Source organism: Nocardioides pymetrozini, from assembly GCF_046058985.1.
Taxonomy (GTDB): domain Bacteria; phylum Actinomycetota; class Actinomycetes; order Propionibacteriales; family Nocardioidaceae; genus Nocardioides.
In genome coordinates this window covers 1,670,020-1,725,690 of the sequence record NZ_CP175556.1, presented here as the reverse complement: position 1 = coordinate 1,725,690, position 55,671 = coordinate 1,670,020, and the positions used below count along the sequence as shown (strand labels likewise).

General features: G+C 72.8%; 55 protein-coding genes and 1 riboswitch (1 of these 56 only partly in view). Of the genes, 27 read left to right on the top strand and 28 right to left on the bottom strand.

Annotation, left to right across the window (positions count from 1 at the left end):
- Positions 1-264, top strand: the 3' end of a protein-coding gene (locus tag ACJ5H2_RS08420) for an NADase-type glycan-binding domain-containing protein (RefSeq protein ID WP_408899119.1). It extends 729 nt beyond the left edge of the window; 264 of the gene's 993 nt are visible here — the last part of the coding sequence; the start codon falls outside the window, past its left edge; it ends in the stop codon at positions 262-264.
- A 27-nt stretch (positions 265-291) separates the two neighbouring features.
- Here the strand turns inward: ACJ5H2_RS08420 and ACJ5H2_RS08415 are convergent, their stop codons facing one another.
- From ACJ5H2_RS08415 to ACJ5H2_RS08405, 3 genes are all read right to left on the bottom strand, one after another.
- Positions 292-1,635: a class II 3-deoxy-7-phosphoheptulonate synthase gene (locus ACJ5H2_RS08415; RefSeq protein ID WP_408899118.1), complete on the bottom strand. Its 1,344-nt coding sequence runs from the start codon at positions 1,633-1,635 to the stop codon at positions 292-294.
- A 72-nt stretch (positions 1,636-1,707) separates the two neighbouring features.
- Entirely contained in the window at positions 1,708-3,153 is a 1,446-nt protein-coding gene (locus tag ACJ5H2_RS08410) for an APC family permease (protein WP_408899117.1), read from the bottom strand.
- A 44-nt stretch (positions 3,154-3,197) separates the two neighbouring features.
- Positions 3,198-3,872, bottom strand: coding sequence for a nucleotidyltransferase domain-containing protein (locus ACJ5H2_RS08405; protein ID WP_408899116.1), 675 nt, complete (start codon positions 3,870-3,872; stop codon positions 3,198-3,200).
- Positions 3,873-3,954: 82 nt separating this feature from the next.
- Here ACJ5H2_RS08405 and ACJ5H2_RS08400 point away from each other — a divergent pair, with 82 nt between their 5' ends.
- On the top strand, positions 3,955-4,761 hold the full coding sequence (locus ACJ5H2_RS08400; RefSeq protein ID WP_408899115.1) for an endonuclease/exonuclease/phosphatase family protein: 807 nt from the start codon (positions 3,955-3,957) through the stop codon (positions 4,759-4,761).
- Here the strand turns inward: ACJ5H2_RS08400 and ACJ5H2_RS08395 are convergent.
- Complete coding sequence (locus ACJ5H2_RS08395; protein WP_408899114.1) at positions 4,718-5,746, bottom strand: 6-phosphofructokinase; 1,029 nt, start codon at positions 5,744-5,746, stop codon at positions 4,718-4,720. The genes ACJ5H2_RS08400 and ACJ5H2_RS08395 overlap by 44 nt on opposite strands.
- A gap of 46 nt (positions 5,747-5,792) precedes the next feature.
- Here ACJ5H2_RS08395 and ACJ5H2_RS08390 point away from each other — a divergent pair, with 46 nt between their 5' ends.
- On the top strand, positions 5,793-6,611 hold the full coding sequence (locus tag ACJ5H2_RS08390) for a DUF1028 domain-containing protein (protein WP_408899113.1): 819 nt from the start codon (positions 5,793-5,795) through the stop codon (positions 6,609-6,611).
- A gap of 119 nt (positions 6,612-6,730) precedes the next feature.
- Here ACJ5H2_RS08390 and ACJ5H2_RS08385 read toward each other — a convergent pair whose 3' ends face one another.
- The 6 genes from ACJ5H2_RS08385 to ACJ5H2_RS08360 all read right to left on the bottom strand — a co-directional run bounded on the left by ACJ5H2_RS08385 (position 6,731) and on the right by ACJ5H2_RS08360 (position 11,473).
- Positions 6,731-7,639, bottom strand: a complete 909-nt coding sequence (locus ACJ5H2_RS08385; protein WP_408899112.1) for a hypothetical protein — start codon at positions 7,637-7,639, stop codon at positions 6,731-6,733.
- Positions 7,632-8,249, bottom strand: a complete 618-nt coding sequence (locus ACJ5H2_RS08380) for a TetR/AcrR family transcriptional regulator (protein ID WP_408899111.1) — start codon at positions 8,247-8,249, stop codon at positions 7,632-7,634. The genes ACJ5H2_RS08385 and ACJ5H2_RS08380 overlap by 8 nt, the downstream gene beginning before the upstream one ends.
- 10 nt (positions 8,250-8,259) lie before the next feature.
- Complete coding sequence (locus ACJ5H2_RS08375; protein WP_408899110.1) at positions 8,260-8,907, bottom strand: response regulator; 648 nt, start codon at positions 8,905-8,907, stop codon at positions 8,260-8,262.
- Between the two features lie 172 nt (positions 8,908-9,079).
- Positions 9,080-9,595: a flavin reductase family protein gene (locus ACJ5H2_RS08370; protein WP_408899109.1), complete on the bottom strand. Its 516-nt coding sequence runs from the start codon at positions 9,593-9,595 to the stop codon at positions 9,080-9,082.
- Positions 9,592-10,728: a MacS family sensor histidine kinase gene (gene macS, locus ACJ5H2_RS08365; protein WP_408899108.1), complete on the bottom strand. Its 1,137-nt coding sequence runs from the start codon at positions 10,726-10,728 to the stop codon at positions 9,592-9,594. The genes ACJ5H2_RS08370 and macS overlap by 4 nt, the downstream gene beginning before the upstream one ends.
- A gap of 25 nt (positions 10,729-10,753) precedes the next feature.
- Positions 10,754-11,473 carry a lysophospholipid acyltransferase family protein gene (locus ACJ5H2_RS08360; RefSeq protein ID WP_408899107.1) on the bottom strand — a complete coding sequence of 240 codons (720 nt, stop codon included), beginning with the start codon at positions 11,471-11,473 and terminating at the stop codon, positions 10,754-10,756.
- Between the two features lie 90 nt (positions 11,474-11,563).
- Between ACJ5H2_RS08360 and ACJ5H2_RS08355 the strand changes: the two genes are divergently transcribed.
- Together ACJ5H2_RS08355 and ACJ5H2_RS08350 are read left to right on the top strand one after the other, a co-directional pair.
- Positions 11,564-12,340 (top strand): alpha/beta hydrolase, encoded by a 777-nt coding sequence (locus tag ACJ5H2_RS08355; RefSeq protein WP_408899106.1) that lies wholly within the window; start codon positions 11,564-11,566, stop codon positions 12,338-12,340.
- Positions 12,341-12,362: 22 nt separating this feature from the next.
- Positions 12,363-12,791: a hypothetical protein gene (locus ACJ5H2_RS08350; RefSeq protein ID WP_408899105.1), complete on the top strand. Its 429-nt coding sequence runs from the start codon at positions 12,363-12,365 to the stop codon at positions 12,789-12,791.
- Between the two features lie 20 nt (positions 12,792-12,811).
- On the opposite strand, the gene ACJ5H2_RS08345 is transcribed toward ACJ5H2_RS08350, so the two are convergent.
- From ACJ5H2_RS08345 to ACJ5H2_RS08325, 5 genes are read right to left on the bottom strand one after another with little or no spacing between them, the layout of a single operon-like run.
- On the bottom strand, positions 12,812-13,723 hold the full coding sequence (locus tag ACJ5H2_RS08345; protein WP_408899104.1) for an ROK family protein: 912 nt from the start codon (positions 13,721-13,723) through the stop codon (positions 12,812-12,814).
- 30 nt (positions 13,724-13,753) lie between these two features.
- On the bottom strand, positions 13,754-14,701 hold the full coding sequence (locus tag ACJ5H2_RS08340) for an ROK family glucokinase (RefSeq protein WP_408899103.1): 948 nt from the start codon (positions 14,699-14,701) through the stop codon (positions 13,754-13,756).
- Positions 14,698-15,174 carry a hypothetical protein gene (locus tag ACJ5H2_RS08335; protein WP_408899102.1) on the bottom strand — a complete coding sequence of 159 codons (477 nt, stop codon included), beginning with the start codon at positions 15,172-15,174 and terminating at the stop codon, positions 14,698-14,700. The genes ACJ5H2_RS08340 and ACJ5H2_RS08335 overlap by 4 nt, the downstream gene beginning before the upstream one ends.
- Positions 15,171-16,412 (bottom strand): ArsA family ATPase, encoded by a 1,242-nt coding sequence (locus ACJ5H2_RS08330; RefSeq protein ID WP_408899101.1) that lies wholly within the window; start codon positions 16,410-16,412, stop codon positions 15,171-15,173. Before ACJ5H2_RS08330 ends, ACJ5H2_RS08335 begins: the two co-directional genes overlap by 4 nt.
- A gap of 11 nt (positions 16,413-16,423) precedes the next feature.
- Positions 16,424-16,879: an SRPBCC family protein gene (locus ACJ5H2_RS08325; protein WP_408899100.1), complete on the bottom strand. Its 456-nt coding sequence runs from the start codon at positions 16,877-16,879 to the stop codon at positions 16,424-16,426.
- Positions 16,880-16,921: 42 nt separating this feature from the next.
- Here ACJ5H2_RS08325 and ACJ5H2_RS08320 point away from each other — a divergent pair, with 42 nt between their 5' ends.
- The 10 genes from ACJ5H2_RS08320 to ACJ5H2_RS08275 all read left to right on the top strand — a co-directional run bounded on the left by ACJ5H2_RS08320 (position 16,922) and on the right by ACJ5H2_RS08275 (position 28,088).
- Entirely contained in the window at positions 16,922-18,712 is a 1,791-nt protein-coding gene (locus ACJ5H2_RS08320; protein WP_408899099.1) for an AMP-dependent synthetase/ligase, read from the top strand.
- 190 nt (positions 18,713-18,902) lie between these two features.
- Positions 18,903-19,622: a Flp pilus assembly protein CpaB gene (locus tag ACJ5H2_RS08315; RefSeq protein ID WP_408899098.1), complete on the top strand. Its 720-nt coding sequence runs from the start codon at positions 18,903-18,905 to the stop codon at positions 19,620-19,622.
- Between the two features lie 7 nt (positions 19,623-19,629).
- Positions 19,630-20,814 carry a CpaE family protein gene (locus ACJ5H2_RS08310; protein ID WP_408899097.1) on the top strand — a complete coding sequence of 395 codons (1,185 nt, stop codon included), beginning with the start codon at positions 19,630-19,632 and terminating at the stop codon, positions 20,812-20,814.
- A gap of 3 nt (positions 20,815-20,817) precedes the next feature.
- The gene (locus tag ACJ5H2_RS08305; protein ID WP_408899096.1) at positions 20,818-22,362 is read left to right on the top strand and encodes a CpaF family protein; all 1,545 of its coding nucleotides are present in this window, start codon (positions 20,818-20,820) and stop codon (positions 22,360-22,362) included.
- The gene (locus ACJ5H2_RS08300; protein WP_408899095.1) at positions 22,362-24,308 is read left to right on the top strand and encodes a type II secretion system F family protein; all 1,947 of its coding nucleotides are present in this window, start codon (positions 22,362-22,364) and stop codon (positions 24,306-24,308) included. The genes ACJ5H2_RS08305 and ACJ5H2_RS08300 overlap by 1 nt, the downstream gene beginning before the upstream one ends.
- Positions 24,308-25,228, top strand: coding sequence for a type II secretion system F family protein (locus ACJ5H2_RS08295; RefSeq protein ID WP_408899094.1), 921 nt, complete (start codon positions 24,308-24,310; stop codon positions 25,226-25,228). The genes ACJ5H2_RS08300 and ACJ5H2_RS08295 overlap by 1 nt, the downstream gene beginning before the upstream one ends.
- Positions 25,229-25,257: 29 nt before the next feature.
- Positions 25,258-26,832 (top strand): sensor histidine kinase, encoded by a 1,575-nt coding sequence (locus tag ACJ5H2_RS08290; RefSeq protein WP_408899093.1) that lies wholly within the window; start codon positions 25,258-25,260, stop codon positions 26,830-26,832.
- Positions 26,829-27,491 (top strand): response regulator, encoded by a 663-nt coding sequence (locus ACJ5H2_RS08285; protein WP_408899092.1) that lies wholly within the window; start codon positions 26,829-26,831, stop codon positions 27,489-27,491. The genes ACJ5H2_RS08290 and ACJ5H2_RS08285 overlap by 4 nt, the downstream gene beginning before the upstream one ends.
- Positions 27,492-27,644: 153 nt before the next feature.
- Entirely contained in the window at positions 27,645-27,839 is a 195-nt protein-coding gene (locus tag ACJ5H2_RS08280) for a Flp family type IVb pilin (RefSeq protein ID WP_408899091.1), read from the top strand.
- A 78-nt stretch (positions 27,840-27,917) separates the two neighbouring features.
- On the top strand, positions 27,918-28,088 hold the full coding sequence (locus ACJ5H2_RS08275) for a Flp family type IVb pilin (protein WP_408899090.1): 171 nt from the start codon (positions 27,918-27,920) through the stop codon (positions 28,086-28,088).
- On the opposite strand, the gene ACJ5H2_RS08270 is transcribed toward ACJ5H2_RS08275, so the two are convergent.
- From ACJ5H2_RS08270 to ACJ5H2_RS08255, 4 genes are all read right to left on the bottom strand, one after another.
- The gene (locus ACJ5H2_RS08270) at positions 28,078-29,358 is read right to left on the bottom strand and encodes a M48 family metallopeptidase (RefSeq protein WP_408899089.1); all 1,281 of its coding nucleotides are present in this window, start codon (positions 29,356-29,358) and stop codon (positions 28,078-28,080) included. The genes ACJ5H2_RS08275 and ACJ5H2_RS08270 overlap by 11 nt on opposite strands.
- Positions 29,359-29,362: 4 nt before the next feature.
- Positions 29,363-30,574 (bottom strand): hypothetical protein, encoded by a 1,212-nt coding sequence (locus tag ACJ5H2_RS08265; RefSeq protein WP_408899088.1) that lies wholly within the window; start codon positions 30,572-30,574, stop codon positions 29,363-29,365.
- Positions 30,571-31,566 carry an NlpC/P60 family protein gene (locus ACJ5H2_RS08260; protein ID WP_408899087.1) on the bottom strand — a complete coding sequence of 332 codons (996 nt, stop codon included), beginning with the start codon at positions 31,564-31,566 and terminating at the stop codon, positions 30,571-30,573. Before ACJ5H2_RS08260 ends, ACJ5H2_RS08265 begins: the two co-directional genes overlap by 4 nt.
- Positions 31,567-31,593: 27 nt before the next feature.
- Positions 31,594-31,758: riboswitch (cyclic di-AMP (ydaO/yuaA leader) on the bottom strand.
- Positions 31,759-32,013: 255 nt separating this feature from the next.
- Entirely contained in the window at positions 32,014-32,220 is a 207-nt protein-coding gene (locus ACJ5H2_RS08255; protein WP_408899086.1) for a hypothetical protein, read from the bottom strand.
- Between the two features lie 101 nt (positions 32,221-32,321).
- Here ACJ5H2_RS08255 and ACJ5H2_RS08250 point away from each other — a divergent pair, with 101 nt between their 5' ends.
- The 4 genes from ACJ5H2_RS08250 to ACJ5H2_RS08235 are packed head-to-tail and all read left to right on the top strand — an operon-like array spanning position 32,322 to position 37,224.
- Positions 32,322-33,755 (top strand): hypothetical protein, encoded by a 1,434-nt coding sequence (locus ACJ5H2_RS08250; protein WP_408899085.1) that lies wholly within the window; start codon positions 32,322-32,324, stop codon positions 33,753-33,755.
- A 51-nt stretch (positions 33,756-33,806) separates the two neighbouring features.
- A complete protein-coding gene (locus tag ACJ5H2_RS08245) occupies positions 33,807-35,552 on the top strand; it encodes a DEDD exonuclease domain-containing protein (protein ID WP_408899084.1) in 1,746 nt (581 codons plus the stop codon).
- On the top strand, positions 35,549-35,827 hold the full coding sequence (locus ACJ5H2_RS08240) for an Lrp/AsnC family transcriptional regulator (RefSeq protein WP_204835243.1): 279 nt from the start codon (positions 35,549-35,551) through the stop codon (positions 35,825-35,827). The genes ACJ5H2_RS08245 and ACJ5H2_RS08240 overlap by 4 nt, the downstream gene beginning before the upstream one ends.
- Before the next feature lie 5 nt (positions 35,828-35,832).
- On the top strand, positions 35,833-37,224 hold the full coding sequence (locus ACJ5H2_RS08235) for a hypothetical protein (RefSeq protein WP_408899083.1): 1,392 nt from the start codon (positions 35,833-35,835) through the stop codon (positions 37,222-37,224).
- Here ACJ5H2_RS08235 and trpD read toward each other — a convergent pair.
- The 3 genes from trpD to ACJ5H2_RS08220 are packed head-to-tail and all read right to left on the bottom strand — an operon-like array spanning position 37,221 to position 39,630.
- Positions 37,221-38,243, bottom strand: a complete 1,023-nt coding sequence (trpD, locus tag ACJ5H2_RS08230; protein ID WP_408899082.1) for an anthranilate phosphoribosyltransferase — start codon at positions 38,241-38,243, stop codon at positions 37,221-37,223. The genes ACJ5H2_RS08235 and trpD overlap by 4 nt on opposite strands.
- Before the next feature lie 15 nt (positions 38,244-38,258).
- Positions 38,259-38,660 carry a hypothetical protein gene (locus ACJ5H2_RS08225; protein ID WP_408899081.1) on the bottom strand — a complete coding sequence of 134 codons (402 nt, stop codon included), beginning with the start codon at positions 38,658-38,660 and terminating at the stop codon, positions 38,259-38,261.
- A 10-nt stretch (positions 38,661-38,670) separates the two neighbouring features.
- Positions 38,671-39,630 carry a cytochrome c oxidase assembly protein gene (locus tag ACJ5H2_RS08220; RefSeq protein ID WP_408899080.1) on the bottom strand — a complete coding sequence of 320 codons (960 nt, stop codon included), beginning with the start codon at positions 39,628-39,630 and terminating at the stop codon, positions 38,671-38,673.
- Positions 39,631-39,749: 119 nt separating this feature from the next.
- Between ACJ5H2_RS08220 and ACJ5H2_RS08215 the strand changes: the two genes are divergently transcribed.
- The 8 genes from ACJ5H2_RS08215 to ACJ5H2_RS08180 all read left to right on the top strand — a co-directional run bounded on the left by ACJ5H2_RS08215 (position 39,750) and on the right by ACJ5H2_RS08180 (position 48,854).
- Entirely contained in the window at positions 39,750-40,403 is a 654-nt protein-coding gene (locus tag ACJ5H2_RS08215; protein ID WP_408899079.1) for a heme-copper oxidase subunit III, read from the top strand.
- Between the two features lie 54 nt (positions 40,404-40,457).
- Positions 40,458-41,333 carry a c-type cytochrome gene (locus ACJ5H2_RS08210; protein ID WP_408899078.1) on the top strand — a complete coding sequence of 292 codons (876 nt, stop codon included), beginning with the start codon at positions 40,458-40,460 and terminating at the stop codon, positions 41,331-41,333.
- Entirely contained in the window at positions 41,330-42,427 is a 1,098-nt protein-coding gene (locus tag ACJ5H2_RS08205; RefSeq protein WP_408899077.1) for a Rieske 2Fe-2S domain-containing protein, read from the top strand. The genes ACJ5H2_RS08210 and ACJ5H2_RS08205 overlap by 4 nt, the downstream gene beginning before the upstream one ends.
- Positions 42,417-44,144: a cytochrome bc complex cytochrome b subunit gene (locus ACJ5H2_RS08200; protein ID WP_408899076.1), complete on the top strand. Its 1,728-nt coding sequence runs from the start codon at positions 42,417-42,419 to the stop codon at positions 44,142-44,144. The genes ACJ5H2_RS08205 and ACJ5H2_RS08200 overlap by 11 nt, the downstream gene beginning before the upstream one ends.
- 151 nt (positions 44,145-44,295) lie before the next feature.
- Positions 44,296-45,753, top strand: a complete 1,458-nt coding sequence (locus ACJ5H2_RS08195; RefSeq protein ID WP_408899075.1) for a sugar transferase — start codon at positions 44,296-44,298, stop codon at positions 45,751-45,753.
- Between the two features lie 65 nt (positions 45,754-45,818).
- Entirely contained in the window at positions 45,819-46,868 is a 1,050-nt protein-coding gene (locus tag ACJ5H2_RS08190; protein WP_408899074.1) for a glycosyltransferase, read from the top strand.
- On the top strand, positions 46,861-47,982 hold the full coding sequence (locus ACJ5H2_RS08185) for a glycosyltransferase family 4 protein (protein ID WP_408899073.1): 1,122 nt from the start codon (positions 46,861-46,863) through the stop codon (positions 47,980-47,982). Before ACJ5H2_RS08190 ends, ACJ5H2_RS08185 begins: the two co-directional genes overlap by 8 nt.
- On the top strand, positions 47,979-48,854 hold the full coding sequence (locus tag ACJ5H2_RS08180) for a glycosyltransferase (protein WP_408899072.1): 876 nt from the start codon (positions 47,979-47,981) through the stop codon (positions 48,852-48,854). Before ACJ5H2_RS08185 ends, ACJ5H2_RS08180 begins: the two co-directional genes overlap by 4 nt.
- Here the strand turns inward: ACJ5H2_RS08180 and ACJ5H2_RS08175 are convergent.
- The 6 genes from ACJ5H2_RS08175 to coxB form a co-directional block, all read right to left on the bottom strand.
- A complete protein-coding gene (locus ACJ5H2_RS08175; RefSeq protein WP_408899071.1) occupies positions 48,841-50,052 on the bottom strand; it encodes a polysaccharide biosynthesis C-terminal domain-containing protein in 1,212 nt (403 codons plus the stop codon). The genes ACJ5H2_RS08180 and ACJ5H2_RS08175 overlap by 14 nt on opposite strands.
- A complete protein-coding gene (locus ACJ5H2_RS08170; protein WP_408899070.1) occupies positions 50,049-51,095 on the bottom strand; it encodes a hypothetical protein in 1,047 nt (348 codons plus the stop codon). The genes ACJ5H2_RS08175 and ACJ5H2_RS08170 overlap by 4 nt, the downstream gene beginning before the upstream one ends.
- Positions 51,096-51,115: 20 nt before the next feature.
- Positions 51,116-52,357, bottom strand: coding sequence for an Ig-like domain-containing protein (locus tag ACJ5H2_RS08165; protein WP_408899069.1), 1,242 nt, complete (start codon positions 52,355-52,357; stop codon positions 51,116-51,118).
- A 222-nt stretch (positions 52,358-52,579) separates the two neighbouring features.
- A complete protein-coding gene (locus ACJ5H2_RS08160) occupies positions 52,580-52,996 on the bottom strand; it encodes a cytochrome c oxidase subunit 4 (RefSeq protein WP_408899068.1) in 417 nt (138 codons plus the stop codon).
- Complete coding sequence (gene ctaD / locus ACJ5H2_RS08155) at positions 52,996-54,615, bottom strand: cytochrome c oxidase subunit I (protein WP_408899605.1); 1,620 nt, start codon at positions 54,613-54,615, stop codon at positions 52,996-52,998. The genes ACJ5H2_RS08160 and ctaD overlap by 1 nt, the downstream gene beginning before the upstream one ends.
- A 65-nt stretch (positions 54,616-54,680) precedes the next feature.
- Complete coding sequence (coxB, locus tag ACJ5H2_RS08150) at positions 54,681-55,550, bottom strand: cytochrome c oxidase subunit II (RefSeq protein WP_408899067.1); 870 nt, start codon at positions 55,548-55,550, stop codon at positions 54,681-54,683.
- Positions 55,551-55,671 lie beyond the last annotated feature (121 nt).

The window sequence follows — 55,671 nt, the reverse complement described above, 5'->3', positions numbered from 1 at the left end:
AACGGCTACGCCAAGGTCGACGGGGCCGACGACTGGTACCGCGGCAACCGTCGGGTCCGCACCGTGCAGTGGGAGTTCGACGACGGCACCCGGATCACCCAGCAGCTGGACGACCGGCGCCGGATGCAGCTGCTTCCGGTCGGCCCCCTGGCGACGAGCCGGGTCGTGCTCCACCTCGTGGCGGTGAGCGCCCCCGGAGCCGGCCCGACCGGCCGGGACTTCACCGCGGTCAGCGACGTGCGCCTGCGCGGCGCCGCGAGCTGACCGGCCGCGGGAGACCGCCCGCCCGCGTCAGCGCTTCTGCAGCTGGAGCATCCCGGCCACCTGGAAGGCGAGCTCGAGGGACTGCACCCGGTTCAGCCGCGGGTCGACGACCGACTCGTAGCGATGGGCCAGGCCCTGCTCGTCGAGCTCCTCGCCCCCGCCGATGATCTCCGTGACGTCGTCGCCGGTGTTCTCGACGAGGATGCCGGCCGGGACCGTGCCGAGCGCGCGGTGCACGTCGAAGAAGCCCTGCACCTCGTCGAGGACGTCCTCGAAGCGGCGGGTCTTGTAGCCGTTGGAGGCCTCGAAGGTGTTGCCGTGCATGGCGTCGCAGACCCATGCCACGTCGACGCCCTCGGCGGTGACCTTCTCCACGAGCGCCGGCAGCCCGTCGCGGATCTTGCCCGCGCCGAAGCGGGTGATGAACGTGAGCCGGCCGGGCTCGTTGGCCGGGTTGAGCTTCGCCGCGAGGGCGAGAGCGTCGTCCGCGGTGGCGCTGGGCCCCAGCTTGCAGCCGATCGGGTTGCTGATGTGGCTGAAGTACTCCACGTGGGCTCCGTCGAGCTGGCGGGTGCGCTCGCCGATCCAGACCATGTGGCCCGAGACGTTGTAGGGCTTCTCGGTGCGCGAGTCGATCCGGGTCATCGCGTGCTCGTACTCGAGCAGCAGCGCCTCGTGCGAGGAATAGAAGTCGACGCGGTGGAACTCGTCGGGGTCGGCGCCGATCGCCTGCATGAAGGTCAGGGCGCGGTCGATCTCGGCCGCCATCGCCTCGTAGTGCTGGCCCACCGGGCTGTTGCGCACGAACTCGGAGTTCCAGGTGTGCACCTGGCGCAGGTCGGCGTAGCCACCGGTGGTGAACGCCCGCACGAGGTTCAGCGTCGAGGCCGAGGCGTGGTAGACGTCGAGCAGCCGCTGCGGGTCGGGGCGGCGCGACTCCAGGGTGAACTCGAAGCCGTTGACCGCGTCGCCGCGGTACGCCGGCAGGGTGACGCCGTCACGGGTCTCGGTGTCCGAGGAGCGGGGCTTGGCGTACTGGCCGGCGAGCCGGCCCACCTTCACGACCGGCACGGACGCGGCGTAGGTCAGCACGACCGCCATCTGGAGCAGCACCCGCAGCTTGTTGCGGGTGTTGTCGGCCGTGGCGTCCACGAAGGTCTCGGCGCAGTCACCGCCCTGGAGCAGGAAGGCCTCGCCCCGGCTGGCCGCCGCGATCTTCGCCTTCAGCTCGTCGCACTCGCCCGCGAACACCAACGGCGGCAGCGTGCGCAGTCGCTCGACGGCCGCGGCCAGGGCCGCGGGGTCGTCGTACGACGGCTGCTGCTTCGCTCCGATGGCGTGCAACTGCTCGAGGGACGGGAGGGTGCTCACCCCCCAAGGGTACGGCGCGGCGGGTGCGCGCGCCGAGTCGGCACCCACCCGTGGGACGAGGCCGCGCTGCGCTCAGTCGGTCGGGTCGATGTCCATGTGCTCGATGTCGTGGAAGTGCCCGCCCTCGGGCTTGTAGAAGAGCCGGGTGAGCAGCCACAGGACCAGGCCGATGGCCAGCAGCCCGGCGGCGATCTTGTACTGGATCATGTCGGCCTCGAGCCGGGCCCAGGGCCCGAGCAGGTAGGCGCAGAGCAGCGCGCCGAGGACGGGGACCACGGTGGGCGCGCGGAAGCCGCGCGACGGGTCGCGGCGCAGGACCAGGCACGAGACGTTGACGATCGTGAACACGGCGAGCAGGAGCAGCGCCGTCGTACCGGACAGGGCGCCGACGATCGTGCTCTCCGAGGCGAGCCGGACGTACGCGATCAGCGCGCAGGCCAGCACGGTGGTGAAGGCGATCGCGACATAGGGCGAGCGGCGACGCGGCAGCACCTTGCCGAGCACCGGCGGCAGGACGCCCTGGCGGGCCATGCCGTAGAGAAGGCGGCTCGCCATCAGCATGTTGATCAGCGCCGTGTTGGCGACCGCGAACACCGTCAGGAACGGGAAGACGTCGTCGATGGGCAGGTCCGGCGCACCGACCTTCACGACGTCGATGAGGATCCCGGCCTCGGCGTTGGTCGGCGTGCCGATCTCGTCGGAGGGGATGACCGCGACGACGGAGATCGCGACGAGCATGTAGATGAGCACGGCGATGCCGAGGCCGGTGAGCATCATCCGCGGGAAGATCCGCTCGGGCTCCTTGGTCTCCTCGACCATGTTGACCGAGTCCTCGAAGCCCACCATCGAGAAGAAGGCGATCGCCGTCGCGACCGTCACGGCCATGAACAGGCCCTTGTCGTCGGGGCTCTCGAAGACGGTCACCCGGCTGAGGTCGCCGTCACCCTTGCCGATCACCCAGATGCCGATGCCGATGACGATGGCGAGGGCCGTCATCTCGACGAGGGTCAGGATCACGTTGAACTTCACGCTCTCTCCCACGCCGCGCAGGTTGATGAGCGCGAGCAGGAGCATGAAGGCGAGCGCGACGGCGAGCACCGGCCCGGTGCCGGGCGCGTCGTTGCCGAAGCCGATCAGCAGGTTCGACGCCAGCAGGCCCGACGAGGTCGATGCGCTGGTGATGCCCGAGCAGACGACAGTGAAGGCGACGAGGAAGGTCACGAAGTGGACGCCGAACGCCTTGTGGGCGTAGAGCGCGGCGCCCGCGGCCTGGGGATACTTCGTGACGAGCTCCAGATAGGAGAACGCCGTCAGCGTGGCGATGGCGAACGCCACGAGGAACGGCAGCCACGCCACGCCGCCGACCTGTCCGGCGAGGCGACCGGTGACGGCGTACACGCCGGCGCCGAGGATGTCGCCGACGATGAACAGGAGCAGCAGCCCGGGTCCGAGGACCCGCTTCAGCTCCGGCTGGCCGTGGCCGCCCTGTGTCGTTGCTCCGGTGGTCTCCGTGGACATCCGCGTCCTTCCTTTCCCGAGGCGGGAGCTGGCTCCCCCGGCCCTCACCCTCGCGCAGGCGGCCCCGAATGGGAAGCATTTGCGCGGGGTGGCGGACCGTCCGCGTCGCCGCCCGGCGCGATGCCGAGCGCGTCGAGGAGACCGAGGAAGGCGCAGGCGAAGGGGTTGTCACGCGTGCCGGACGCGACGACGTCCCAGTCGACCTGCTCCCGCACCGCGCGCGCCACCGGCAGCACGGCGGTGAAGTTGCAGGCGTGCTCCTCCAGCGAGGAGAGCTTGTCGGTCATCAGCACCGTCGCCGAGAGCACGGGCATGCGCACCGACTCGACCTCGATCTCGTCGGCGTCGGCGAAGCGGGAGCGCTGGATCGGGTCGTTGCGCACCCGGAAGATCACGTCGACCATCGCCTCGTCGACGAAGACCTTGAACAGCCAGTCCTCCGGCGGCTGGACGACGTCGAGACCGCTCTCGCCGAGCACGTCCTTGATCCGCGGCGCGTCCTCCTCGGCGATCATGAAGTCGACGTCGTGGTCCGGCTCGGGACCGCCGCGCGCCCACAGTCCGTAGCTGCCCGCCAGCGCGAAGGGCACGCCGGCCTGCTTCAGCTGGACGGCGACCAGCTTGAGCGCCTCCCGCAGGTGGGCCGACCCCTCTCCCCCCGATCCGCCCACGTGCCTCACCTCGTCCGATCCGTCGTACGCCGTCCTGCGTGCCGTCATCCGCCGAGGCTCGCGGCCCCGGGGTCGACGAGGTACCCGGTCGGGTGGCTGGCATGCGGTCCGGCGGGTACCGCCGTCGGTGATGCGCATCGTGACCTTCAACATCCTCGGCGGCCGCACCCAGCACGACGACGAGGTCGACGTGTCCGTCCTGCAGGAGGCCATCGCCGAGCTCGACCCCGACGTGCTCGCCCTGCAGGAGGTCGACCACCTGCTGCAGCGATCGGGGCACGCCGACCTCACCGCGATCGCCGCCGAGGCCATGGGGGCGGTCGACCATCGCTTCGTGGCGGCCCTCGCGGGCAGCCCCGGCGCGACCTGGACGGCGGCGACGGGCGACGAGCAGCCGCACGACGCGGCGTACGGCATCGCCCTGCTGAGCCGGCTGCCGGTGATCGGCTGGCAGGTGGTGCGGCTCCCGTCGGTCTCCACTCCCGTCCCGATGCGCTTCCCGGGCAACCTGCTGCCCACGTGGGTGCACGACGAGCCGCGCGTGGCGGTGGCGGCGACCGTGGCCGCGGCCGAGGGCCCTCTCACCGTGGTCACCACGCACCTGTCGTTCATCCGGTGGTGGAACGGTCGGCAGCTGCGGCAGCTGATGCGCTCGCTGTCCGGAGCGTCCCGGCCGCTCGTGCTGACCGGGGACCTCAACATGGACCTGCAGCAGGCCGCTCGCGTCAGCGGGCTGACTCCGCTCGCCGAGCATCCGACCTTCCCCGCCGACCATCCGCGCGAGCAGCTGGACCACATCCTCGCCGACCCGCCGCTGGTGGCGCGCTCGTCGGCCCGACGGATGGCGCTCTCGGACCACCGCGCGCTGATCGTCGACCTGGAGCCGGCCCAGGTCAGCCGAAGAACACCTGCGCCTCGGCGTACTCCTGCGGGCTGACGAGCTTGAGCTGGCCGGTGCCCTCCGCCAGCGGGACGCGGACGATGGACGTCCCGCGCAGCGCCACCATCACGCCGTACTCCCCCTCGGCGACGGCGTCGATCGCCTGGAGCCCGAAGCGGGTGGCCAGCCACCGGTCGAAGGCCGTGGGCGTGCCGCCGCGCTGGACGTGACCGAGCACGACCGCCCGCGCCTCGGCGCCGGTGCGCTGCTCGATCTCCTGGGCGAGGCGGTCGCCGATCCCACCCAGGCGGACGTGGCCGAAGGCGTCCTTCTCGCCGCTGGCGAGGGTCATCCCGCTGCCGTCGGCCGGGACGGCGCCCTCGGAGACGACGATGATCGGCGCGTACTCGCTGCGGAAGCGGGCCTCGACGTGGGCGCAGACGGCTGCGATGTCGAAGGGCACCTCCGGGATGAGCACCGAGCTCGCTCCCCCGGCGATCCCGGCGTGCAGCGCGATCCAGCCGGCGTGCCGGCCCATCACCTCCACCACGAGCACCCGGTGGTGGGACTCCGCCGTCGTGTGCAGCCGGTCGATGGCCTCGGTCGCGATGTTGACCGCAGTGTCGAAGCCGAACGTGAAGTCGGTCCCGGACAGGTCGTTGTCGATCGTCTTGGGTACGCCGACCACCGCGACGTCGAGCTCGGCCAGCCGGGTCGCGACGCCGAGGGTGTCCTCCCCGCCGATCGCGACCAGCGCGTCGACGCCCGCCGCCGCGAGGTTGTCCTTGATCCGCTCCACCCCGCCCTCCACCGCGAACGGGTTGGTGCGCGACGAGCCGAGGATGGTGCCGCCCCGCGGCAGGATGCCCCGGCACTGCTCGATGCCGAGCGGCAGGGTGACGCCCTCGAGCGGTCCGCGCCAGCCGTCGCGGAAGCCGACGAACTCGAACCCGTGCTCGTTGACCCCCTTGCGCACGACGGCCCGGATCACGGCGTTCAGGCCAGGGCAGTCACCGCCCCCTGTCAGCACTCCGACGCGCATGGCGCCAACCTACGGTGCACCGGGCGGTCGTCTCTAGGGTGAGCACATGACCTTCTCGATCGTGGCCCGCTCCGCCGACGGCGAGACCTGGGGCGTCGCCGTCGCGTCCAAGTTCCTCGCGGTCGGCTCCGCCGTACCGGCGGCCGTCGCCGGGGTCGGCGCCGTCGCGACCCAGGCCGACGCCAATGTCGCCTACAAGGGCCTGGCCCTGGCCCACCTGGACGAGGGGGCGACCGCGCCCGTGGCGCTGCAGCGCCTGCTGGAGGAGGACGACGGCCGCGACCACCGCCAGGTCGGCATCGTCGACCTCGACGGGACCGCCGCCAGCCACACCGGCGTCGAGTGCATCCCCTGGGCCGGTGGGCGGACCGGGCCGGGCTACGCGGTCCAGGGCAACTGCCTGGCGGGTCCCGAGGTCGTGGAGGCGATGGAGGATGCGTGGCTCGACGCCGCGGCGGACCTGCCACTGCAGGACCGCCTCCTCGCCGCGCTGGCCGCCGGCGACGCGAGCGGCGGCGACCGGCGCGGCCGCCAGTCCGCCGCGATCCTCGTGGTCCGCGAGGGCGCCGGCTACGGCGGCCTGGACGACGTCGCGGTCGACCTGCGCGTCGACGACCACCCGGCGCCGATCGACGAGCTGGCGCGCCTGCTGGACCTCCACGAGCTCTACCTCACCGCGTCGACCGAGGACGAGCGGGTCGCCGTCGACGACGCCCTGCGCGCCGAGCTGGAGACCTTCGCCGCGGCCGCCGGGCACCGCGACTTCCGCACCTGGGTCGGCACCGAGAACTACGAGATGCGGGTCGCCGCCGACCTGTCCTGGATCGACCGCCGGGTGTTCGCGATCGTGCGCGGCGACGGCTGAGCTGCTCGGGCCCGCGGTGACGGGGCGGGCGAGGTCACCGGTGAGCGGGTGCGTCGATTGGGCACGAACCGCATGCTCTGACGGCGTGTCGCATGCGGTTTGGGACCAAACCGCAGACGTCAACGACTCCGGACCCGCTCCAGCGCGGCCTGGGCGGAGTCCCGCTCGGCGGTGGCGGTGCGCAGGTCGGCGGCGGTGCTGTCCCGGACCTCCTCCGCCTCGGCCAGCTCCTCCTCGAGCGCCTCGGCCTGCTCCTCGAGGTCGGCGAGGCGGCGCCGCAGCTCGTCGGTCTCGGCCTCCAGCTGGAGGGCGCGGGCGGAGAGCCGCTCAACCTCGCCGGCGGCCTCCTCGTGGGTCGCCCGCGCGGCGTCGTACTCCTCCTCGGCCGCGGCGAGGCGCTCCTCCGCGGCGGCCCGCGCCTTGGCCGCCCGGTCTGGGTCCGGGACGACGTGCAGGTCGGGCGGCCCCGGGCGCGGGGCCTCGCGCGCGGTGGCGCTGAAGCCGAGCGCCTCCGGGACGGCCACCGCGCTGGCGAGGTCCGCGGCGTCCATCGGCTCCACGCCGGTGGTCCGCAGGGCGCTCACCAGCAGCCCGCTGCGGACCGCGCGGCCGCACTCGGCGTCGACCATCGCGGCGGTGAGGGTCGACTCGACCTGCTCGGCGACGGCCTCGGTGATCCGCGCGCCGTCCTCCGCGGCGACGCGGCGCGCCTGGGTGGTGACGGCGGCGGTGACCTGGCGGCGCTGCTTCGTCAGCGCGCGCAGCTCACCGGCCGACATCGCGGCCTGTGCCTCGCGCAGGGCGGCCCCGACGCTCAGCAGCTGGTCGACCTGGGCGGCCTCGCGGCGCACGAGCAGGTTGACCACCCAGGCCGCGGTGCTGGGCTTGCGCAGCGCCTTGACGCGAGCCGCTGCCGGCGTCCCCTTCAGCTCCTTCGCGCGGGCGTCCCGCGCAGGGGTGAACTCGGCGAGCGGCAGGGCGTAGAGCTCGTCGGCGATCTCCAGCAGGTCAGCCTCGGTCTCAGCCACGGTCGAAGTCTTTCAGGCCCGCGCCGATCATGGCGACGGTGAGCTCGACCAGCTCCTCGCGCCCGACCTCCGGCGGCCGGGCGAGGGCGATCCGCAGGCAGGTGGAGACCAGGACGCCCATGAGCATGAACACGACCGCCTCCAGCTGCTCGGGCGCGAGGTCCGGTCGGTGACGCCGGGGCAGGAGCGACGCCAGGCGATGGAGGTCGGCCTCGATCTCGGGCAGGACGTTGGCGTTGCTGCCTGCCGGCAGCTGGTTGACCATCGCGGTGATCACTCCGCGATGGCGCTCGAACCCCTCCACCAGGGTGACCACGACGAGGCGCAGCGCTGCGTCCAGGTCGAGCTCGAGGGCGTCGACCACGCTGACCATCAGGTCGTCGCTGATCGCGTGCACGGCCTCCTCACGCAGGACCGCGAGCAGCTCGGTGCGGTCGTTGAAGTAGCGGTAGAACGTCCCGCTGCTCACGTGGGCCTCACGGACGACGGCCGTCGTGGTGAGTCGGTCGATGCCGTGCCGGTCGAGGATCCCGACGGCCGTGTCGAGGAGCAGGCGCCTGGTCTGGACCGCCCGCTCCTGCTGCGGCCTGGCCCGCTGCCGCTCCGCCACGTGCCCTCGCTCAGCCCTCGTCGAGGCCCTGCTCGATGGCGTAGCGGGTCAGCTCGACCCGGTTGTGCATCTGCAGCTTGCGCAGGGTGTTCTGCACGTGGTTCTGCACCGTGCGGTGGGAGATCACCAGCCGCTCGGCGATCTGCTTGTACGACAGCCCCTTCGCCACCATCTTGAGGATCTCCGTCTCCCGGTCGGTCAGCCGCTCCCCGGGCGGCGTGGCCGGCTCGTTCATCCGCCGGAACTCGCCCAGCACCAGCGCGGCCAGGCCGGGGGTGAAGACGCTGTCGCCCTCGGCCACCCGACGTACGGCGGTGAGGAGCTCCTCGCGGGAGGCCGACTTGACCAGGTAGCCGGTCGCGCCGGCCTTCACCGCCGCGAGGACGTCGTCCTGCTCGCCGGAGGCCGAGAGGATCAGGACCCGCGACGACGGCTCGCCGGCGAGGATCTGCGCGGTGACCTCCACCCCGCTCGGCGCGGGGATCTGGAGATCGAGGACGACCACCTGCGGTCGGGTCGCGGCGAAGCGGGCGATCGCCTCGCTCCCCGTGGCGGCTACCGCCACCACGTCGAAGCCCGCCGCCTCGAGGTCGCGCTCGACGGCGTCGCGCCACATGGGATGGTCGTCGACGACCATCACCCGGATCGGGTCCGTCATGGCAGGGACCCTAGGCCATCGGCCGGCTGTCGGCTCGCGCGGATTCACCACGGGATGTAGCCGAACCCGCACTTCCCCCGCGGAATTCCACCCGGGAAGCTCCGACTCGCCTACATCCCGTGGTGAATCCGCCGACGGCCCACCTACATCCCGTGGTGAATCCGCCCCCGCCTCACCCCAGCCGGACGAACCGACCCCGCCGGTGCAGCAGCGGATCGTCGCCCGCGTCGTCGGCTCCGATCTCGACGTGCTCGAGGGCAGCGGTGACCTCGACGGACCAGCCCACCGCGCGCTCGCCCGCGAGCCGTACGCCGGCCCAGGTCGCCGCGGTGGCGAGGCGGGGGCCGTGGGTGTCGGCGACGAAGGGGGCCTGGCGGAAGGGGCCGCCGGGCGCGGGGGCGGTGCCCGCGAAGGCCTCCGCCAGCTGGCGGTCGGCCCACGACAGCAGCTGGACGACGCCGCGGCCGGTCTCCCGGAGGACCTCGAGCAGCTCGGAGTCGGGGTCGAGCAGCGCGAGGACGGCGGGCTCGGGGCCGAGGGCGACCATCAGCGAGCTCACGGTGAGGCCGGCGCGCTCGTCCGCGCCGCCAGCGGTCCACAGCGTGACCGCGCCGCCCACCCGACCGCGGAAGCGCCGGGCGGGGTCGGGGTCCGCGTCCGCGAAGGGGTGGGTGCTGTGGATGGTCATGGTCCGTCCTGGGGAGGGTGCCGGGGTACGACGAAGGTCCACTCGGTGCCGTAGGAGCCGGTGTCGAGCGTGGCGGTGCCGCCGAGGTCGCGCACACGGCCGCGGATCGACTCCGCGACACCCAGTCTGCCCTCCTGCTCCGCCGCCTCCAGCCGCCCGGCCGCGATCCCGGGTCCGTCGTCGCGCACGCTGACCTCGACCCGGTCGCCGAGGTCCTCGACGAGCACCCACGCCGGGGCGTCGACGCCGACATGGCGCTCGACGTTGTCGAGGCAGGCACGCACGACAGCGGCCAGCTCGGTCACGGTGTGGGCAGGCAGCTCGATCGGCCCGGCCGGGAGGGCGACCTCGGTGCCCGGGCGGGCGGCGAGGGAGCCCAGGGCGGCCGCCAGGTCGGCGCGCCCGGCGGCGGCGTCCGGGGAGGTGGCGGTGAGCGCGTCCTGGGACCGGATCAGCGTCCGGAGCGCCTGCTCCTGCACGCCCGCCGCCCGGCCCAGCTCGCCGCCCTGGCGCTGCACGAGCGCGAGGACCTGCAGCACCCCGTCGTGGACGGCGCGCGCCAGCCGCGCGCGCTCGGCCGCCGCGGCGGCCTCCCGCTGGGCCAGGTCCCGCTCGGCCGCCATCGCCTTCAGCGACTCGCACACGAACCCGACCATGGAGCCGCCGAGCAGCATCAGGAAGACGTTGCCCCCGTCCTTCTGGGCGATCTCGGAGCGGGTGAGCAGGTCGACCGCGCCCAGGACGACGGCGGCCAGGGTGCCGCCCCGCCATCCGTAGCGGACCGCCCACGCCAGCAGGGCCCCCACGATCCAGTAGCCGGGGATGGTCGCCTGGAACCACGGCCCCTTCGCCACGGGCGTCGCCAGCAGCAGGGCAACCGCGAGCGCGAGGTCCGCGGCGAGCACCGCGAGCACCCGCCGTTCGGGGGCGGCATACACGACGAGCGCGCCGGCGGTGCCCGCGACCATCACGCCGACGCAGGTCCAGCCGAGCGCCGGGTGGTCGAAGTTGTCGCGGTAGACGTTGATCGCCACCGCGTAGGCCAAGACGACGACGCGGAGCACGGCGAGCGCGCCGAACATGCGGTCCTCGACCGCGATGGCGGCCCGGGTGGCGCTCGCCCCGTCGGTCACGACGACCCGGTCACGGACGTCCCGGTCAGGACGCGAGCTTGCCGTGCTCGCCGCCGTCGTGCTTGTCGCGTCGCGACTCCGCCTTGGCGCGGGTGGCGTACATGTCGACGTACTCCTGCTGCGAGAGCCGCATGATCTCGTACATGATCTCGTCGGTGATCGAGCGCAGGATGAAGCGGTCGTTCTCCATCCCGGCGTACCGGGAGAAGTCGAGCGGCTTGCCGAAGCGCACCGTGGGCCGGGTGATCCGGCCGAACTTCTTGCCCGGAGGGGCGACGACGTCGGTGCCGACGACCGCGACGGGGATCACCGGGACGCCCGTCTCCAGGGCGAGGCGCGCGATGCCGGTCTTGCCCCGGTAGAGACGTCCGTCGTGGGAGCGGGTGCCCTCGGGGTAGATGCCGAAGAGCTCTCCCTCGGCGAGCACCCGCTTGGCCGACACGAGGGCGCCGGACGCGGCGTCACCGCTCGTCCGGTCGATCGGGATGTTGCCGGTGCCGCTGAAGAAGTTCTTCTGGAGCCAGCCCTTGACGCCGGGCGAGGTGAAGTACTCGGCCTTGGCGACGAAGCGCACCATCCGCGGGATGACCAGCGGCATGAACAGCCAGTCGGCGTAGGAGAGGTGGTTGCTCGCGAGGATCGCGGGCCCCGTGGCCGGCACGTTCTCGACGCCCTCCGCGCGGGGACGGAAGACGACCTTCAGCAGGGGCCCGAGGGCGACGAACTTCAGGAACCAGTAGAACAACCGACCGAACCTTCCCGGAATCAAGCCCAGCATCCGCCCGGACGGACGCCACTGGAACGGATCCTAGCGGTGGTGCGGCACAATCTCGCCATGCCGCCGAGCACCTCCGACCTGACCGCGCCGCTGACGATCGCGGCCCGCCCCGAGCTGACGGGTGGGCGCCGCGTCGGCGTCCTGCTCAGCCACGGCTTCACCGGCTCGCCTGCGTCGATGCGCCCGTGGGGCGAGCACCTCGGCGCCCTCGGGTACGGCGTCTCCGTCCCGCTCCTGCCCGGCCACGGCACGACCTGGCGCGAGCTGAACCGGGTGCAGTGGACGGACTGGTACGCCGAGCTGACCCGGGCCTTCGACGCGCTGCGGGCCGAGCACGAGGCGGTCGTCATCGGCGGGCTGTCGATGGGCGGGGCGCTGGTGCTGCGTCTCGCGGCCGACCGTCCCGACGAGGTCGCCGGCGTCATGGTGGTCAACCCCGCGGTCGCGACCAAGAGGCGCGACGTCAAGCTGCTGCCGGTGCTCAAGCACCTGGTGCCGTCGTTCCCCGCGATCGCCGGGGACATCAAGAAGGCGGGCGTGCTCGAGCACGGCTACGACCGCACCCCGCTCAAGGCGATCCACTCGCTCATGCGGGCGTGGCCGGGGCTGGTCGGCGACCTGCACCAGGTCACCGCTCCCCTGCTGTACTTCCGCTCCGACACCGACCACGTCGTCGACGAGGCCTCCGAGCCGCTCGTCCTCGCAGGGGTGTCCTCGACGGACGTGAAGCGGGTCGCGCTGCCGGAGAGCTATCACGTCGCGACCCTCGACAACGACGCACCCACGATCTTCGACGAGTCCGCGGCCTTCATCGCGCGGGTGACCTCCGGATAGGGCCGGGGCGTAGCCTGAGGTGGTGCAGCGGGACGACCCGGACTACGACGACGCGGCGTGGCAAGCGATCGTCGACAACTACGGCGAGCGCGCCGAGCTCGACCTCCCCGCGGACCCCGAGGCCGCCGCGGTCGGCCAGCGGGCCGACGAGCCCGTCGACGAGCCAGTCGACGAGCCGGTCGACGAGCCGGTCGAGGAGCCGGTCGAGGAGGATCGCTTCGTCCCGGACCAGCCTCCGCCCGTGCCGGTGCCGCCGGCGGACCGGCTGCTCGCCTGGCTCGGCGTCTTCGGCTCCCCCACCGTGCTGCTCGCGTCCGTCATCCTCGGCATCGGCCTGCCGGGCTGGCTGACGGGACTGCTCGTCGCCGGCTTCGTCGGCGGCTTCTGCTATCTCGTGATCCGCAGTCCCGGCTCACCCCGCGATCCCTGGGACGACGGCGCGCGAGTCTGAGTGGCCGCCGCCCCGGCCCGTCAGCCCCGGCCGTCGCGTGCGAGCAGCGCGGCGCCGATCGCACCGGCCTCCGGGCCCAGACGCGCGGGGACGAGAGCGGGCACGGCGCGGTAGGCCGTGCCCTGCAGCGACCCGACGAGCGCCGTGCGGGCCGGCGCGAGCAGCAGGTCGCCCACCGCGGAGACGCCGCCGCCGACCACGACCAGCTCCGGGTCGAACGCGGACACCAGACCCGCGACGCCGACGCCCAGCCAGGTGCCGATCGAGGCGAAGGCGTGCCGGGCGACCTCGTCGCCGGCCCGGGCCAGCGCGGTCACCTCGGGCCCGTCCAGGTGCCGGCCGAGGGCGACGCGGGCGACCCGCTCCAGGGCCCGGCCGCTGCAGTACTGCTCCCAGCAGCCGCGCAGTCCGCACTCGCACGCCAGGCCGTCGGGAACGACCTGCATGTGGCCGAACTCGCCCGCCAGACCGTGGGCGCCGCGGACCACTCGGCCCCCGAGCACGACTGCCCCGCCGATGCCGGTGCCGATGGTGACGAGCAGCGCCGACCGCGCCTCCCGTGCCGCGCCGAGGGTCAGCTCGGCGAGCGCCGCGCAGTTGGCGTCGTTGTCGAGGACCACCGCGAGTCCGGTACGACGCGCGAGGCTGCTCCGCACGGGCGCGTCGCGCCACGGGAGATGGGCGCCGAAGAGAAAGCGCTCGCCCGCGCCGTCGACCAGGCCCGCGGCCGAGAGCCCGAGGGCGTGCGGGGGGGCGACGTCGTACACGTCGCGGGCGGCGAGGGCGACGGCCTCCTCGAGGGCGTCCGCGTCCGCCGCGCGTCCGGGCATGGGCCGGGTCGCGGTCGCCTCGACCGCGCCGTCGGCGTCGATGCGGACGGCGAGCACCTTGGTTCCGCCGACGTCGACGCCGACGTAGGTCGCGCGGCCCATCTCAGCCGCCCATCTCAGCCGCGGCCCATCTCAGCCGCGGGCCAGGTCCGCGGCACCGACCACGCCGGCGCGGTTGCCCATGGCGGCCAGCCGGATCTCGGCCTCGGGGCGGAAGCCGCGCCCGGTCAGCTCGCGCTCGAAGGCCTCGCGGATCGGGTCGAGCAGCAGCTGCCGGGCCTCGCTCACGCCGCCGCCGATCACGACCACTCCGGGGTCGAGCACGGCCGCCAACGAGGCGATGCCCTGACCGAGCGCGTCGCCGAGACGGCCCAGCGCGGCGACGGCGAAGGGGTCACCCTCCTGCGCGGCGGCGGTGACCAGCGGCCCGTCGATCGCCGCCACGTCTCCCCCGGCGCGCTCGAGCAGACCGGCGGCCGCGGCGGGGTCGGCCAGGGCGGCCTCGCGGGCGTCGCGGACGAGCGCCGACCCGCTGCCGTACTGCTCGAGGCATCCGTGGTTGCCGCAGCCGCACAGCCGTCCGCCGGGCACGAGGCGCAGATGGCCGATCTCGCCGGCGACGCCGTGGGCGCCACGCAGCAGCCGGCCGTCGGCGATCACCCCGCCACCGACGCCGGTGCCGACGGTGACCATGAGCTGGTCGTCGTGGTCGCGCCCCGCGCCGTAGCGGAACTCGCCCCACGCGGCGACGTTCCCGTCGTTCTCGACCACGACCGGCAGACCGACCAGTCGGCTGAGGTCCGCGCCGAGCGGCTCGTTGCGCCAGGCGATGTTGGGAGCGAAGAGCACCGTGGAGCGGTCCGAGGCGATGTAGCCCGCCGCACCGACGCCGACCGCCACGACCGGGTGGCGCGCGACGAGGTCGGCGACCAGGCCCGCCACCGCGGACTCGATGGCCGAGGGATCGGTCGCCGGCGAGACGACCCGGGCCTCGGCGACCACGGTCCCGGCCTCGTCGACGACGGCGCCGGCGATCTTGGTGCCGCCGATGTCGATCCCGCAGGTCAGCGTCCCCGTCACGACGTCGGCTCCTGCGGCTCGCGGGGGTCCTCGGTGCCGTTGGTGCCGTCGGTGCCGTCGAGGTCGTCGAGGTCGTCGAGGTCGATCCGCTGGACCTCCGGACCGCGCTGCGGGCTCCCGTCGGAGGGTTGCTGCGGCAGCGTCTCCATCAGGCCGGCGGCCGCCTGCAGCAGCGAGGACGCGGCGACCATCAGATGGCTCTTGACCTCCGGCGAGGTCTGGCGCACCGCGTGGACCACCCGGCAGATCGGGCAGTAGCGGCACTCGGCGGCATCGGTGGCGATGTGCTCGCCGACCTCGTGCGCCATGGCCGCGGCGTCGCCGATCAGCGAGCCGGCGAGATGGCCGACGCCACCGGCCGCGTCGCCGGTGTGCTGGCGGGCCAGGTCGGCGAAGGCGCCGAGCAGCTTCATCGCCTCCTCGCCGACGCCACCGATGTCCTCGGGCCGCTCCCGGCCCTCCTCGTCGCTCATCGCGCCTCCCTCCCGGCTGCGGCGGGGGCGGGCTCGGCGAAACGGACCCGCAGCTCCCCCTCCACCACGCTGGCTCCGGCCACCCGGAGCCGGGCGAGCCCCGACGGCAGGGTGAGCAGGCGCCGGTACGAGCCGACCGTCATCACGAGCTCGTCCCCGTTGCGGGCCAGGTCGACCTGCGCCCGCGTGACGAACGGCAGCGCCAGATGCGCGACGGCGCCCCCGTCCACATCGCGGACCACGCGGAAGGGCCCGTCACCGTCGGGTACGGCGAGCGGGTCGGCGTCGCCGTACAGGACTCCGGCGAGGGCTGCCAGGGCGTCCACCCCGACCGGCTCCGCCGGCTGGTACTCGGCGGTCCACACCGGCAGGCCGGCGAAGGACTGCGCCACCTCGCGCAGCACGTCGGCCTGCGCGCTCACCCAGCCGGCGCGCCACGGGTCCTCGTCGCCGGCGGGGAAGACCCGGTTGGCGACGACCCCGTCGACGCGGTAGCCGAACAGGCACAGGCTGGTGTAGGCGCGGCGGGCCTCGGCGAGGACGACCTGCTCGGGCGTGAGGACCAGGCGCACGGTCGACGCGGGCCCGGACAGGAGGGCGTGCACGTCGTCCAGCTCCGCGTGGAGCCGGGTGATCGCGTCGAACACGGCGTCGCCGGGCATCGGGACCCCGGCGGCCCGGTTGAGCACGGGACGCAGGGCCTTGACCAGGCGCCGCTGGATGGGCAGCAGCCGCTCGAGGTACCAGCCCAGCGCCTCGGGCAGCGCGAGCAGCCGCAGCGTCTCGGCGGTCGGCGCACAGTCGACGACGATGACGTCCCAGCGGCCCGACCGGGCGTGCTGGCGCAGCTCGAGCAGGGCCAGCACCTCCTCGGCCCCCGGGATCACCGTCATCTCCTCCGCGGCCACCGGGTCCATGCCGACCGCGTCGAGGACGGAGAGCAGGTAGCGCTGGATGTCGGCCCACGACTGCTCGAAGCGCAGCTGGGCATCGACCTGCTGCAGGAACAGCCCCGGCGCGACCTCGGTCGGCTCGGCACTCGGGTGGGCCGCGCCGCGCGCCCGGGCACCGGCGTCGCCCCCCGCGGCAGCGGCGCCGTAGGCGTCGGCCAACGAGTGGGCAGCGTCGGTCGAGATCACCAGGGTGCGCAGGCCACGGGCCGCCGCGAGCGCGGCCGTGCCGGCGGCGACGGTGGACTTGCCGACACCGCCCTTGCCGGTGAACAGAACGATCCGCACGCGAGCAGACCTCAGGCGCCGGACTCGACGCGCTTCTTCAGGCCCTTGAGCGCGGTGTCGATGAGGATCTTCTCGCCCTTGCGCTTGAGCATGCCGATCAGCGGGATCGAGACGTCGAGCGCGAGCCGGTAGGTGACCTCGGTCCCGGCGCCGGTCTCGCGCAGCACGTAGGCGCCCTCCAGCGCCTTGAGCATCTTGCCCTCGACCAGGGTCCAGGTGACCTGCCGGTCGCCGTCCCAGACGTAGGCGAGGGTGTACTCGTCCTTGATGGGCGACACGTCGAGGGCGAAGAACACCTCACGCGCCCGGCCGGCCTGCGCCGGGTCGGCGTCGTCGTAGGTCGAGCGCACCTCGGCCACGGTGACGCCCTTGGCCCATTCCGGGTAGGCGGCGAAGTCGGCGATCACGGCCATCACATCCGCTGCGGGCGCGTCGACGACGATCGACGAGGACGTCTGTTCGGCCATGCCCGGAAGGCTACCGGACCGACTCGGCGGTAACCTGCGCAGGTGCGCGAGTACTCCACCCCGCAGACCATCAAGGTCCCGACCTCGGGCAATCTCACGGACGACGTGGTCCGCAACGCGACCGAGGCTCCCGACGCCGTCCAGTTCAGCCGGCCCACCGCCGACGGCCGATGGGAGGACATCACCTGCGGGAGCTTCCTGGCCGAGGTGAGCGCCGTGGCGAAGGGCCTGATGGCGGCCGGGCTGCAGGCAGGCGACCGGGTCGCGATCATCTCGCGCACCCGCTACGAGTGGACGCTGCTGGACTACGCGATCTGGTTCGCTGGCGCCGCGACCGTGCCGATCTACGAGTCGTCCTCGGAGGAGCAGATCAGCTGGATCCTCTCCGACTCCGGCGCGCGGGCGGTCGTGTGCGAGGACGGCGTCCACCGCGGGCGCGTCGAGACCGTCCGCGCCGAGCTCGGCGCGCTCGAGCACCTCTGGACCGTCGAGGACGGCGCCATCGCGACCCTGACCGAGCTGGGCGCGGAGGTGTCCGACGCAGACCTCGAGCAGCGTCGTACGACGTCCGGGCCGGCGGACCTCGCCACCCTGATCTACACCTCGGGCACGACCGGGCGGCCCAAGGGCTGCATGCTCACCCACGACAACTTCCAGACCGAGCTGTGCGTCGCCGTCGCCGAGCTGGAGCGGCTCTTCGACGCCGAGGGCGCCTCGACTCTGCTCTTCCTTCCGCTGGCCCACGTGTTCGCCCGGATCATCCAGGTGGGCTGCGTGAAGTCCCGCACCCGACTCGGCCACAGCTCCGACATCAAGAACCTCCTCCCCCAGCTGGCCACCTTCCAGCCCACGTTCATCCTGGCGGTGCCGCGGGTCTTCGAGAAGGTCTTCAACACCGCCTCGCAGAAGGCGACGGCCGACGGCAAGGGAAAGATCTTCGACCGCGCCGCCGAGACCGCGATCGCTTACTCGCGCGCCCTCGACGGGGGACGGGTCCCGGTCCGGGTGCGCGTCCAGCATGCCCTCTTCTCCCGGCTCGTGTACGGCCGGCTGCGCGCCGCGCTCGGCGGCCGCTGCGAGTTCGCGGTGTCCGGCGGCGCGCCGCTCGGCGACCGGCTCGGCCACTTCTACCGCGGGATCGGAGTGACCGTGCTGGAGGGCTACGGGCTCACCGAGACCACCGCGGCGCTGACCGTGAACCTGCCGGACGCCCAGAAGGTCGGCACCGTGGGGCGGCCGATCCCCGGCACCGCCGTCCGGATCGCGGACGACGGCGAGCTCCTCTTCCGCGGCGGCCAGGTGTTCACCGGCTACTGGGACAACCCCACCGCCACGGCCGAGGCCATCGACGCCGAGGGCTGGTTCCACACCGGTGACGTGGGCGAGGTGGACGACGAGGGCTTCGTGCGGATCACCGGCCGCAAGAAGGAGATCCTGGTGACGGCCGGCGGCAAGAACGTCGCCCCGGCGGTCCTGGAGGACCGCGTGCGCGCCTCGGCGCTGGTCAGCCAGTGCCTGGTCGTCGGCGACGGCCAGCCGTTCATCGCGGCCCTGGTCACGATCGACGAGGAGGCGTTCCCCGCGTGGGCCGAGCTGCACGGCAAGACCGGCAAGGTGGCCGACCTCGTCGACGACGAGGACCTGCGGGCCGAGATCCAGGCAGCCGTCGACGAGGCCAACAAGGCGGTGTCGAAGGCGGAGTCGATCCGGAAGTTCGCCATCCTCCCGACCGACTGGACCGAGGAGGCCGGCCAGGTGACGCCGAGCCTCAAGCTCAAGCGCAACGTCGTGCTGCGCGAGTGCCGCGACGAGATCGCGGCACTGTACGCCTGAGCGACGCCCGAGGTCCCGCGCCGTCGGGACCATAGTCCTGACGGGCCATCCCGCGCCCTGCGATCGGCCATCATTCGGCTCCATTTGGGCCTTTCCCTCACGCCTCGAGGCCCGCCTTCGCTAGCCTCGCGAATGCGCTGCGACCGGGAGAGCAACGCACTCACCCATGGGGAGCGGGAGGGCTCTGAAAGTGGATCGTCGTAGGTTGTTGCTCGTCGTCGCAGCGGTGATCGCCGCGCTGGGCGTCGCACTCGTCTTCATGTTCGCGCGGGGCGCCGAGTCGCGCGCCGCCGCGAAGTACCAGACCACCAAGGTCGTCACCGTCGCCGCGGGGAAGACCGTCCTGCCGGGCGAGAGCATCAAGTCCGCGCTCGACACCGGCAAGCTCGCGGAGACCGACGTACCGCAGGGCCAGGTCCTCGAGAACGCCCTGCGTCAGGGCGACCTCGGCAACCTCGACGGCAAGGTGTCCCTGACCACCCTTTACGCCGGTGAGCAGCTGCTGTCCACGAAGTTCGGCGGCGTCGGCGACACCGTCGACGTGGCCTCGCTGCCCCTGCCGACCGGCATGATCGCGAAGCCGGAGTCCTTCGACCTGCCGGTGGGCTCCTTCATCGAGCCCGGTTCCCAGCTCGCGGTCTTCCTCACCGTCAACCCCAGCACGCCGACCTGCCTGCTGATCGACCGGGTGACCGTGCTGTCGAAGGGCGCCCAGACCGAGACCACCGTCGAGGAGGGTGCTGTCGAGGGCAGTGCCCCGGCCCTCCACCTGGCGGTCACCCAGCAGCAGTTCGAGTGGCTCCAGGACGGCCGGGAGCGCGGCAAGCTCTCCGTGGCCCTGCTGAACTCGGAGAGTGAGGTCCAGGTCGACAAGACCGGGCCCTGCGCCACCATCCGCGACAGCGAGTGAGGACGTCATGCCGGTACTCGTAGAACAGGACCCGACCCTCGTCGGGACCCTCGGTCACGCCCTGCCCACCGGGTCCCAGGTCGTCGCCACCACCGAGCGGGCCCTCGCCTGGCTCGACCAGCACCCGGACGAGTACGCGGTCGTCCTCGGCCCCTCCGTCGAGCTCCTCGCGGCGCTCGGGACCGCCGAGGACCTGCGGATCAAGCGGCCGACCGTGAGCGTGGTCCTGGTGCGCGAGCAGTTCGACACCGACGTGCTCACCCGTGCCATGCACGCCGGCGTCCGCGACGTCGTCGCGGCCGGCGACGAGAAGGCGGTCACCGGCGCCGTGGAGCGCGCCCACCAGCTGTTCCAGGCCCTCCGCGGCCCGGGGGGCGCGCGTCAGCTGGGACGGGTCGTCACCGTCTTCTCCCCCAAGGGCGGCGTCGGCAAGACGACCTCCTCGGTCAACCTCGCCCTGGCGCTGACCGACCGCGGCGCCCGCAAGGTGTGCCTCGTCGACCTCGACCTGGCCTTCGGCGACGTGGCGATCACCATGCAGCTCTTCCCGACCCACTCCATCGAGCAGGCCGTCGGCTCGGAGGACTCCATCGACCTCGCGATGCTCGAGGGGCTCCTCACCCGGCACCAGGACTCGCTGACCATCCTCGCCGCTCCCTCCCACCCGGACGTGCGCGAGCGGGTCACCCCACTGCTGATCTCGCGGATCCTGCGCGCGCTGCGCGACGGCTTCGACTACATCGTGGTCGACACCTCGCCGTCGTTCGACGACGCCACCCTGACCGCCCTGGACGAGACCGACGAGTGCGTGATCGTCGCGACCCTCGACGTACCGACCCTGAAGAACGTCAAGGTCGCCCTCGAGACCATGGACATGCTCAGCATCGCCCGCGGTCACCGCCACCTGCTGCTGAACCGGGCCGACGAGCAGGTCGGCATCAGCGTGGAGAAGGTCGAGAGCATCCTCGGCATGCCCGTCAGCGCGCAGGTCGCCACCGCCGTCGACATCGCGGCGGCCACGAACGCGGGCACCCCGATCGTCTCGGAGAAGCCCGGACACCCGGCGAGCCTGGCGTTCACCCATCTCGCCGCCTCGGTCACGGGCGAGCCGATCCCCGCCCCCGACGGCACCAACGCCACGGCCGCGGAGCAGCCGCGCGCACGCGGCCTGTTCCGGCGTGGGAGGAGCTGAGCCATGTCGAACCTGTCCGAGCGCCTGGCCGCCGCCCGCCGCGAGACCGCCGCCCAGGGCAAGCACGCGGCGGACCCCGGAGGCGTCGAGCCGCTGTCGCAGGCCTCCACCACCGAGCAGCCGGAGGCGACGGCGACGACCGTGACGGCCATGACGACCGTGACGACGCAGTCCGCGGCCGCCGACCCGAAGGTCCCCGGGCCGCTGTCCTCGCGCGCAGCGGCCGCGGCCGTGGAGAGCAAGGCCGCCGGCCGACGGATCGCGGGCAGCGAGAGCGACCGCCTCGAGGACCTCAAGGGCAGCGTGCACTCCGAGCTGATCAAGCAGCTCGGGCCTCACCTCTACGACGCCGAGATGGACCAGTCCGAGCTCGACCAGACCGTCCGGAGCGTGCTCTCCGACGTCCTGGGCGCCCAGGACCGCCCGCTCAGCGCCTCCGACCGGGCGCGGGTCACCCAGGAGATCACCGACGACATCCTCGGCTACGGCCCGATCGACCCGCACCTGCGCGACCCCGAGGTCTCCGAGGTCATGGTCAACGGCCACGACGACGTCTGGCTGGAGAAGAACGGCCGGCTGGTCAAGGCCGACGCGCACTTCGCCGACGAGGCGCACCTGCGCCGCACCATCGACAAGATCGTGTCCCGGATCGGCCGACGGGTCGACGAGTCCTCGCCGATGGTGGACGCGCGGCTGCCCGACGGGAGCCGGGTCAACGCGATCGTCCCCCCGCTCGCGATCGACGGGTCGGCGCTCACCATCCGGAAGTTCTCGACCGACCCGCTCACGGTCCAGGACCTGATCAACTTCGGCTCGCTGACCCCGCAGACCGCCGACTTCCTGGACGCGTGCGTCCGCGGACGCCTCAACATCATCGTCTCGGGCGGCACCGGGGCGGGGAAGACGACGACGCTCAACGTGCTGTCGTCGTTCATCCCGACCGACGAGCGGATCGTGACCATCGAGGACGCTGCCGAGCTGCAGCTCAAGCAGGACCACGTCGTCCGGCTCGAGTCGCGGCCCTCGAACATCGAGGGCAAGGGCGCGGTGACGATCCGCGACCTGGTCCGCAACAGCCTGCGCATGCGGCCCGACCGCATCGTCGTCGGCGAGGTCCGCGACGCCTCCGCGCTCGACATGCTGCAGGCGATGAACACCGGCCACGACGGCTCCATCTGCACCCTGCACTCCAACGGCCCGCGCGACACCCTGTCCCGCATGGAGACGATGGTGCTGATGGCGGGCATGGACCTGCCGATCCGCGCGATCCGCGAGCAGGTCGCGTCCGCGGTGGACCTCATCGTGCACCAGACCCGCTTCAAGGACGGCTCGCGCCGGATCACGCACATCACCGAGGTCGAGCGGATGGAGGGCGACATCATCACCCTCCAGGACATCTTCGTCTTCGACAACTCGGCCGGCTTCGACGAGAACGGCCGGATCCTCGGGCGGCTCCGCTCGACCGGACTGCGCCCCAAGTTCCTGGAGAAGCTCGCCTACGCCAACGTCGCCGTCGACCCGACGATCTTCCGGACGGAGCACGTCTGATGGGTGCGCTCGGTGCGGCCCGGCGCGGTACGGCGGCCCTGCTGGTCTGCGTGCTCTCCCTGCTGCTCGCCGTCCTGCTCGGCGGGCCGGCGCACGCGGAGGACGGCGGCATCGCCCACGTCGAGTCGACCGGCGACGGGATCCGGATCCTGGTCGACGTCCCTGCAGGAGCGCGCGTCGAGCTGACGGGCGTGCGGGCCACCCTCGACGGGGAGCCCCTGGACGCCACCGCGGCGAGCACCAGCTCTGGCTCGGCCGTCAAGCGCACCACGGTCCTGGTGATCGACACCAGCAACTCGATGCGGCGCGAGGGCCGGTTCGAGGCGGCCCAGCGCGCAGCCACGACCTATCTCGCCGCCGTGCCGGACGACGTCGAGGTCGGGATCGTCACCTTCGACAGCGCCGTGGAGGTCGCACTCGAGCCGACGACCGACCGGGACGCCGCGCGCGAGGTCGTCGCGGGGCTCTCGCTGCAGCGCAACACCCTGCTCTACGACGGCCTCATCGCCGCCACCGAGCTCGCCGGCACCAGCGGCCAGCGCTCGCTGCTGCTGCTCTCCGACGGGGCGGACGCCGGCAGCTCGGCCACCCTCGAGGACGCCACCGCCGCGATCGAGAAGGCGGGCACGCGGGTCCACATCGTCGGCCTGGACCTGCCGGAGGACCAGCTCGCTCCCCTGCGCACGATCGCGGCGACGGGCGAGGGCGACGTCATCACCTCGACCGGCGCCGCGCTCGCCGCCGCCTTCGCCGAGCAGGCCGAGGCGCTGGCCGAGCAGGTCCTGGTCACCGCACCGTTGCCCGACGGCTTCTCCGCGGACGTCGCGAACGTCCAGGTGTCGCTTCCCACGACCGGCGGCGAGCCGGTCGTCGCCCGGTCACTGGCGACCCTCGAGGCGGCGAGCACCCCCGGCGCCGCGGCCCCGCTCCCGACGATCGCGGACGACGGCGGCTGGACCGCGCCGTCGTGGCTGCTCTGGGCCGGCATCGGCGTGTTCGCCGTCGGCCTCGTCGCCGTTGCCCTGCTGCTGGTCCCCGCTCGGCCCGCGCCGATGACCATCGCGGACCGGGTCACGGCGTACAGCACCCGGGTGACCGGCCTGGACGAGCGCGACCAGCACAAGCCGGAGCCGCCGGCTGACCCGGTGCTCGACCAGGCGAAGGCGGCCGCCGCCGAGCTCCTCGAGCGCAACAGCGCGCTCAACGAGCGGATGACCCGCCGGCTGGCCGCCGCGGGCAGCGAGTTCAAGCCCTCCGAGTGGCTGCTGCTCCACATCGGGGTCGTGCTCGCCGGCGCGGTGCTCGGCCTCCTGCTCGGGCGCGGCTCGATCCTGCTCGGCCTGCTCTTCATGGTGGTCGGCTTCGTCCTGCCGCCGGTGTACCTGCGCGTCCGGGCCGGGCGCCGCCGGCGCGCCTTCGACGCCGCGCTGCCCGACGTCCTGCAGCTGCTGGCCGGAGCACTCAGCGCCGGGCTGTCGCTCGCCCAAGCCGTCGACACGGTCGTTCGTGAGGGTCCCGAGCCGATCGCCTCCGAGTTCAAGCGGGTCCTCGTCGAGGCGCGCATCGGCGTCGCCGTCGAGGACGCCTTCGAGGGCGTCGCCGAGCGCTTCCAGAGCAAGGACTTCGGCTGGGCCGTGATGGCCATCCGCATCCAGCGCCAGGTAGGCGGAAACCTCGCCGAGCTGCTCACCACGGTCGCCGCGACCATGCGCGAACGGCAGTTTCTGCGTCGGCACGTCCGCGCACTGTCCGCCGAGGGACGGATGTCCGCGGTGATCCTGTGCGCGCTGCCGCCCGCGTTCGGGCTCTACCTGTTCCTCACCAACCGCGCCTTCCTGCACCCGCTCGTGGCCGATCTGCGGGGCTTGATCCTTCTCGGCTTCGGCGTGGCGTGGATGACGATCGGAACCTTCTGGATGTCGCGCATGGTGAAGGTGGACCTGTGATGGTGCTGTTGCTCGCCCTCGTCCTCTTCGCCGGCGCCATCGCGGCCGTCGGCGCGGCCTTCGCCAAGGAGGAGCCCCAGGGACTGGCCCGCGCACTCGCCGCGCTGGAGCGCTCCGGACACGCCGGCCAGGCGCTGGTCGAGGAGGCTGACCCGCCCTTCGCGGACCGCATCCTGGCCCCGCTCCAGGCCCGTGCACTCGCGGTGGGACGCCGGCTGACGGGCGCCGACAAGGCCGACGGCATCCGACGCCGCCTCGACCTGGCCGGCAACCCGCACGGCTGGACCATCGACCGGGTCCTGTCGATGAAGGTGCTCTGCGCGGTCGCACTGCCCGTCGTGGTGCTCGCGTACGGCCTTCTCCTCGGCGGCTCCGCCACGACCCTCCTCGCGGTCGGTCTCGGCGCCGCGGCGCTGGGCTTCTTCGCGCCGGACCTCTACCTGCACAACAAGGCCTCCCACCGGGCCGACCAGATCCGCCGCTCCCTCGCGGACGCGGTCGACCTGCTGACGATCAGCGTGGAGGCCGGCCTCGGCTTCGACGCCGCCGTGCAGCAGGTCGCGCGCAACACCTCGGGACCGATGGCGGAGGAGTTCTCACGCGTTCTGCGCGAGATGCAGCTCGGCATGAGCCGCTCCGAGGCCCTCAAGGCGATGGGCACGCGCAGCAACGTCGAGGACCTCAGCACCTTCGTCGGCTCGATGGTGCAGGCCGACGCCTTCGGCATCCCGATCGCCCAGGTGCTGCGCGTGCAGTCCGGGGAGATCCGGGTCAAGCGCCGGCAGTACGCCGAGGAGAAGGCCCAACAGGTCCCGGTGAAGATCATGATCCCGCTGATCCTGTTCATCCTGCCGTGCCTCTTCGTGGTGGTGATGGGCCCGGCCGTGCTCAACGCGATCGACTCGTTCAGCGCACGGTGAGCGCGACGGATCACCACTAGGCTGGGAGGATGCCGAGCAGCCAGACCTATGCGGTGGTGGGTGCCGCGCGCCTCTTCGCGCTCCTGGCCATCGGAGGCCCGATCGCGTGGTTCCACCAGGAGCAGGGCCTGCTCGCCCTCGCCGCGGTGGCGGGCGTCTGGATCTACCAGGGCGTGACGGCGACCCGCCGCGACCTGGAGCTCTCGCTCAGCCCGATGACCGAGGCCGCCGCGATCGGCGTGATCTGCGCCCTCGGCATGACCGACTCGCCCGTCATCCTGGCCGCCCTCGTCGTGCCCCCGCTCTACGCCACCGCGGTCGCCGGCGTGCGCACCATGGTGCGCACGGTCATGGTCGAGCTGATCTCCGTGGTCGCGCTCGGGCTGATGTGGTGGGAGACGGTCACCGCCGACCAGGCCGTGGCGATCTTCACCTGGAGCATGGCCGGCCTGGGGCTCAGCCTCATCGCGGCCGTCACCTTCACCTCCGACCGGGTGCCCGACCCGGTGGCGCCGTACCGCGACGCCCAGGAGCACCTCAAGCAGCTGATCGACCTGGCGGGGAGCCTCAGCTCCGGTCTCGACGTGGGGGCCCTCGGCGGCGAGCTGCTCAGCCAGGTCAGCGATGGCATCCCCAACCGCGCCCTCGTGCTCTACGTCCCCCGCGGCGAGGCGTTGGCACCGGTCGCCTCGACCGTGGAGCTCGACCCGGCCGACGCGGTGGCCACGGAGACGCTCGCGGGCGACGTCCGGATGCAGGACCCGGGCAACGCGCGGCCGGTGCAGATCGGCGAGGGCTTCGCCTTCCGGGTCAGCGACCAGGCCGTCGTCGCGGGACTGCGCCCGCCGGGCTCGGACACCAGCAGGCCCCTCCCCCTCGCCGTCGTGGCGGGCGAGCTCGCGGACATGGCGGTGAAGCTCGATGCGGCGCTGCTGTTCGCCCAGTTCCGGGACGCCGCCACGGCCGACGAGCGCAACCGGCTGGCGCGGGAGATGCACGACGGCGTGGCCCAGGACATCGCCTCGCTGGGCTACATCATCGACGCCCTCGCCGCGCGCCCGGCCGACGAGCAGCAGGCCAAGGCGCTCGCGATGCTGCGCGAACGGGTATCGAAAGTCGTCGCGGAGGTACGGCAGTCCGTGATGAACCTGCGCACCAGCATCGGCGAGAACGAGAGCCTCGGCGCCGCGATCAGCAACGTCGCCCGCCACCTCTCGGAGTCGTCGGGCATCCCCATCCGGGTCCGGCTCGACGAGCAGCCGACCCGGCTGCGCCCCGAGGTCGAGGCGGAGCTCTTCCGGATCGCCCAGGAGGCGATCAACAACGCGGTGAAGCACGCACGTGCGACCTCCATCGACGTGCGCTGCCAGGTCTACGCGCCCGAGGCGGTCATCACGGTCAGCGACGACGGGGTCGGCCTCCAGACCGCCCGCTCGGACTCGCACGGGCTGAAGATCATGCGCGAACGTGCCAGACTGATCGGCGCGGAGCTCGTGGTTCGCGACAACGCGAGCCGCGGGCTCACCGTCTCGGTGGCCCTCAAGATCCCCCGGAGCGCGGTCGCGAAGGGCGACGTCTCCCCGACCCTCACGGAGCAGCGATGAACCACCCCGCGGGCGACCCGACGACCGTCCTCCTCATCGACGACCACGAGCTGATCCGCGACGGTCTCGGCGCGGTCATCGACCTGGAGCCCGACCTGAGCGTCGTGGGCACGGCGGGCTCGGTCCAGGAGGGCATCCAGCGCTACCGCGAGCTGCGGCCCGACGTCGTGGTCACCGACCTCCAGATGCAGGACGGCACCGGCCTCGACGTCGTGCGCACCCTGCGCAAGGAGAGCGACCAGGTCGGCCTGGTCGTGCTCACCATGCACTCCGGCGACGAGCAGATCTTCGCCGCCATGCAGGCGGGCGCATCCGGCTTCGTCGGCAAGGACGCACCGTCCACGGAGGTGATCAAGGCGGCACGCCACGCCGCGGTCTCCCCCAAGGCGTTCGTGTGCGCCGGCCTGGTGGGGGCGATGATGCGTCGCCAGTCCGCGGAGTCGACCGCGCTGACCGAGCGCGAGCACGACGTGCTGCTCCTGCTCGCCGAGGGCCTCAACGCGGCCGCGATCGGGCAGAAGCTCTATCTGTCCGAGTCGACGACCAAGTCCCACATCGCCCGGATCTACCAGAAGCTCGGGGCCGTCAACCGCGCTCAGGCCCTGGTCACGGCGATGCGCGTCGGGCTGCTCTCGACCGTGCAGCCCTCGGCCCGCTGAGCACCCGGGCAGCACGCCCGTCGCCGCTAGTCAGAAGTGACTAGCGGCGAGCAGACGAACTCCCGATTCGCCCGAGACCGCGCTCCGGCAGAGTTCTGGTCATCGGGGAAAGCACTCCCCGGGGACACGAAGACCAGTGCACAGGGAGACCCCATGATCCAGTACCTCAGCATCCTGCTCAACGCCCGCCTCGGCAAGGACGACGAGCGCGGCGCGACCGCCGTCGAGTACGGCCTGCTCGTCGCCCTCATCGCAGCGGCGATCGTCGCCGTGATCGGCTTCCTTGGTGACGACATCCTCGGCGCCTTCGACAAGGTGGAGAACTCCATCGGCGGCAGCCAGGGCTGACCTAGGACCGTGACGGCCGCGCCACCTGACGGGGGCGCGGCCGTTTCGTTCTCCCGAACCATTGACTCAGGAGGCATCGTGAGCACGACAGCCGACATCACGCCCCGGGGGGCATCAGCGGTTGAGTACGGCCTGATCGTCGCCATGATCGCCGGGGTCATCGTGTTCGCGGTGCTCTGGTTCGGTCGCGACGTCATGTGGCTGTTCGAGAACACCAACGCCAGCATCGACACGGCGGTCAGTCCGTAGGTCGGGCGACGAACCGGTTCGCCAGGCCGATCCGCTCCAGGACCGTCGGGTGCGAGCCGAACCACCACTGCGACCACGCCGGGGGTGTGGGGTCGGCATGGGAGCGCAGGGCCAGACGGCGCTGGAGGTCGACGAACGCCTGGGGGGCGTTGGTCACCTCCAGCGCGGTCCGGTCGGCCCGGGTCTCCAGGGCTCGACTCACCATGTTCTCCACCGGCGCCGCCAGCACCGTCGCGATCGCGACCAGCGCCAGGACCCGCGGCACCGCCGCGACGAGGTCCGCAGCCTCCTCGTGACCCCGGGCCGGTAGGCCCTCCTGCCGGCGCGGACCGGGCAGGAGCAGGCCGAGCAGGCCCACCCCGGCGAGCGCGCCGGCCGCCCCCAGCAGGGTCCCGGTCAGCACGTCGTCGTACTTCGCGTGGGCGAGCTCGTGCGCCACGACCGAGAGCGTCTCCTCGCGGGGCGTATCGGCCACGAGCGTGTCGTAGAGCACCACCCGCCTGCTGTGCCCCAGGCCCGAGACATAGGCGTTGAGCGTGGTCGTCCGGCGCGACGCATCGGCGACGAGGACGTCGTCGACCGGCACCCCCTCCGCGTCGGCCAGCGCGAGCACGTCGTCGCGCAGCGCGCCGTCGGGCAACGACGCGAAGCGGTTGAACGCCGGCTCCACCACGAGCGGGTAGGCGAAGGAGCCGAGGACGACCAGCGCCGCGGCCACCATCCCCGCCACGGCCGGCCACAGCCGCGGCAGCCGGCGCACGCAGGCCGCCAGGGCCACGACGGCGATCGAGGTCGCCACGACGGTGATGAGCAGACCCTTGACCTGGTCCGCGGACCACGCCCCCCAGCTGCTGGTGACCAGCCCCTCGTCGAGACCGTGCAGCCGCAGGGCGATCCCGAACGGCAGCGTCGCGACCGCGCCAGCCAGAGTCAGGACCAGCACCGCGACGACGATCCGGACCCACCACCACCCGCGCAGGCCCGCCGCCAGCCGGCGGCCCGTCTCCCCGAAGCCCAGCCAGACCGCGACCGCCAGGGACACCGCGAGCCGCGACCAGCTCCAGACCCGGGCCCAGGTGGCGTAGTGCTCACCACGCTCGATCTGCTCGGGAGTGAAGACCGACGACGCGGCGACCGGGTCGGGCAGACCGCCCGGCACCGGATGCCACGGCACCCGCGCGAGGGCGACCAGGACGAACGCCGCGGTCCCGACGAGGACGGTGCCGAGCGCCACCCGGCGCACGGCGGAGCGAGTGTCGAGCGGCGGCACGGGCTCAGCCTGCCACGCCGGGCAATGCCTCCAGGCGGTCGCGCCACGCCTCGGTGAGCTCGGCCTCCGTCCAGCCGGCGTGCTCGCGCAGCGCCACGGCCAGGTCCGTGCCCGCCAGCACGTCGTCGTACAGCGCGACCAGCGCCGGCTCCCCCGCGTGGGCGGCGAGCGTCACGCAGACCAGCCAGGCCGCCTCGTACACGGCGCCCAGATGGCTGGCGGCGGGGTCGAAGTCTCCGGGCGCGGGCAGGGCCGCCGGTAGCCCGTCCCGGCGCACCTGCGCGGCGATCTGTCCGGCGGTCCTCGTCAGCGGCAGGTCCACCTCGCGCAGCGCGACGTAGTCGGCGAAGCCCTCGACCAGCCACAGCGGCGCGCGGCGCGCGGCCACCGCGTCGGTGAGGGCGTGCACGGCCTCGTGGGTCATCACCACCTGGGCCGCGACGGGGTCGAGGTCGTCGTACACGGCTCGGTTGAGGAACACGTGCACCGGGCTCCCGGCGGCCTCGGTGCCGTCCACGGGCGCGGTCACGGCGGCGATCGTGGCGTACCGGCCGGGGTCGGTGTCGAGGGCTCGCCGCAGTCCCTCCGCGTCCGCCGGGGCCTCCACGACCAGGCCGTCGCGCCCCGGGAGCACCGCCCGGGCCTCCGCGTCGGCCCGACGCGCGGCCGTGAGATAGCGCCGCGCATCGGCCCCGTCGCCGGCGACGGCGACGAGCACGCCGGACGCGCGGTGGACCGTGAGCGGGCCGGCCAGCCAGAGCGGGAGCCGGGCGCCGGCCCCGCCGATGGCGCCGATGGCGGTGCCCCGGTCGGCGAAGGACACCGGGAGCTCGATGCGGGCGGACGCCTCGTCGAGGCCCTCCACCCGCCAGGTCACCGCGACCTGGCCGTCCCAGCCGTCCGCGCCCCGGGTGCGGCCGGTCTCGGTCACATAGCGGAAGGTGACGTCGGAGAGTCCCATCGCGCCGGCGTTGGCGACGACGGCGCCCAGCAGCTCACCCGCCGCGGCGTCGACACCGAGCCGCCGTGCCGCCTCGGCGTCGCCCTCGCGGACCGCGCTCTGCAGCGTGGCCAGGGTGTCCGCCGCGGCCGCCGGGTCGGCGGCGTCGGTCGTGGTCGCCGGCGGCGGCGCGACGTAGTCGTCCTTCGTGCAGCCGCCCGCCACGAGGGCGGCGACGGCCAGGATCGCCGGAAGGACGCGACGCCGGGGCCTCACCCAGGCCGGACCGCTCCGGTGTAGGGCATCTCGTCGAGGTCGGAGACCTTGACGCCGGCGCCCGGGTTGGCGGCGTGCACGATGAGACCGTTGCCGAGGTAGATCCCGACGTGGCTGATCGGGCTGTAGTAGAAGACCAGGTCGCCGGGCTGGAGGTCGCTCTTGGCGACGTGGGCGCCGCTGCCGTACTGGGCGCGCGAGGAGTGCGGCAGGCTCACGTCGGCCTGCGCGTACGCCATCATCGTCAGGCCCGAGCAGTCGAAGGCGTTGGGTCCGGTGGCTCCCCAGACGTAGGAGTCGCCGACCTGGGCGAGCGCGTAGGCGATCGCGGCGGCGGCGCGGCCCTTCGCCGGGATGGACGAGGCGTCGATCGGGCGGCCGGCGTCGCGGGAGAGGAGCTCGGCGCGCTCCTCGGCCTCGAGCTCGGAGAGCAGCTCCTTGGCCTCGGCGAGCTTCGCGTCGGCGGTCTTCTTCTCCTCCGCGAGGGTGGCCTTCAGACTCCTGATGTCGTCGCGCCGCTTCTCCGTCTGGTCCTTGCGGATGGAGTAGGCCTCGACCTCGTCGCCGTACTCGGCGAGAAGGGAGTCCTGCAGACCCTCCACCGTGGACATGGTGGAGAGCTCGTCGAGGAAGCCCTGGGAGTCGGAGGACAGCAGCTCGCCGGTCGCGCCGAGGCTGCCGGACTGGTACTGCTGGATGAGCGAGTCGCGTACGTCGGAGCGGACGCCGTCGAGCGCGTCGCCCTGACGCGACTGGTCGGCCTCGAGCGAGGTGAGGTCCTCGTTGAGCTCGGCGAGCTCGAGCTCGGCGTCGTTGTAGCGCTCGGCCGCCTGCTCCGACTCGTGGAAGAGCCGGTCGACGCGAGCCCGGACGGTGTCGATGTCGGGCTCCGCCTGGGCGGGGCTGGTGGCGCCGCTGATCGACAGCGTGATCGCTCCGGTGACGGCGAGTGCCGCGAGTGCGGCGGTGGTGCGTGTCCGGCCGTTCAGCACGAGCTGGCGGTCCCCTCTGGTGTGTCGTACGCCTACCGGGTGAGCTGACGGGTTCGGGCACGACTCGCCCTACCCGCACCCCTCGCTCGGACCGCGGCCCGGTCGGACCCCTGCCCTCGCGCCTCGTGCGGGACTCACCCCAGAGTTGGTTGGTTCCCCGGCTCCGGATCCCGAGCGGCTCCGGACTCAGCGCGGTGCCCGCGCGGGTCGGTCGACCCACTTCCTCGGACACCTGAGCGTGCAGCCTAGTCGCGGCCCCGGGTCGCGCCAAACCCGCCCGGGGCGTGTCGGACCGCGCGGAGCGCGTCGGTGGTCACTCTGGTCACTTGGGCCACACAGGTCACATGGGTCACCCGGGTGCTGTAACTACCTGTTCATGTCACTGGCGTACCGGTCTACGGGTCAGGCAGCGACACGAACAGGTAGTTACAGCACACCCGCAGCCCGTCAGGCCGACTCGACCTGCGGCCCGTCGACGGGCTGGACCAGCCGGAGCGGCGGCACCAGCCCCCCGTCGGCGAGCGCCTCGAGCGCGGCCATCTCGTCGTCGCCGATCACCAGCTCCGGCGGCGGGCCGAGCAGCACCGTCACCACGCAGTCGTGGCAGGCCAGGCCCCGCACCACGCAGGTGTCACAGTCGATCCTCGTCGTCATGCCGGCAAGGCTGTCCCCTACCTCCGACACAACCGCGCCACGGCCGCCACCGACTTCGCGGTTCGCTCCGCTCCGGCGCCGGTGGCTGACACAATCCCCGGGTGCCGTCCGAGCCCCCCGCGCGCCCCGCACCCCCCGCGCGCCCCGCACCCCCCGCGCACTCCGAGCCCGCCGCCGGCCGCGTCCGCGACCACGGGACGGCCCGGATCGGGCTGGCCCTCTTCCTCGTCACCGCGACGGTCTACCTCGCGACCGCCGGCTACCACCGGATCCACATCGACGTGCTCTCCGCCAATGTCGGCGCCTGGCGGATCGCCGCGACCGGCAGCGCCGCCATCGACGGGCTCGACACCTCCGGGATCAACCCGAGCCGGGTCGAGCTGTTCTCGACCGAGCACGACGGGCACACCGTGATCGCCCGCTCGCCGGGCGTGGTCGCGGCCGGCGTGCCGTCGTACGCGCTGCGCCAGCTGGTCACCGACGCCGGGACCGGGGTGGAGGACTTCACCAACGTGCCGCCCAGCGTGACCGCCGCCCTCCTCACCGCGCTCAGCGTGCTCCTCATGTGGGGCGCGCTCCTGCAGCTGACCTCGCGCCGCGCCGCCACGGCCGCGGCGCTGGTCCTCGCGCTCGCCACGCCCGTGTGGTCCGTCGCGGCCGACGGGATGTGGACCCACACCCTGACCGTGCTCGGGATCAGCGGGATGGCCTTCGGGGCGGCCCGCGACCGGTGGCTGCTCGTCGGCCTGTTCGGTGGGATCGCGGTGTGGGGCCGCCCGCACACCGCGTTGCTGGCGGCGGCGCTCGCGCTGGCGTGCGCGGTGGCCCAGCGACGACCCGGGATCGCGGTGCGCGTGGGGGCCGTGGGGGCCGCCCTCACCGTCGGCGCGAGCCTGTGGACCCACTGGCTCTACGGCCGGTGGACGCCGTCCGGCGGGTACGCCGCCGCGCCGTACCTCGCCCAGGGCACGGACTCCTCGCAGTACGAGTTCAACCGCACCCTGGGTGGCCTGCTGCAGAACGAGGCGGCCATGTGGGTCGCGCTCGACCGGGGGATCCTGGTCTGGACCCCGGTGGTCCTGGTCCTGGCTCCACTGCTCGTGCGCAGCTGGCACCAGCAGCCCGTCTGGGCCCGCGCCCTGCTCGTCTCCGGCGTCGCCTACACCCTGTTCCAGGGGGCCGTGGCCCCCTTCCACGGCGGCGACGGGATCTACGGCTACCGGCACGGGCTGGAGCTCCTGGCCAGCGCCACCCCCTCGCTGGTCGTGGCCGCCGGGCACGCCGGGCGCCGCACGCGCGTCGTCCTCACCGCCGTGGTCGGCGTCCAGCTCGCGGCGTTCACCCTCGGCGGCATCCTGAACCGACCGACGCTCACCTTCGGGCACCAGTGGAACGACAACGCCTTCGCCTCGGCGGTGCGCGACGTGCCGGCGCTCGGCGCCTGGCTCGTCATCGCGGTCGCACTGGTGTTCCTGCTCACTCGGATGTTCCTGCGCGAGCCGGACGACGACGCTGCCGCGAGCCTGCGCGCCTGACCCGGGCGCGGCTCCCGGGTTGCGTCGGAGGTGCCGCCTACCGTCGTACCCATGACGGCAGCCCCCCTCACCGGTACGCCGCGGTGGGATGCGCAGCGTGCCTTCGACGAGCTCGGCCGCCCCCTGCACGACGTCACCTTCTGCGTGGTCGACCTGGAGACCACCGGCGGGTCCCCCGCCGACGGCGACCGGATCACCGAGATCGGCGCGGTCAAGGTCCGCGGCGGCGAGGTGCTCGGCGAGTTCCAGACGCTGGTCAACCCGCACTCCGCGATCCCTGCCTTCATCGCCGTCCTGACCGGGATCACCAACGGCATGGTCGCCGACGCGCCGCCCATCGCCTCGGCCCTGCCCGCCTTCCTGGAGTTCGCGGCGGGCACGGTGCTGGTGGCCCACAACGCCCGCTTCGACGTCGGCTTCCTGCGGCACAACGCGCGCGAGCTCGACATCGTGTGGCCCGAGTTCGAGGTGCTCGACACGGTGAAGCTCGCCCGCCACGTGGTCACCCGCGACGAGGCGCCCAACCACAAGCTGTCCTCGCTGGCGCGGGTGTTCCGGTCCGGCACGACGCCCAACCACCGCGCCCTCGCCGACGCCCGCGCGACCGTCGACGTCCTGCACGGGCTGATGGAGCGCCTCGGCGGACTCGGCGTGCACACCCTCGAGGAGCTGCAGGGCTACTCCTCCAAGGTCGCGGGCGCGGCGCGACGCAAGCGCCACCTCGCCGAGCACCTCCCCCACGCGCCCGGCGTCTACCTCTTCCGCGACGACAGCTCCCGCGTCCTGTACGTCGGCACGTCGCGCGACCTGCGCCGGCGCGTCCGCAGCTACTTCACCGCCTCGGAGAAGCGCACCCGGATCGGGGAGATGGTGCAGATCGCCTCCTCGGTCAGCGCCGTCGAGTGCGCGACCCCGCTCGAGGCCTCGGTGCGCGAGCTGCGGCTGATCGCCGAGCACAAGCCTCCCTACAACCGCCGCTCGCGCCATCCGGAGAAGGTCACCTGGCTCAAGCTGACCCGGGAGCCGTGGCCGCGGCTGTCGCTGGTCAAGCGCGTGCTCGACGACGACGCCGACTATCTCGGCCCGTTCTCCTCGCGGGCTGCCGCCGAGAGCTCCCTGGCCGCGCTCCACGAGGTCTTCCCCATCCGGCAGTGCAACGACCGCTTCGGGCGGCGTCCCCGGCGCAGCGCCTGCGTGCTCGCCGAGATGGACCGCTGCCTGTCCCCCTGCGACGGCAGTGTCGACCCGCAGACCTACGCCGCCGTCGTCCGCCAGCTCCGCGACACCCTGCTCAGCCGGCCCGACGACGTCGTCGACCTGGTCCAGGCCCGGATGTCCGCGCTGGCCGAGCAGGAGCGATTCGAGGAGGCCGCCCACCACCGCGACCGGCTCGCCGACTTCGTGCGCGCCGCCGCGCGCACCCAGCGCCTGACCGCGCTGACCCGCTGCCCGGAGGTCGTCGCGGCGCGCCGCGAGGACGACGGCCGCTGGGCGGTCCACGTCGTGCGCCACGGGCGGCTCGCGGCTGCCGGCGTCATCCCGGCCGGCGCCGACGCCGTCGCGTACGTCGAGGGCCTGCGCGCGAGCGCCGAGACGGTGCTGCCCACGATCGGTCCCACGCCCGCGGCGACGGCGGAGGAGTCCGAGCGGATCCTGCGCTGGCTCGAGTCACCCGGTGTGCGCCTGGTCGAGGTGGTCGGCGAGTGGGCCTGCCCCGTGCGCGGCGCGGGACGCCATGCCACGACCCTGCTCGCCTCGGCCGTCCCTGTCGCCCGAGCCTCTAGGGTTGGCCCATGATCACCGCCATCGTCTTCGTCCAGGCCGAGACCGCGCGGATCCCCGAGGTCGCCGAGGCGATCGCGGCGCTGGACGGGGTGAGCGAGGTGTACTCCGTGACCGGGCAGATCGACCTGATCGCGCTGGTCCGGGTCAGCTCACACGACGACATCGCGGCGGTGGTGGCCGACCGGCTCAACAAGGTCGAGGGCGTGGTCGACACCGAGACCCACATCGCCTACCGGGCCTACTCCCGCCACGACCTCGAGGCGGCGTTCTCGCTCGGGCTCGACTGAGCGCGATGACCGAGCGCGAGCCGGACGGTGCCCGGTTCCCGTTGCTCGCCCGCGCGACCCCCCTGGTCCTGGGCGCCGTGCTGGCGGTCGTGCTGGTGGCGCTCGCGCGACGCCCCTTCCGCGCCTTCGACACCTACTTCCACCTGCGTCTCGGCGAGGAGCTGCGGCACGGCTGGTCGGTCGCCCACCCGGGGCAGCTGAGCACCGCCTCGACCAACGACTGGGCGCCGACCCAGTGGCTGCCCCAGGTCGCGCTGTCCTGGGTCGAGGAGGCGGCGGGCACCCCCGGCCTGGTCGTCGTCTTCGCGCTCCTCGTCACCGGCCTGGCCACGGCGCTCTACCTCCTGCTGCGACACCGCGCCGGCCCACTCCCCGCTGCCGTGCTCACCGCGGTCGCCGTGGTCGGCTGGCTGCCCAGCCTGTCCCTGCGCCCCCAGGTGCTCAGCTATCTCTTCCTCGTCGCGGTCGTCGCGGCCTGGGACAGGACCCGCCGCACCGGCCGCGCGCCCTGGCCGCTGGTCGTGCTGGCCTGGGTGTGGGCGACCAGCCACGGCATGTGGGTGCTCGGCGTGGCGGCCAGCGCCGTCCTGGCCGTCGCGGTCGTCGCCGAGCGGCGCCCCCCGCGCCGCGCGGCGCTCGCCCTGCTCGCCGTCCCCGCGGGGATGCTCGTCGCCGCGCTGGCGACCCCGGTCGGACCCCGGCTGCTCTCCGCGATCCTGCTGGTCAACTCGCGCGCCGAGTACTTCCGCGAGTGGCGCTCCCCCGAGCTGATGACGCTCGGCGCGCTGCCGGTGACCGGCCTCCTGGTGACAGCGGTCCTCCTGCTCGTGCGCCGCGACGGGGTCCGCCCCTACGAGGTCGCGCTCCTCGGGCTCGGGGGCGTGTTCGCGCTCTACTCCCAGCGCACGCTGCCGCTCGCGCTGGTGGTGCTCGCCTGCGTCGTCGCCGGCGTCTGGGGACGGGCGGCCCGGCCGGTCTCACGCGCCGAGGGTGGCTGCCTGGCCGCGCTGGCGCTGGGGGTCGCTGCCGTGGCCCCCTTCCTTCCCGTCGCCGACGACCCCGCCGACGACCTGCGACCCTTCGCGGCGGAGCTCGACGCGCTCGCTCCGGGCAGCGTCGTGGTCACCGACTGGGGCTCCGGCGGCGTCCTGCTGTGGACCGAGCCGCGTCTCGACATCCCGCTGCACGGCTACGGCGACGTCTACACCGACGCCGAGCTCGAGCGGTACGACGACCTGGCTCGTCTGGCCCCGGGCTGGGACGACACCCTGGCCGACCTCGCGCCGGACCGGGCCCTGCTCCCCGAGGACAGTGCCCTGGCCTACGCGCTCACCGGGCGCGGCTGGTCGGTGCGCCGGCAGGCCGGCGACCTCGTCCTGCTCGCTCCTCCGGCCTAGCGGCCGGCGGCCGCGACCCAGCGGTCGAGGGTGGCCCGCGCCGCGCCCGAGTCGATCGCCTCGGCAGCGCGGGCGATGCCGGCGGCCAGCGCCTCGGCGTAGGGCGCCCCGGGGGCGTCGTACACGGCGAGGGCCGCGCCCGCGTTGAGCAGGACGGCGTCGCGCACCGGGCCCGGCGTGCCGTCCAGCAGGGCGCGGACCACGCCGGCGTTGTGCTGGGCGTCGCCGCCGCGCAGGTCCTCGGCCGTGGCGGGGGCGATGCCGAACTTCGCCGGGTCGACGCTCACCTGCTCGACCTCACCGCCGTGCACGACCCACAGCCGCGAGGTCGTGGTCGTGGTGAGCTCGTCGAGCCCGTCGTCACCGCGGAAGACCCAGGCGTCGACGCCACGGCGCGCGAAGACCCCCGCCATGACCGGCGCCAGGCGCAGGTCGGCGCAGCCGATCGCCTGCGCTCCCGGGCGGGTGGGGTTCGCCAGCGGACCGAGGGCGTTGAACGCCGTGCCGATGCCGAGCTCCTTGCGCGGAACCGCCGCATGCCTCATGGCCGGGTGGAAGGCGGCGGCGAAGCAGAACGTGATCCCAGCCTCGTCGGCCACCTCCGCCACCCGGGCGACGGGCAGGTCGAGCCGGACGCCCAGGGCCTCGAGCACGTCGGCGGTGCCGGCCTGCGAGGAGGCCGAGCGGTTGCCGTGCTTGACCACGCGCGCGCCGGCGCCCGCAGCGACGATCGCGGACATCGTGGAGATGTTGACCGAGAAGGAGCGGTCGCCGCCCGTGCCCACCACGTCCAACAGCCGGCCGGGAACGGAGATGGGGGTCATCACGGCGTACATCGCCTCGACCAGGCCGGTGAGCTCGTCGATCGACTCGCCCTTGGCGCGCAGGGCCACCACGAACCCCGCGATCTGGGCGGGGGTCGCCTCGCCGGCGAGAATCTCGCCCATCGCCCACGCGGACTGGGCAGGCGTCAGGTCCTCCCCGGCCACGAGGGTGCCGAGGACGTCGGGCCACGTCATCGCGGAGCCGTCCCGCTAGGCCGGGACGCGGGTGCGGAGCAGCGAGACCACGGCCTCCGCGAGCTGGATCGGGTCGAGCGGGTGGGGGACGGCGGCGTCCGCGCGCGACCAGGTCGCGAGCCAGGCGTCCTGGGGACGCCCGGTGAGGACGACGAGCGGCGGGCAGTCGAGGATCTCGTCCTTGAGCTGCTTGGCGATGCCCATGCCCCCGGCAGGGACCGCCTCGCCGTCGAGGATCGCCAGCGCGATCCCGCCGGCGTCCATGTTCTGGATGACCACCGGCTCGGTCGCGACCTCGACGTACTCCAGCTCCGGCAGGTCCGGGTGGGGCCGGCGCCCCAGGGCCAGGATGACCTGCTCGCGGGTGTGCACGTCGTCGCTGTAGACGAGCACCTTCAGAGTCGCAGGAGTTCTCACCCGCGCGATGCTACTCGGGCCTGGCCCCGTCCGCGGGCGTGGCCCGCCGTTCCTCCTCGAGGCGCTCCTGCCGGTCGATCCGGTCCAGCCGCCGGTCCTCGCGCTGGGCCTCCTTCATCGAGGAGCGCACCCACTGGGCGAAGAGGACCACGAAGAACACGATGCCCACCAGGTCGCCGGCCCCCCACAGGATCCCTCCCGCCAGCTCCTGGTCCTCGTACGGGTCGGGCAGCCAGGCACCGAGGGGTCCGTCGTGCAGCGAGGGGTACCAGTCGCCGCCCAGGAGCGTCGACTGGCCCATGATCGTCACGCCGAGGAAGGCGTGGAACGGCAGCGTCATCACCGTGAGCAGCACCCGGAAGGGGTGGGCGACCCGTCCCGGCAGGGGGTCGACGCCCACGATCGGCCAGAAGAACAGTGCGCCCACGGCGACGAGGTGCACGTGCATCATCTCGTGGACGTACGTCGAGCGCAGCGAGGCCTCGTACCAGCCGCTGAAGTACAGCGCCCACGGCGAGATGACGTAGAGGGCGAAGGTCAGCGGCGGGAAGCCGAGCACCGTGGCCAGGCGGGAGTGCAGGACGGCGAGCAGCCAGCCACGCGGGCGGCGCGGCAGGGTCCGCAGCGCGAGGGTGACGGGCGCACCCAGGGCCAGCGAGAGCGGGACGACCATCGAGAGCACCATGTGCTGGACCATGTGCGCGCTGAGGAGCACCGTGTCGTACGCCGCCAGGCCGGACGAGGTGGCCAGGTAGAAGGCGAGCATGCCGACGCCCCATGCGATCGAGCGACCCACCGGCCACGCGTCGCCGCGGCGGCGCAGCGCGAGCACTCCGACGACGTACAGTCCGCTCGCCCACACCGTGACGACCAAGGGCAGCGGCGCGATGCCCCACTGCGACAGGAGGGCACCGGCGTCCAGGGGCGGCAGCTCCTCGACCCCACCGGTCGCGGACGACAACACCAGCACCACGCGCTCCTCACGGACCCTGCTCAGCGGCCCGTTCGGGGCCCGTTCGAGCGTAGGTCGTGCCTGGTGACCGCTCAGAACGGGGGGTCGGGATGCCGACCGGAAGGGATACCGCCATAATGGCGCCCGTGGCGATCTCAGCTTCGGCAACACTTCCGGCCTCGCGCCTGCACGGCCAGCACGACCGACCCAGCATGGTCGCCGTCGGCACGATCATCTGGCTGTCCAGCGAGCTCATGTTCTTCGCGGCCCTGTTCGCCGCGTACTTCACGATCCGCTCGGTCTCGCCCGAGATGTGGGCGGAGAACACCGAGCTGCTGAACGTGCCGTTCGCCTCGATCAACACCACCATCCTGGTGCTGTCGTCGTTCACCTGCCAGCTGGGCGTGTTCGCCGCCGAGCGCGGCCAGGTCTCGCGGGCGGGCTCGCTGCTGCAGATCGGCAAGTGGGGCCTGCGCGAGTGGTTCATCCTCACCTACGTGATGGGGGCCATCTTCATCGGCGGCCAGGCGCTGGAGTACGCCGAGCTGATCCACCACGGCGTGACGATCCCCCACGACGCCTACGGCACGATGTTCTACCTGACCACCGGCTTCCACGGCATCCACGTGACCGGCGGCCTCATCGCCTTCCTCTTCGTTCTCGGCCGGACCTATGTCGCCCGGCGCTTCACGCACGAGCAGGCGGTCAGCGCGATCGTCGTCTCGTACTACTGGCACTTCGTCGACGTGGTGTGGATCGGTCTGTTCGCGACGATCTACCTGATCAAGTGACGCGCGGCCGATGACGAAGAGCTGTTGGATCCTCCGGACTGACAAGGACTGAATGTGCGCCTTCTGAACCGTTCCGCCGGTCGACTCTCGCGGCATCGCCGCGGTCCGATCGCCGGACTCCTGGTGCTGGTCTGCGGTCTCCTGCTGACGGGAGGCCTGTACGCCGCGCTCGCGCCGGCGCAGGCCGACACCGAGCAGGACGAGGCCGCGCTGATCAAGGAGGGCCGTGAGCTCTTCCTGGTCGGCTGCGCCTTCTGCCACGGCCAGAACGGCGAGGGCGTCCTCACCCAGGGCGGCTCGCAGTACGGTCCGGCCCTGACCGACGTGGGCGCCGCCGCCGTCGACTTCCAGGTCGGCACCGGCCGCATGCCGATGGCCCAGCCCGGCTCGCAGGCCCCCCGCAAGGAGGTCGTCTACACCGACGAGGAGATCGCCGCGCTGTCGGCGTACGTCGCCTCCCTCGGCACGGGCCCGGCCATCCCGGACAAGGAGCTCTACTCCACCGAGGGCATGAGCGAGAAGGAGATCGAGGAGCTCGTCGTGCGCGGCGGCCAGATCTTCCTCGCGAACTGCACGGCGTGCCACAACTTCGAGGGCTCCGGCGGAGCCATGCCCCGCGGCGGCTACGCGCCCAAGATCCGCGGCGTCGACTCCAAGCACATCTACGAGGCGATGCTGACCGGACCGCAGTCCATGGACACCTTCTCCGACGGCAACATCCCGCCGGAGGACAAGAAGGCCGTCATCGCCTATCTCAACGAGCTGGACGAGGCCCCGAGCTACAGCGGCTTCACGCTGGGCGGCCTCGGTCCGGTCAGTGAGGGCATCATCGCCTGGGTGGGCGGCATCGGCGTCCTGGTCGGCTTCGCCGTCTGGATCGCCGCGCACACCACCCGCTCGAGCAAGAAGAAGGACGAGGCGGCAGCGTGACCGACGCACACAACAACGACTCGCACGGCGGAGTGCTCGAGGCCGCCGGGCCGATCCCGGACCCGGGCCTGCCCGAGCACCAGTGGCGCCCGACGGACGTCGACCCCGCCAAGGAGAAGCGTGCCGAGCGCCAGGTGGCGGCGCTGTTCGCCCTGTCGGCGCTGTCGACCATCGCCTTCGTGGTGGCCTACTTCACGCTCGACATCAAGGACAACTGGCACGTCATCGCCGGCTTCGGCGCCTCGACGATGGCGCTCGGGCTGTTCCTCGGCCTCGCCCTGCTGTTCATCGGCGTCGGCATCATCCACTGGGCCCGCAAGCTGATGGCCGACCACGAGATGGTCGAGCTGCGCCACCCCGCGCGCTCGGCCGACGAGGACCGCGAGGTCGCCGTCCAGGCGCTCAACGACGGGATCGCCGAGTCCGGCATCGGCCGCCGGCCGCTGATCCGCAACTCGCTGCTCGGCGCCGTCGGGCTGCTCGGCGTGCCCGCCGTCGTGCTGCTGCGCGACCTCGGTCCGCTGCCGGGCGACAAGCTGTACCACACGATCTGGGGCAAGGGCTCGAAGGACAAGCCGATGCGGATCGTCCGCGACGGCATCTGGACCCCGATCCTGGCCTCCGACCTGGAGATCGGCGACCTGGTCAACTGCCAGCCCGACGCCCTGCACAACCCGGAGCGCTACGACATCGACCCGACCGAGGTCGAGGGCGTGAACCTCCAGATCCACAAGTCCAAGGCCTCGCTGATCCTGCTGCGGATGAACCCGGGCGACATCATCCCGGGCAAGGACGCGAAGGGCGAGAGCCGGGAGAACTGGACGGTCGACGGCATCGTCGCCTACTCCAAGATCTGCACCCACGTCGGCTGCCCGATCTCGCTGAACGAGCGGACGACCCACCACCTGCTCTGCCCCTGCCACCAGTCGACCTTCGACCTCGCCGACTCCGGCAAGGTGGTCTTCGGCCCGGCCGGCCGGCCGCTGCCGCAGCTGCCGATCGCCGTCGACGACGAGGGCTACCTGGTCGCGCAGAGCGACTTCGACGAGCCGGTCGGCCCGAGCTTCTGGGAGCGTGACTACTATGAGCGTTGATCTGAACCCCGACCTCAGCAAGGTCGCCAAGACCAACGGCACGACCCCGGCCACCACCAAGGGCGGCAAGACCGCCGGTGCCATCGCCAACTGGGCCGACGAGCGCCTCGGCCTCGGCACGGCGATGAAGAAGAACATCCGCAAGGTCTTCCCGGACCACTGGTCGTTCATGCTGGGCGAGATCGCCCTGTGGAGCTTCGTCGTCGTCCTGCTGACCGGTGTCTTCCTGACGCTGTGGTTCGACCCGAGCATGACCGAGGTCCAGTACGACGGCTCGTACGACCCGCTGCGCGGCAACCACATGTCGTCCGCGTTCGCCTCGACGATGCACATCTCGTTCGACGTCCGCGGCGGTCTGCTCATGCGGCAGATGCACCACTGGGGCGCGATGATCTTCATCGCCTCGATGATGATCCACATGATGCGCGTCTACTTCACGGGCGCCTTCCGCAAGCCGCGCGAGCTGAACTGGATCATCGGCTGCCTGCTCCTGCTGCTGGGCACGATCGAGGGCTTCACCGGCTACTCGCTGCCCGACGACCTGCTCTCGGGCACCGGCGTGCGCGCCGCGGACGGCTTCATGAAGGCATCGCCCGTCATCGGCTCGTACATGTCCTTCTTCCTGTTCGGCGGCGAGTTCCCGGGTGAGTCGATCATCCCGCGGTTCTACGCCATGCACATCCTGCTGATCCCGGGCCTGCTGCTCGCCCTGGTCGCCGCGCACATGCTGCTGCTCGTCTACCACAAGCACACGCAGTGGCCCGGCCCCGGCCGGACCGAGCAGAACGTCGTCGGCTACCCGATGCTGCCGGTGTACGCCGCGAAGGCGGGCGGCTTCTTCTTCATCGTGTTCGGCACGATCGCGGTGATGGGCGGCCTGTTCTCGATCAACGCGGTCTGGAAGTACGGCCCCTACGACCCGTCCAAGGTGACCGCGGGCTCGCAGCCCGACTGGTACATGGGCTGGCCCGACGGCCTGCTGCGCATCATCCCGGCGTGGGAGACGCACATCTGGGGCATCACGCTGTCCTGGAACGTCATGATCCCGATCCTGGTGATGCCGCCGCTGATGCTGATGGTCCTGATGGCGCTGCCGTTCATCGAGTCCTGGGTCACCGGGGACAAGCGGGAGCACCACCTGCTCCAGCGTCCCCGCGACGCGCCGACGCGGACCGCGATCATGGTCGCGCTGATGACCTTCTACGGCCTCTCCTGGGCCGCGGGCGGCAACGACATCATCGCGATCAAGTTCCACCTGAGCATCAACCAGATCACGTACTTCCTACGTGCCGCGGTGTTCATCGGTCCGGTGATCGCCTTCATCGTCACGCGCCGCTGGTGCATCTCGCTCCAGCGTCACGACGAGGGCAAGCTGCTGCACGGCTACGAGACCGGTGTCCTCGTCCGCTCCCCCGAGGGCGGGTACGCCGAGAAGCACCTGCCGCTCCCCGAGGGCAAGGCGTACACGCTCACGGCGCGCGACGACGACCCCCGTCCGGAGACGGTCGAGGAGATCGAGGCGTCGGGCGCGACCGGTCGCAGCCTGCGCCTGCGCAAGCTGCGCGCGAAGCTCGCGACCGTGTTCTTCGCGGACAACGTCCGCAGGCCCACGGCCGAGGAGCTGCACGAGGCCCAGCACCACGCGGAGCACGAGCTCCACGAGCTCGAGTCGCAGATCGCCGCCGGCCCCAACCGGCACGGTCCGTCCGAGCACTGATCCGCAGCCCGACGCGTCCCTAGTCCCAACGGACTAGGGACGCGTCGGCATTTCCGCCGGATCGACGGATCCCCGCTCACCTCCACCCCGCATAGCGTGCTCACGACCCGGGAGGAGCCCGGTGACGACGCGGGTGAGGAGGGCGAGGGCGATGACCGCGCTGCTGACCTCTCCCCTGGCCCCCGCACGCACCTCCACCCGCGCCCGCAGCGGCCGCCGACTGGCCGGGCTCACGGCGAGCGTGGTCGTGCTCGACACGCTGACCCTCGCCCTGGCGGCTCTCGCTGCCGTCGCGACCAGGTTCGGCTTCGCGACCTGGCCCCCGGGCGACATCGACCACGTGAGCGGTGTCCCCCTGCTCGACTTCGGCTGGGTCGTCCCCGCGTGGCTTGCCGCGCTCGCACTGGCCGACGCCTGGTCGCCCCGCTCGCTCGGCCGCGGCGGCCACGAGATCCGCGCCCTGGTGCGCGGCTCGCTCGGCGGCGCCGGCGCGGTCGCGATGGTCGCCTATCTCGTCGACTACGACATGTCCCGCGGCTACTTCGCCCTCACCTGGGCCCTCGGCACGACCGGCCTCCTGCTCGAGCGGTACGCCGTCCGCCGAGTCGTCGCCCGCCTGCGCCGCAACGGCCGGCTGGTCAACCGGGTCGTCGCGGTGGGCGACCCGGCCGCCGTCCGCGAGCTCGACGCGGCCCTGGCCCGGCAGCCCGGACTCGGCTACCGGATCGTCGGCGCGTGCGTCGAGGAGGGTGCGCCCACCCTGCCCGTCCCCGTCCTCGGTCGCCCCGGGTCCGCCGCGCGTGCCTGCGTGGAGCTCGAGGCGGACACGCTCCTGATCGCCCACGGCGCGCACGCCGTGGACCTGCGCCAGGTCGGCTGGGAGCTCGAGGACACGGGCGTCGACCTGGTCGTCGTACCGCACCTGATCGACGTCGCCGCACCGCGGATCCGGCTCAGTCCGGTCGCGGGCCTGCCCTTCGTGCACGTGGAGCCGCCGCAGGTGGCGCGCGCGCTGCGCTGGGGCAAGGCCACCTTCGACCGGGTGGGCGCCGCCCTCCTGCTCGTCGCGCTGGCGCCGGTGTTCCTCGCCGTCGCGCTCGCCGTCAGGCTCGACGACGGTGGTCCGGTCCTCTACCGCCACCGCCGGGTCGGCCTGGACGGCCGTGAGTTCAGCCTGTGGAAGTTCCGCAGCATGGTCGAGGACGCAGCCGCGCGCCACGCGGCCCTGGTCGACGAGGCGGGCGGAGGAGCCCTGCTCTTCAAGCTGCCCGACGACCCCCGGGTGACCCGGGTCGGGCGGGTGCTGCGCCGCTGGTCGCTCGACGAGCTGCCCCAGCTGCTCAACGTGCTGTCGGGGCAGATGAGCCTGGTCGGCCCGCGCCCCCAGGTCGCCGCCGAGGTGGCCTGCTACAGCCCCGCGATGCACCGGCGGCTGCGCGTGCGCCCGGGGATGACCGGTCTCTGGCAGGTCTCCGGGCGCTCCGAGCTGACGGCGGAGGAGGCCGAGCGGCTGGACCTGTCCTATGTCGAGAACTGGTCGATGACGTCCGACCTCGCGATCCTCGCTCGTACGACGCGGGCCGTGCTCCGCGGTGGCGGCGCCTTCTGAGCTGGCCCCCGCGGTATCTTGCGAGCACCGGACAGGCGAGCACCGGACAGGCGAGGAGCAGGCTGATGGGCACCCAGGCACCCGTCCGCGTCCTCCACGTCATCGAGAGCTACGGCAGCGGGTCGCTCACCGCGGCGGTGCAGTACGTGCGGAGCAGCCCGGAGCTCGAGCATCACCTGCTGCGGCGGGTCCGCGAGGACTACGTGCCCTTCGGCGAGGAGGCCCTGTTCGCGAGCATCGCGGAGCTGCCCGCGTCGCGGGTCCGTAGCGTCGGCACGGTCCGCGCTCGGGTGCGCGCGCTCGCTCCGGACGTCGTCCACGCCCACTCCAGCTTCGCCGGGCTCTTCACCCGCCTGGCGGTGCGCGCCGGACGGAGCGCCCGCGTCGTCTACACGCCGCACTGCTTCGTGTTCGAGCGCACCGACCTCCCCTCCCCGGTGCGCCGGCTGTACCGGCTGGTGGAGTGGCTGCTGGCGGCGAACACCAGCGTCGTCGCGGGCTGCTCCCCCGGCGAGGCCCACACGGCCCGGCGCTGGCGAACCTGCCGCGCCGCCCTCCATCTCCCGCACGTCGTCGAGCCTGCCCCGCCGGCCACGACGGGTCCGCCCGCCGAGGGACCACCGGTGGTGGTCTCGCTCGGCCGGGTCTCCCCGCAGAAGGACCCGGGGTTCCTCGTCGCGACCGTGGACGAGCTGCGCCAGCGGACGGCTCAGGACGTGCGGGCGCTGTGGATCGGAGGCGGCGAGGCCGCTGCGGTCGCCCGGCTCGAGGAGGCCGGCGTCCGGGTCACCGGCTGGGTCTCCCGCGACCGGGTGCCCGAGCTGCTCTCCTCGGCCCACCTGTACCTGCACACGGCCGCGTGGGAGGGCTTCCCGATGTCGGTCGTCGAGGCTCACCAGGCCGGGCTGCCGATCGTCGTCCGCGACATCGCCCCGTTCCGGCATCTGCCCACCACGGTGCGGGCGCGCGAGCCGCGCGAGCTCGCCGCACTGGCACGACGGACGCTGGAGGGGGACGGCGCCGCGACCAACCGGTCGCTGTGGGAGCGGGCGCTGGCCGGGCACACCGTGGCCGCCCAGCGTGCTCGGCTGCTGGAGGCCTACGACCTTGGCTGACCCTCGCGGCCCGCTCTCGGTCGTCCTGCTCCACTGGGGCCGCACCGGCGCCGGCCCCCGCCTCACCTACGACCTCACCCGGGCCCTGCTCGCGCGGGGCGACGTCCGGGTGGCCGTCTCCGACGTCTCCGGGACCGAGCGCGACGCCGACATCGCCCGCCTGGGCGCGCCGCGGCTCGCGGTCACGACGTACACGAGCGTCTGGGGAGCCCTCCTCGGCCTGCCCCGCCTCGCGGCGAACATCATGCGCTTCCGCCGCTTGCTGCGCACCGTCGCGGCCGATGTGGTGGTGACGCCGATGTACAGCCTGTGGCAGTCGGTGGCGATCCGCCTCCTGCTGCCCCGGCGGGTCCGCCTGCTCGCCACCGTCCACGATGCCGTCCCCCACCCCGGCGACGACCATCTCGCGAAGCGCTGGGCGCGCGGGGCGGAGCTCGGCAGGGCGGACGGGGTGATGGTGCTGTCCGAGTCCGTCGCCGACGCCCTGCGGCAGCGCGGCCACGACCGCGCGCCCGTGTTCGTCACCGTGCACGCGGCCTTCGGCGGGGGCGGCACCGCCGCGCCCCGCCCTGCTCCACGGCACGAGCCCGCGGTGCTCGGCTTCTTCGGGAGGATCCTTCCCTACAAGGGCCTCGACCTGCTGCTGGACGCGACCGCGGTGCTGCGCGGACGCGGGCTCGACGTGGTCACCGCGGTCCACGGGGACGGCACCGTCCCTCCCGGCCGCGCCGGCGCGGAGCACGTGACCTGGCATCTCGGCTGGGTGAGCGAGGAGCGGACCAACGAGGTGGTGGCCGGCTTCGACGTGCTGGTGCTCCCCTACCGCGAGGCCTCGCAGTCGGGGGTCCTGTCGATCGCGCTGGCGGAGGGCGTACCGGTCGTGGCCACCCCCGTCGGGGGCCTGGCCGAGCAGGTCCGGGCGACCGGCTGCGGCGTCGTCGCCGACGCGGTCACCGCCGAGGCGGTCGCGGACGCGACGGCCGCCCTGTTGGCGGACCCGGACCAGTACGCCGCGTGCTCGCGCCGTGCCCTCGCCGCGGCCGCCTCCGACCACGGCTGGGACCGGGTGGCCGCCGACTACCTGCGGGCCGCCGCCCAGGTGGCCGGGCGATGACCGGGCGGGACGAGGGCGCCGCGACGGCGCTGCCGGCCGTGGCCTGCGTCGTCGTCCACCACCGCAGTCCGGACACGCTCGTGCGCACCGTCGCCTCCCTCGTCGAGGCGGGGGTGGAGCCCCGCAACGTCGTGGTCGTCGACAACAGCGAGGACGACTCGCTGGACGCGGTCGCCGGCGCGCTCGCCACCGTGGCGGTGCTCACCACGCCGAACGACGGCTACGGCGCGGCCGTCAACGCCGGCGTTGCCTGGCTGGCGCGGGAGCGCCCCGAGCCCGCGGCCGTGCTGGTGGCGACGCACGAGGTCCTCGTGCAGCCGGACACGCTCGCCGAGCTCGTCCGGGGGCTCGACGACCCCGCGGTCGCGGCGGTCGGGCCGCTGCTCTGGGACTCCGAGGACCAGACCCGTCCGCTGTGGTCCGCCGGCGGCCTCCTCGCCGGGCGCGGGCTGGTCGCGCGCCACCATCGGCGGCCGGTCCGCCCCGGCAGCGACTTCGCCCCCGTCGACTGGCTCGACGGGTCCCTGGTGCTCTACCGCCGCGCGCTCCTCGAGGCCTTCCCCTTCGACCCGGCCTACTTCCTCTACCTCGAGGAGGTCGATCTCCACCTGCGCCTGCGGCGGGCCGGATGGCGGGTCAGCGTCGCCCAGCGGGCGCGCGCCGTGCAGACGACGCACGGCATGCCGGCGTACTGGGCGATGCGCAACCGGGTCTACTTCTCCCGGACCCACTCCCTCGGCGTCGCGGGCAGGCTGGGCACCCTGCGGGTGCTGCTGCAGCTGGTGCGGCGGGCCGTGCGCGCCCGAGACCCGCGCCTCCTGCGCGGGACGCTGCGCGGGCTCGCCGCCGGTGCCCGGCTCAGGTCCCGCTGAGCCGCTCGGAGCGGAGCAGGGGGCGGGCGACCGCGAGCTGGTAGGCGCAGACGAGCGCCTCGGTCAGCGCCAGCCCCGCCGCGCCGCCGACGGCGCCGTACCGGTCGGCCAGGACGAGAATGGCCGGCACGCCGAAGGCGGCGCCCACGAGCGTGCTGCGCAGCACGGCGTCCACCCGGCCGCTGGCGACCAGCACGTGCCGGCCGAGGGAGGAGTTCAGGGAGAGGAAGAGCACCGCCCCGCCGAACCACGCCGAGACGGCGCCGGGCGCCGCCAGCGCCTCGCCGAACAGCACGGAGGTCAGCGGGCCACCCAGCAGCAGGAAGCCCGCGAGCCCCGCGGTGCCGATGGCGGCGTGCAGGGCGAGGGCGGTCCGAAAGCGCCGGGCGCGGTCCGCGGCACCGGTCGCGACCCACCCCTGCAGCGCCTGACAGGCGCCCGCGACGACCACGATGCCCCACTGGTACAGCTTCCAGCCCGAGGCGTAGCCCGCCAGGGCGGCCACGGACACCTGGACCGACACCAGCGCGACGTTGACGGTCGAGTAGGCGCCGCCGACGACCTCCGTCGCCGTGGGCGCCCACCGGGAGCGCCAGGACACCCGCACCGACGGGTCGGCCGTGCCGGGCCGGCGTACGACGACCGCGAGGGCCAGCGCCGCGGCGACGTAGGCGGCGGTGGTCGCGGCCGGGAAGACCAGCGGGCTCGCTCCGGCGGCGATCGCCGCCGCCGCGACCAGGTGGGCGGCCGCCACCGGGAGCGCCTCGAAGCGGAGCACGTCGCGTGCCGTGCCGACGCCGACCAGGAACCATCGCGGGCTCAGCGCGACCAGGCTGGACGACGCGCTGACCGCCAGGCTCAGCGGACGGGCGGAGTCGGCCACGAGCAGGAAGGTCACCAGCATCCCCACCGGGACGACGACCAGCGCGACCGCCACCCGCAGGCGCAGGCTCGCCTCGTAGAGCGAGCGTCGCGCGGCGGTGGACGCGCCGGCCACGGCGGCCGGACCGGTCAGCGCCCAGCCGCCGGCGGCGACGAGGCTGGCCAGGCCGCCGACCGACTGGCCGACGGCGAGGCCGGCCCAGGTCGGCCGGTCGACCGCGTGGGCCAGCACGGGCAGGGAGACCAGGGTGGCGGCGGCCGGCAGCACCGTCGCCAGGGTGAACCCCAGGACCCGGGCGGCCGGCGAGCCGCTCACGGCGCCGTCCGGGCCGGCCCGAAGCCCTCCCGGACCTCGGCGAGGAACACCCGGCGCTCCTGCGCCAGCCGTGCACGGAAGCCGGCCTGGCGGCGCCGGTGCTCCGGCAGGTCGGCGAGCACGTCGGTGAGGACGCGCACCGTCCTCCCGGCGAGGTCGTCGCCCAGCGCGATGCGGTGCTCCGCGGGCAGCGGGAAGTCGTCCGGGTTGGCTCCCGCCCCGCGGGCGGCGATCAGGACGACCGCGCCGCGGACCGCGGCCTCGCGCGGGATCCGGTCCTTGCCGGGCAGGTGTCCGAGCTCGAGGTAGACGTCACTGCGCGCCAGCGCGTCCTCCACCTCGGCCGGCGACATCGCGACGATCGGCAGCCATTCCACGGGGGTCGTCACGGCGGCCGCGACCCGTGCGACCACCTCACCGCCCTTGGCCGGGTTGAACGCGACCACCGGCGTCGTGGTGCCGCGGGCGGCCTCGGCGGGCGGATCGGAGCCGGTGATGGAGCTCGTCACGTAGTCGGAGAGCAGCGCGACCGGCACCGCCAGCTCGCGGGCGACGAAGTCCCGCGCGTAGACCGACTGGGCGAGGTGGACCGCGGCGCGCAGCCGCCGCCGGCGTACCGGCCCGGCGAGTCCTCGACCGAGCCGCCGCGGCAGGGCGCGGACGGCGGCGGCCACCGTCCGCTCCGCCTCGGCGCCGGTGTGGCGACGCCGCTCGTCCAGGAACACCGGGGAGTTGTCGACGCTCAGCCACCAGCAGAACCAGGTCGCCGCCCCCGTGACGGAGGCGCGGGGCACCCAGATCTCCGGCGTCACGACCGCGTCGCGGGGCCCGCGTGCCGCGTGCGCCCGCTCGGGGGCGTCGTAGCGCTCGTACTCCGCCACCCGCGGGGAGCGCGCCGTCCCGGGGAGAGGGACGAGGGCGGCGTCGTGGCCGAGCGAGCGGAGCGCGTCGACCAGCTGGTGGAGCGCCTCGGGGCCGCCGGTCCGCACGCCGCGGGGGTAGAAGACGGACACCCGCTCGAAGCCCTCGACGCCGCCCTCCACGACGCGGAGTCTAGGGCCGATCAGCTCAGCGCGGAGCCGGTCACGTACTCCTGCCACGGGACGTTCCAGTCACCCCAGCCGTTGCCCGGCTCCATCGGCCGGTCGGTGCCGACGTACTCCACGACGTCACCGCGGCGGCTCATGGCGTAGAGCCAGCCGGCGTTGTCGGTGCTCAGGCCGGTGCACCCGTGCGAGACGTTGGCGCGGCCCTGGGAGCCCACGGACCACGGCGCGGCGTGGATGAACTCACCGGAGCTGGTCAGCCGCATCGCCCACTTCACGTCGTCGATGTCGTAGGCCTCGGCCGAGCCGCGGGCGATCCCGACGGTCTCGGAGTTCATCCGCTTCTGGGCGTACTTCTCCATGATCACCTTGACCCCGGAGCGGGTCGTGAACCCGGCCTTGCCGGTCGTGATCGGCAGGGTGCGCAGCAGCGTGCCGTTCTCGAAGACCTTCATCTGGTGGGTGCGCGCGTTGACCTTGTAGACGTGGGCGGCGCCGACCTCGAAGTCGACGGTGCGGTCCTCCTGGCCGTAGATCCCCCCACCCGCGGCGACGCCGTTGACCGCGACGTCCACGCTCACCTTGGTCCCGGCCTGCCAGTACTGCTGCGGACGCCAGTGCGCCTCGGTGCTGCTGACCCAGTGCCACGAGCCCGGCTGCGCAGGGGTCGAGGTGACGCGCATGTGCCGCTCGAAGGATGCCTGGTCCTGGACGGGAAGGTCGAAGGTGACGATCACCGGCATGCCGACCCCCACGGTCTCGCCCTGCAGGGGCGCGACGGACGGGTAGGTCTGCTGGTCGAGGCCGAGGTCCTGGGTGGTGAAGGTGGTGGTGCTCTCCACGCTCTGGCCGGCGGAGTTCTGCGCGACCGCCCGGACCCGATAGCGGGCGCCGGGCTCGAGCCCGGCGGACGACACCCACCGGGTCCCCCCGTCGCGCAGATCGCCTGCGACGCGGCCGGCCTTCGAGCGGACCACCACGGAGCTGAGCGTGCCCTTGTCGGCCCGGACCTTGACGACCTTGTCGACCGGCACGCCGGTCGCGTGGTCGGCCACGTTGGTCGTCACGACCGCCGCGGACACCGCCGCCGCGGTCGTCTCGTCCGCCGGGTCCGCTCCCCCGGAGCCCGGCACGAGGCCGGACCCGTCGCAGCCCGCCGCGAGCAGCGCGAGCGCAGCCAGCGCGACCAGGCCGGCGCGGGGGCCGCGGGCGCGAGGACCGCGGGCGCGCGAACGAGAGTGTGACAGCGGGGAAGGCACCGCACGAGGGTACCTGCCGGAGCCGCCGAATCCCGGCTACGGACGCGTCGGCACCGTCACATCAGGCCCGTGCGGGTGCGCGACAGGTACCGGCAGGCGCGCCGGCGGCGGATTCACCACGGGATGTAGGCGAACCCGCACTTCCCCAGCGGAGTTCCGCTACAGAAGCGTTGATCGACCTACATCCCGTGGTGAATCCGCCGCCGCGCTCGCGCCCAACGATCAGTGCGCGTACTCGCCCCGGTAGTACTCGAAGATCCAGCCGGACAGCGCGAGCGCGCCGAGCACGACGCCGATGATGAACAGCCACCAGGCCAGCACGGCCAGGGCGAACACCATCACACTGAGCGTGAGCGCGCACCACAGCGGCCACCACGAGTACGGCGGGAAGAAGCCCAGCTCGCCTGCGCCGTCGGCGATCTCGCCGTCCTTGAGGTCCTCGGGCCGGGCGTCCATCCGGTTCGCGTGGAACCCGAGGTAGAGCGTGACCATCGCGCACAGCAGGGTGGTCATCACCAGCGCCGAGGTGCCGGTCCAGTCGGCGCCGGAGTCACCGGCGTCGGTGATGAACCAGTAGGCGGGGCTGACCAGGACCAGGAAGACCGTGGTCACGCCGAAGATCCATGCTTCGATCTTCATCAGGCGTCGACCTCCTTGGCGCCGGCGCCCGCGGCGACCGGCTCGTCGTACATCTCGATGGCGGCGATCTCCGGGTGGTGGAGGTCGAACGCGGGCGACTCCGAGCGGATCCGCGGGATGGAGTGGAAGTTGTGGCGCGGCGGCGGGCAGCTCGTGGCCCACTCCAGCGACCGGCCCCAGCCCCAGGGGTCGTCCGAGTTGACGAGCGGGCCCTTGCGGGAGACGTACACGTTGTAGAAGAACGGCAGCATCGAGGAGGCGAGCACGAACGCGCCGATCGTCGAGACCTGGTTGAGGGCGGTGAAGCCGTCCTTCGGCAGGTAGTCGGCGTAGCGGCGGGCCATGCCCTCCACGCCCAGCCAGTGCTGGACGAGGAAGGTCGTGTGGAAGCCGATGAACAGCAGCCAGAAGTGGATCTTGCCCAGGCGCTCGTCGAGCATCCGCCCGGTGAGCTTGGGCCACCAGAAGTAGAAGCCCGCGAACATCGCGAACACGACCGTGCCGAACACCGTGTAGTGGAAGTGCGCCACCACGAAGTAGGAGTCGGAGACGTGGAAGTCCAGGGGCGGGCTGGCCAGGATGATGCCGGTCAGACCACCGAAGAGGAACGTCGTGAGGAAGCCGATCGACCACAGCATGGGGGTGTCCATGCGCACCGATCCGCCCCACATCGTGCCGATCCAGTTGAAGAACTTCACGCCGGTCGGGACCGCGATGAGGAAGGTCATGCCGGAGAAGAACGGCAGGTTCACCGCTCCGGTGACGAACATGTGGTGCGCCCACACCGCCACCGAGAGGATCGCGATGCCGAGGGTCGCGCCGACCAGGCCGATGTAGCCGAAGATCGGCTTGCGGCTGAAGACGGGCAGGATCTCGGAGATGATGCCGAAGAACGGCAGCGCGATGATGTAGACCTCGGGGTGCCCGAAGAACCAGAACAGGTGCTGCCACAGGATCGCGCCACCGTGCGAGGTGTCGAACACGTGCGCCCCGAGCTGGCGGTCGGCCTCCAGCGAGAGCAGCGCGCCGGCGAGGATCGGGAAGGCGATCAGCACGAGGATCGCGGTGATCAGCACGGTCCACACGAAGATCGGCATCCGGAACATGGTCATGCCGGGCGCGCGCATGCAGATGATCGTGGTGATGAAGTTGACCGCGCCGAGGATGGTGCCGAGACCGGCCATCCACAGACCCATGATCCACAGGTCGCCGCCGACGCCGGGGCTGTTGACCGAGTCGGACAGCGGGGTGTACGCGAACCAGCCGAAGGAGGCCGCGCCCTGCGGGGTGAGGAAGCCGGCGCCGACGATCAGGCCGCCGAAGAGGTAGAGCCAGTAGCTGAACATGTTCAGCCGCGGGAACGCCACGTCGGGCGCGCCGATCTGCAGCGGCATGATCGCGTTGCCGAACCCGAAGAACAGCGGCGTCGCGAACAGCAGCAGCATGATCGTGCCGTGCATCGTGAAGAGCTGGTTGTAGAGCTCCTCGTTGACCACCTGGCTGCCCGGGTAGGCCAGCTCGGAGCGGATCAGCAGCGCCATGATGCCGCCGGCGATGAACCAGGCCATGGCCGTGCCGAAGTACAGGTTGCCGATCAGCTTGTGGTCGGTCGTCGTCATGATGCGGACGAGCTGCTGGCCCAACGGCTTGCGCTGGCTCAGGTCCGCGGAACGCGCGAGAGTGGTCACTCGTGCTCTCCCTCGTCGTCGTTGAAGGGCTCGGTGGAGTAGTTGCCGCCGACGACCGGCTCCTCCGAGACGTGGTCCGGGTTCTTCGCGAGCTCGTCGAGATAGGCGTCGTACTCGGACTGGGTGACGACCTTGACGTTGAAGAGCATCCGCGAGTGGTACGCGCCGCAGAGCTCGTAGCACTTGCCGGCGTACTCGCCGGTCTCGGTCGGGGTCACCTGGTAGGAGTTGTCGTTGCCCGGGACGACATCCATGCGCATCGCGAAGGCCGGGATGCCGAAGTTGTGGATGACGTCGGGGCTGTAGAGCTGGAACTCGACCGTCTTGTCGACCGGGATCACCAGGGTCGGGATGTCGTCACCGGTGCCGGAGACGAAGACGTTCGTGCCCTCCTCCACCGCGTCGGGGTAGTTGAACGTCCACGACCACTTCTGGCCGACGACCTTCACCACGACATCGGGGTTGACGTGCTCGAGGGCGATGTTCTGCACCCGGACGGTCTGCGCGAAGAACGCGATGACCATGATGACCGGGAAGATCGTGTAGAAGATCTCGATCGGCAGGTTGTAGCGCGTCTGCACGGGGACCTCGTCGTCGCTGCGACGACGGAACCACAGCGGGACGCCGATGATCAGCGCCCAGGTGATGACGCCCACGACGAGCGCGGCGATCCAGGAGCCCTGCCACAGGTGCAGGATGGACTCGCCCTGCTCGGACTTGATCTCCGGCATGCCGAACCGCTCCCACTGGGAGTCGGTCGAGCAGCCGGACAGCGCGAGCGCGAGTACGACGAATCCGGCGAGCGGGGTCGCGCGACGGAGCCGTCGCTGCGCGCCACGCGTGCGCTCGGGGTGCCACCAGCCCACGAACGAGCCTTCCTCTCGAGGGTCAGAACCACTGCGAACACTAGCGGAGTGCGACCTCGCCCGGAGCGCGGGGTGGGTCTTCCGGGACGCATGGGGCGCCGCACGCACGGGGACAGGCGCC

Bases quoted from the DNA above. Each gene is read 5' to 3' on its own strand.
- ACJ5H2_RS08410 (WP_408899117.1), bottom strand. From the start codon at position 3,153: ATGTCCACGGAGACCACCGGAGCAACGACACAGGGCGGCCACGGCCAG.
- ACJ5H2_RS08405 (WP_408899116.1), bottom strand. From the start codon at position 3,872: ATGACGGCACGCAGGACGGCGTACGACGGATCGGACGAGGTGAGGCAC.
- ACJ5H2_RS08400 (WP_408899115.1), top strand. From the start codon at position 3,955: ATGCGCATCGTGACCTTCAACATCCTCGGCGGCCGCACCCAGCACGAC.
- ACJ5H2_RS08395 (WP_408899114.1), bottom strand. From the start codon at position 5,746: ATGCGCGTCGGAGTGCTGACAGGGGGCGGTGACTGCCCTGGCCTGAAC.
- ACJ5H2_RS08390 (WP_408899113.1), top strand. From the start codon at position 5,793: ATGACCTTCTCGATCGTGGCCCGCTCCGCCGACGGCGAGACCTGGGGC.
- ACJ5H2_RS08375 (WP_408899110.1), bottom strand. From the start codon at position 8,907: ATGACGGACCCGATCCGGGTGATGGTCGTCGACGACCATCCCATGTGG.
- ACJ5H2_RS08370 (WP_408899109.1), bottom strand. From the start codon at position 9,595: ATGACCATCCACAGCACCCACCCCTTCGCGGACGCGGACCCCGACCCC.
- ACJ5H2_RS08355 (WP_408899106.1), top strand. From the start codon at position 11,564: ATGCCGCCGAGCACCTCCGACCTGACCGCGCCGCTGACGATCGCGGCC.
- ACJ5H2_RS08345 (WP_408899104.1), bottom strand. From the start codon at position 13,723: ATGGGCCGCGCGACCTACGTCGGCGTCGACGTCGGCGGAACCAAGGTG.
- ACJ5H2_RS08335 (WP_408899102.1), bottom strand. From the start codon at position 15,174: ATGAGCGACGAGGAGGGCCGGGAGCGGCCCGAGGACATCGGTGGCGTC.
- ACJ5H2_RS08325 (WP_408899100.1), bottom strand. From the start codon at position 16,879: ATGGCCGAACAGACGTCCTCGTCGATCGTCGTCGACGCGCCCGCAGCG.
- ACJ5H2_RS08310 (WP_408899097.1), top strand. From the start codon at position 19,630: ATGCCGGTACTCGTAGAACAGGACCCGACCCTCGTCGGGACCCTCGGT.
- ACJ5H2_RS08305 (WP_408899096.1), top strand. From the start codon at position 20,818: ATGTCGAACCTGTCCGAGCGCCTGGCCGCCGCCCGCCGCGAGACCGCC.
- ACJ5H2_RS08300 (WP_408899095.1), top strand. From the start codon at position 22,362: ATGGGTGCGCTCGGTGCGGCCCGGCGCGGTACGGCGGCCCTGCTGGTC.
- ACJ5H2_RS08295 (WP_408899094.1), top strand. From the start codon at position 24,308: ATGGTGCTGTTGCTCGCCCTCGTCCTCTTCGCCGGCGCCATCGCGGCC.
- ACJ5H2_RS08290 (WP_408899093.1), top strand. From the start codon at position 25,258: ATGCCGAGCAGCCAGACCTATGCGGTGGTGGGTGCCGCGCGCCTCTTC.
- ACJ5H2_RS08285 (WP_408899092.1), top strand. From the start codon at position 26,829: ATGAACCACCCCGCGGGCGACCCGACGACCGTCCTCCTCATCGACGAC.
- ACJ5H2_RS08280 (WP_408899091.1), top strand. From the start codon at position 27,645: ATGATCCAGTACCTCAGCATCCTGCTCAACGCCCGCCTCGGCAAGGAC.
- ACJ5H2_RS08255 (WP_408899086.1), bottom strand. From the start codon at position 32,220: ATGACGACGAGGATCGACTGTGACACCTGCGTGGTGCGGGGCCTGGCC.
- ACJ5H2_RS08245 (WP_408899084.1), top strand. From the start codon at position 33,807: ATGACGGCAGCCCCCCTCACCGGTACGCCGCGGTGGGATGCGCAGCGT.
- ACJ5H2_RS08240 (WP_204835243.1), top strand. From the start codon at position 35,549: ATGATCACCGCCATCGTCTTCGTCCAGGCCGAGACCGCGCGGATCCCC.
- ACJ5H2_RS08235 (WP_408899083.1), top strand. From the start codon at position 35,833: ATGACCGAGCGCGAGCCGGACGGTGCCCGGTTCCCGTTGCTCGCCCGC.
- trpD (WP_408899082.1), bottom strand. From the start codon at position 38,243: ATGACGTGGCCCGACGTCCTCGGCACCCTCGTGGCCGGGGAGGACCTG.
- ACJ5H2_RS08215 (WP_408899079.1), top strand. From the start codon at position 39,750: ATGGCGCCCGTGGCGATCTCAGCTTCGGCAACACTTCCGGCCTCGCGC.
- ACJ5H2_RS08200 (WP_408899076.1), top strand. From the start codon at position 42,417: ATGAGCGTTGATCTGAACCCCGACCTCAGCAAGGTCGCCAAGACCAAC.
- ACJ5H2_RS08195 (WP_408899075.1), top strand. From the start codon at position 44,296: ATGACCGCGCTGCTGACCTCTCCCCTGGCCCCCGCACGCACCTCCACC.
- ACJ5H2_RS08190 (WP_408899074.1), top strand. From the start codon at position 45,819: ATGGGCACCCAGGCACCCGTCCGCGTCCTCCACGTCATCGAGAGCTAC.
- ACJ5H2_RS08180 (WP_408899072.1), top strand. From the start codon at position 47,979: ATGACCGGGCGGGACGAGGGCGCCGCGACGGCGCTGCCGGCCGTGGCC.
- ACJ5H2_RS08160 (WP_408899068.1), bottom strand. From the start codon at position 52,996: ATGAAGATCGAAGCATGGATCTTCGGCGTGACCACGGTCTTCCTGGTC.
- ctaD (WP_408899605.1), bottom strand. From the start codon at position 54,615: ATGACGACGACCGACCACAAGCTGATCGGCAACCTGTACTTCGGCACG.